The sequence below is a fragment of the Pseudomonas palmensis genome (genome assembly GCF_049942755.1).
GTDB classification, from domain to species: domain Bacteria; phylum Pseudomonadota; class Gammaproteobacteria; order Pseudomonadales; family Pseudomonadaceae; genus Aquipseudomonas; species Aquipseudomonas palmensis.
The window spans coordinates 4,001,348-4,057,768 of record NZ_CP187958.1; the positions used below are offsets into that span (position 1 = coordinate 4,001,348).

48 protein-coding genes, 1 tRNA gene and 1 pseudogene (1 of these 50 running past the window's edge) are annotated in these 56,421 nt (G+C 63.9%); 27 read left to right on the forward strand and 23 right to left on the reverse strand.

What is annotated here, in order from left to right; translation table 11 throughout:
* Positions 1-44: 44 nt before the first annotated feature.
* From ACPRTJ_RS18575 to ACPRTJ_RS18595, 5 genes are all read left to right on the forward strand, one after another.
* The gene (locus tag ACPRTJ_RS18575; protein ID WP_043864610.1) at positions 45-293 is read left to right on the forward strand and encodes a hypothetical protein; all 249 of its coding nucleotides are present in this window, start codon (positions 45-47) and stop codon (positions 291-293) included.
* Positions 294-295: 2 nt separating this feature from the next.
* Entirely contained in the window at positions 296-1,120 is an 825-nt protein-coding gene (locus tag ACPRTJ_RS18580) for a mechanosensitive ion channel family protein (protein WP_043864609.1), read from the forward strand.
* Positions 1,121-1,232: 112 nt separating this feature from the next.
* Complete coding sequence (gene sigX, locus ACPRTJ_RS18585; protein WP_010223317.1) at positions 1,233-1,799, forward strand: RNA polymerase sigma factor SigX; 567 nt, start codon at positions 1,233-1,235, stop codon at positions 1,797-1,799.
* 109 nt (positions 1,800-1,908) lie between these two features.
* Positions 1,909-2,952: an OmpA family protein gene (locus tag ACPRTJ_RS18590; RefSeq protein WP_043864608.1), complete on the forward strand. Its 1,044-nt coding sequence runs from the start codon at positions 1,909-1,911 to the stop codon at positions 2,950-2,952.
* Between the two features lie 154 nt (positions 2,953-3,106).
* Complete coding sequence (locus ACPRTJ_RS18595) at positions 3,107-4,132, forward strand: quinone-dependent dihydroorotate dehydrogenase (RefSeq protein WP_043864607.1); 1,026 nt, start codon at positions 3,107-3,109, stop codon at positions 4,130-4,132.
* 94 nt (positions 4,133-4,226) lie between these two features.
* Here ACPRTJ_RS18595 and rmf read toward each other — a convergent pair whose 3' ends face one another.
* Positions 4,227-4,442 (reverse strand): ribosome modulation factor, encoded by a 216-nt coding sequence (gene rmf / locus ACPRTJ_RS18600; protein WP_078479587.1) that lies wholly within the window; start codon positions 4,440-4,442, stop codon positions 4,227-4,229.
* A gap of 540 nt (positions 4,443-4,982) precedes the next feature.
* On the opposite strand from rmf, the gene rlmKL reads away from it, so the two are divergent.
* Complete coding sequence (rlmKL, locus tag ACPRTJ_RS18605; protein ID WP_078479588.1) at positions 4,983-7,181, forward strand: bifunctional 23S rRNA (guanine(2069)-N(7))-methyltransferase RlmK/23S rRNA (guanine(2445)-N(2))-methyltransferase RlmL; 2,199 nt, start codon at positions 4,983-4,985, stop codon at positions 7,179-7,181.
* A gap of 85 nt (positions 7,182-7,266) precedes the next feature.
* Here rlmKL and dacB read toward each other — a convergent pair whose 3' ends face one another.
* Entirely contained in the window at positions 7,267-8,730 is a 1,464-nt protein-coding gene (dacB, locus tag ACPRTJ_RS18610) for a D-alanyl-D-alanine carboxypeptidase/D-alanyl-D-alanine endopeptidase (protein WP_043864605.1), read from the reverse strand.
* 215 nt (positions 8,731-8,945) lie between these two features.
* Here dacB and ACPRTJ_RS18615 point away from each other — a divergent pair, with 215 nt between their 5' ends.
* Positions 8,946-9,290 carry a YggL family protein gene (locus tag ACPRTJ_RS18615; protein ID WP_043864604.1) on the forward strand — a complete coding sequence of 115 codons (345 nt, stop codon included), beginning with the start codon at positions 8,946-8,948 and terminating at the stop codon, positions 9,288-9,290.
* 42 nt (positions 9,291-9,332) lie between these two features.
* Here the strand turns inward: ACPRTJ_RS18615 and ACPRTJ_RS18620 are convergent, their stop codons facing one another.
* From ACPRTJ_RS18620 to ACPRTJ_RS18655, 8 genes are all read right to left on the reverse strand, one after another.
* The gene (locus ACPRTJ_RS18620) at positions 9,333-12,986 is read right to left on the reverse strand and encodes a transporter substrate-binding domain-containing protein (RefSeq protein WP_278929644.1); all 3,654 of its coding nucleotides are present in this window, start codon (positions 12,984-12,986) and stop codon (positions 9,333-9,335) included.
* A gap of 8 nt (positions 12,987-12,994) precedes the next feature.
* Positions 12,995-13,621 (reverse strand): response regulator transcription factor, encoded by a 627-nt coding sequence (locus ACPRTJ_RS18625; RefSeq protein ID WP_043864602.1) that lies wholly within the window; start codon positions 13,619-13,621, stop codon positions 12,995-12,997.
* 237 nt (positions 13,622-13,858) lie between these two features.
* Positions 13,859-15,190 carry a deoxyguanosinetriphosphate triphosphohydrolase gene (locus ACPRTJ_RS18630; protein ID WP_054916205.1) on the reverse strand — a complete coding sequence of 444 codons (1,332 nt, stop codon included), beginning with the start codon at positions 15,188-15,190 and terminating at the stop codon, positions 13,859-13,861.
* A gap of 62 nt (positions 15,191-15,252) precedes the next feature.
* Entirely contained in the window at positions 15,253-16,416 is a 1,164-nt protein-coding gene (locus tag ACPRTJ_RS18635; RefSeq protein ID WP_254998297.1) for an EAL domain-containing protein, read from the reverse strand.
* Positions 16,417-16,513: 97 nt separating this feature from the next.
* Complete coding sequence (locus tag ACPRTJ_RS18640) at positions 16,514-16,849, reverse strand: hypothetical protein (protein ID WP_043864599.1); 336 nt, start codon at positions 16,847-16,849, stop codon at positions 16,514-16,516.
* Positions 16,846-17,214: a phage holin family protein gene (locus tag ACPRTJ_RS18645; RefSeq protein WP_043864598.1), complete on the reverse strand. Its 369-nt coding sequence runs from the start codon at positions 17,212-17,214 to the stop codon at positions 16,846-16,848. Before ACPRTJ_RS18645 ends, ACPRTJ_RS18640 begins: the two co-directional genes overlap by 4 nt.
* A 10-nt stretch (positions 17,215-17,224) precedes the next feature.
* Positions 17,225-17,530 (reverse strand): DUF883 family protein, encoded by a 306-nt coding sequence (locus ACPRTJ_RS18650; RefSeq protein WP_043864597.1) that lies wholly within the window; start codon positions 17,528-17,530, stop codon positions 17,225-17,227.
* 261 nt (positions 17,531-17,791) lie between these two features.
* Positions 17,792-19,750 carry a monovalent cation:proton antiporter family protein gene (locus ACPRTJ_RS18655; RefSeq protein WP_123752333.1) on the reverse strand — a complete coding sequence of 653 codons (1,959 nt, stop codon included), beginning with the start codon at positions 19,748-19,750 and terminating at the stop codon, positions 17,792-17,794.
* Positions 19,751-19,910: 160 nt separating this feature from the next.
* Between ACPRTJ_RS18655 and ACPRTJ_RS18660 the strand changes: the two genes are divergently transcribed.
* The 4 genes from ACPRTJ_RS18660 to ACPRTJ_RS18675 all read left to right on the forward strand — a co-directional run bounded on the left by ACPRTJ_RS18660 (position 19,911) and on the right by ACPRTJ_RS18675 (position 22,022).
* The gene (locus tag ACPRTJ_RS18660; RefSeq protein WP_043864595.1) at positions 19,911-20,147 is read left to right on the forward strand and encodes a glutaredoxin family protein; all 237 of its coding nucleotides are present in this window, start codon (positions 19,911-19,913) and stop codon (positions 20,145-20,147) included.
* A 126-nt stretch (positions 20,148-20,273) separates the two neighbouring features.
* Positions 20,274-20,705: a D-Ala-D-Ala carboxypeptidase family metallohydrolase gene (locus tag ACPRTJ_RS18665; protein ID WP_123752334.1), complete on the forward strand. Its 432-nt coding sequence runs from the start codon at positions 20,274-20,276 to the stop codon at positions 20,703-20,705.
* Positions 20,706-20,775: 70 nt separating this feature from the next.
* Positions 20,776-21,087 (forward strand): hypothetical protein, encoded by a 312-nt coding sequence (locus ACPRTJ_RS18670; protein WP_043864594.1) that lies wholly within the window; start codon positions 20,776-20,778, stop codon positions 21,085-21,087.
* 50 nt (positions 21,088-21,137) lie between these two features.
* Positions 21,138-22,022 (forward strand): pseudouridine synthase, encoded by an 885-nt coding sequence (locus tag ACPRTJ_RS18675; protein WP_426427169.1) that lies wholly within the window; start codon positions 21,138-21,140, stop codon positions 22,020-22,022.
* 40 nt (positions 22,023-22,062) lie between these two features.
* On the opposite strand, the gene ACPRTJ_RS18680 is transcribed toward ACPRTJ_RS18675, so the two are convergent.
* Positions 22,063-23,628, reverse strand: a complete 1,566-nt coding sequence (locus tag ACPRTJ_RS18680) for a methyl-accepting chemotaxis protein (protein WP_043864593.1) — start codon at positions 23,626-23,628, stop codon at positions 22,063-22,065.
* A gap of 312 nt (positions 23,629-23,940) precedes the next feature.
* Positions 23,941-26,682, reverse strand: a complete 2,742-nt coding sequence (gene acnA / locus ACPRTJ_RS18685) for an aconitate hydratase AcnA (RefSeq protein ID WP_043864592.1) — start codon at positions 26,680-26,682, stop codon at positions 23,941-23,943.
* Positions 26,683-26,933: 251 nt separating this feature from the next.
* On the opposite strand from acnA, the gene rlmM reads away from it, so the two are divergent.
* Together rlmM and tusA are read left to right on the forward strand one after the other, a co-directional pair.
* Entirely contained in the window at positions 26,934-27,998 is a 1,065-nt protein-coding gene (rlmM, locus tag ACPRTJ_RS18690; RefSeq protein ID WP_043864591.1) for a 23S rRNA (cytidine(2498)-2'-O)-methyltransferase RlmM, read from the forward strand.
* Positions 27,999-28,057: 59 nt separating this feature from the next.
* Entirely contained in the window at positions 28,058-28,300 is a 243-nt protein-coding gene (tusA, locus tag ACPRTJ_RS18695) for a sulfurtransferase TusA (protein ID WP_043864590.1), read from the forward strand.
* Here tusA and ACPRTJ_RS18700 read toward each other — a convergent pair.
* Positions 28,297-29,697 (reverse strand): MATE family efflux transporter, encoded by a 1,401-nt coding sequence (locus tag ACPRTJ_RS18700; protein WP_414602818.1) that lies wholly within the window; start codon positions 29,695-29,697, stop codon positions 28,297-28,299. The two genes, tusA and ACPRTJ_RS18700, sit on opposite strands and share 4 nt — an antisense overlap.
* A gap of 145 nt (positions 29,698-29,842) precedes the next feature.
* Here ACPRTJ_RS18700 and pdxB point away from each other — a divergent pair, with 145 nt between their 5' ends.
* Entirely contained in the window at positions 29,843-30,985 is a 1,143-nt protein-coding gene (gene pdxB, locus ACPRTJ_RS18705; protein ID WP_426427170.1) for a 4-phosphoerythronate dehydrogenase PdxB, read from the forward strand.
* Between the two features lie 119 nt (positions 30,986-31,104).
* On the opposite strand, the gene ACPRTJ_RS18710 is transcribed toward pdxB, so the two are convergent.
* Positions 31,105-31,275, reverse strand: a complete 171-nt coding sequence (locus ACPRTJ_RS18710) for a PA1571 family protein (protein ID WP_167400204.1) — start codon at positions 31,273-31,275, stop codon at positions 31,105-31,107.
* 248 nt (positions 31,276-31,523) lie between these two features.
* Here ACPRTJ_RS18710 and ACPRTJ_RS18715 point away from each other — a divergent pair, with 248 nt between their 5' ends.
* From ACPRTJ_RS18715 to mqo, 4 genes and pseudogenes are all read left to right on the forward strand, one after another.
* Positions 31,524-33,287 carry an ABC transporter transmembrane domain-containing protein gene (locus ACPRTJ_RS18715; protein ID WP_426427171.1) on the forward strand — a complete coding sequence of 588 codons (1,764 nt, stop codon included), beginning with the start codon at positions 31,524-31,526 and terminating at the stop codon, positions 33,285-33,287.
* A gap of 792 nt (positions 33,288-34,079) precedes the next feature.
* Positions 34,080-34,193 (forward strand): annotated as a pseudogene (locus ACPRTJ_RS18720) (hypothetical protein); the annotation flags it as partial.
* A gap of 225 nt (positions 34,194-34,418) precedes the next feature.
* Complete coding sequence (locus tag ACPRTJ_RS18725; RefSeq protein ID WP_426429139.1) at positions 34,419-35,123, forward strand: methyl-accepting chemotaxis protein; 705 nt, start codon at positions 34,419-34,421, stop codon at positions 35,121-35,123.
* 363 nt (positions 35,124-35,486) lie between these two features.
* A complete protein-coding gene (gene mqo / locus ACPRTJ_RS18730) occupies positions 35,487-37,073 on the forward strand; it encodes a malate dehydrogenase (quinone) (protein WP_426427172.1) in 1,587 nt (528 codons plus the stop codon).
* 141 nt (positions 37,074-37,214) lie between these two features.
* Here mqo and ACPRTJ_RS18735 read toward each other — a convergent pair.
* Positions 37,215-37,291 (reverse strand) — tRNA-Pro (locus ACPRTJ_RS18735).
* 79 nt (positions 37,292-37,370) lie between these two features.
* Positions 37,371-37,592, reverse strand: coding sequence for a YgdI/YgdR family lipoprotein (locus ACPRTJ_RS18740; protein WP_043864585.1), 222 nt, complete (start codon positions 37,590-37,592; stop codon positions 37,371-37,373).
* Positions 37,593-37,792: 200 nt separating this feature from the next.
* On the opposite strand from ACPRTJ_RS18740, the gene moaB reads away from it, so the two are divergent.
* Both moaB and glp read left to right on the forward strand, forming a co-directional pair.
* The gene (moaB, locus tag ACPRTJ_RS18745) at positions 37,793-38,332 is read left to right on the forward strand and encodes a molybdenum cofactor biosynthesis protein B (protein ID WP_043864584.1); all 540 of its coding nucleotides are present in this window, start codon (positions 37,793-37,795) and stop codon (positions 38,330-38,332) included.
* Positions 38,316-39,542, forward strand: coding sequence for a molybdopterin molybdotransferase MoeA (gene glp / locus ACPRTJ_RS18750; protein ID WP_116055045.1), 1,227 nt, complete (start codon positions 38,316-38,318; stop codon positions 39,540-39,542). Before moaB ends, glp begins: the two co-directional genes overlap by 17 nt.
* On the opposite strand, the gene ACPRTJ_RS18755 is transcribed toward glp, so the two are convergent.
* Positions 39,531-40,775 (reverse strand): glycosyltransferase family 4 protein, encoded by a 1,245-nt coding sequence (locus ACPRTJ_RS18755; protein ID WP_043864582.1) that lies wholly within the window; start codon positions 40,773-40,775, stop codon positions 39,531-39,533. The genes glp and ACPRTJ_RS18755 overlap by 12 nt on opposite strands.
* A 65-nt stretch (positions 40,776-40,840) precedes the next feature.
* A complete protein-coding gene (locus ACPRTJ_RS18760; RefSeq protein WP_043864581.1) occupies positions 40,841-42,295 on the reverse strand; it encodes a mannose-1-phosphate guanylyltransferase/mannose-6-phosphate isomerase in 1,455 nt (484 codons plus the stop codon).
* A 299-nt stretch (positions 42,296-42,594) separates the two neighbouring features.
* Between ACPRTJ_RS18760 and yegS the strand changes: the two genes are divergently transcribed.
* Positions 42,595-43,494 carry a lipid kinase YegS gene (gene yegS / locus ACPRTJ_RS18765; protein WP_043864580.1) on the forward strand — a complete coding sequence of 300 codons (900 nt, stop codon included), beginning with the start codon at positions 42,595-42,597 and terminating at the stop codon, positions 43,492-43,494.
* Here the strand turns inward: yegS and ACPRTJ_RS18770 are convergent.
* The 3 genes from ACPRTJ_RS18770 to ACPRTJ_RS18780 all read right to left on the reverse strand — a co-directional run bounded on the left by ACPRTJ_RS18770 (position 43,478) and on the right by ACPRTJ_RS18780 (position 45,944).
* A complete protein-coding gene (locus tag ACPRTJ_RS18770) occupies positions 43,478-44,137 on the reverse strand; it encodes a response regulator (protein WP_043864579.1) in 660 nt (219 codons plus the stop codon). The genes yegS and ACPRTJ_RS18770 overlap by 17 nt on opposite strands.
* Positions 44,127-45,023, reverse strand: a complete 897-nt coding sequence (locus ACPRTJ_RS18775; RefSeq protein WP_043864578.1) for a sensor histidine kinase — start codon at positions 45,021-45,023, stop codon at positions 44,127-44,129. The genes ACPRTJ_RS18770 and ACPRTJ_RS18775 overlap by 11 nt, the downstream gene beginning before the upstream one ends.
* 459 nt (positions 45,024-45,482) lie before the next feature.
* Entirely contained in the window at positions 45,483-45,944 is a 462-nt protein-coding gene (locus ACPRTJ_RS18780; RefSeq protein ID WP_043864577.1) for a hypothetical protein, read from the reverse strand.
* 395 nt (positions 45,945-46,339) lie between these two features.
* On the opposite strand from ACPRTJ_RS18780, the gene ACPRTJ_RS18785 reads away from it, so the two are divergent.
* Both ACPRTJ_RS18785 and ACPRTJ_RS18790 read left to right on the forward strand, forming a co-directional pair.
* Positions 46,340-47,275 carry a chemotaxis protein CheV gene (locus ACPRTJ_RS18785; RefSeq protein WP_043864576.1) on the forward strand — a complete coding sequence of 312 codons (936 nt, stop codon included), beginning with the start codon at positions 46,340-46,342 and terminating at the stop codon, positions 47,273-47,275.
* A 75-nt stretch (positions 47,276-47,350) separates the two neighbouring features.
* Positions 47,351-48,154, forward strand: coding sequence for an MOSC domain-containing protein (locus ACPRTJ_RS18790; RefSeq protein WP_196932507.1), 804 nt, complete (start codon positions 47,351-47,353; stop codon positions 48,152-48,154).
* A gap of 97 nt (positions 48,155-48,251) precedes the next feature.
* Here ACPRTJ_RS18790 and ACPRTJ_RS18795 read toward each other — a convergent pair whose 3' ends face one another.
* The gene (locus tag ACPRTJ_RS18795; RefSeq protein WP_426427173.1) at positions 48,252-50,180 is read right to left on the reverse strand and encodes a transglycosylase SLT domain-containing protein; all 1,929 of its coding nucleotides are present in this window, start codon (positions 50,178-50,180) and stop codon (positions 48,252-48,254) included.
* A gap of 210 nt (positions 50,181-50,390) precedes the next feature.
* Between ACPRTJ_RS18795 and ACPRTJ_RS18800 the strand changes: the two genes are divergently transcribed.
* On the forward strand, positions 50,391-52,310 hold the full coding sequence (locus ACPRTJ_RS18800) for an ATP-binding cassette domain-containing protein (RefSeq protein WP_043864573.1): 1,920 nt from the start codon (positions 50,391-50,393) through the stop codon (positions 52,308-52,310).
* Between the two features lie 42 nt (positions 52,311-52,352).
* On the opposite strand, the gene ACPRTJ_RS18805 is transcribed toward ACPRTJ_RS18800, so the two are convergent.
* A complete protein-coding gene (locus tag ACPRTJ_RS18805) occupies positions 52,353-52,796 on the reverse strand; it encodes a universal stress protein (RefSeq protein ID WP_043864572.1) in 444 nt (147 codons plus the stop codon).
* A 108-nt stretch (positions 52,797-52,904) separates the two neighbouring features.
* Here ACPRTJ_RS18805 and ACPRTJ_RS18810 point away from each other — a divergent pair, with 108 nt between their 5' ends.
* From ACPRTJ_RS18810 to fadA, 3 genes are all read left to right on the forward strand, one after another.
* On the forward strand, positions 52,905-53,342 hold the full coding sequence (locus ACPRTJ_RS18810; RefSeq protein WP_043864571.1) for a hypothetical protein: 438 nt from the start codon (positions 52,905-52,907) through the stop codon (positions 53,340-53,342).
* Positions 53,343-53,781: 439 nt separating this feature from the next.
* Entirely contained in the window at positions 53,782-55,929 is a 2,148-nt protein-coding gene (gene fadB / locus ACPRTJ_RS18815) for a fatty acid oxidation complex subunit alpha FadB (protein ID WP_043864570.1), read from the forward strand.
* A gap of 29 nt (positions 55,930-55,958) precedes the next feature.
* Positions 55,959-56,421 carry the 5' end (the start) of an acetyl-CoA C-acyltransferase FadA gene (gene fadA / locus ACPRTJ_RS18820; RefSeq protein WP_043864569.1) on the forward strand. 713 nt of this gene lie beyond the right edge of the window, so only the first 463 of its 1,176 coding nucleotides appear in the window; the start codon lies at positions 55,959-55,961; its stop codon lies off the right edge, out of view.

Consider the following 56,421-nt stretch of genomic DNA (forward strand, 5'->3'; position numbering starts at 1 on the left):
CCCTATGAGCGTCTCGTCTTTGACAGACATTGCGCGAGGTGCCCATGCACGATCCGTTTGAAGAATCCCTGCGGGACCTGCTCAAGGCCTCGCCGTCCGGCAAAGATCGCGACGACGACGCCTGCCTGGGCCGGGTCCTCAAGACCGCCAACCGTCAGGTAGGCGCGGGCGATCTGTTCAGCCTGCTCGGCCGTTGGAGCCAGGCGCTGATGATCGCCGTGAACAATGGCTCGGCGCATGTCGCGCCGGTGCGTCGTAACGCTTCTGCCCGTAAAGCTGATAAGGCTGATTGATTATGGAACTTGATCTCTGGACCCAGAGCCTGGTGGCGGCGATGACCGCCTTGTGGACCAAAGTCGCCAACTTCATCCCCAACCTGTTTGGGGCGCTGGTGGTGGTGCTGCTGGGCTTTGTGGTTGCCAAGCTGCTCGATACCCTGTTGTCCAAGCTGCTGGCCAAGCTTGGCCTGGATCGCCTGATGGGCGGCACCGGCCTGACCAAGATGCTCAGCCGGGTGGGCATCCAGGTGCCGATCTCGACGCTGATCGGCAAGATCGTCTACTGGTTCGTGCTGCTGATCTTCCTGGTTTCGGCCGCCGAATCCCTGGGGCTTGAACGTGTTTCGGCGACCCTGGACATGCTGGCGCTGTACCTGCCCAAGGTGTTTGGCGGTGCGCTGGTGCTGCTGGCCGGTGTGCTGCTGGCCCAGATCGTCAACGGCCTGGTGCGCGGTGCCGCCGAGGGTATCGGCCTGGAATACGCCGCAGGGGTCGGGCGTATCGCCCAGGGCCTGGTCATCATCATCAGCATTTCGGTGGCCATCAGCCAGTTGGAGGTCAAGACCGACCTGCTCAACCACGTGATTGTCATCGGGTTGATTACCGTTGGTCTGGCAGTTGCGCTGGCCATGGGCCTGGGCAGCCGTGAAATCGCCGGGCAGATCCTGGCTGGAATTTACGTACGTGAGCTCTATCAGGTCGGCCAGCAGGTCCAGATTGGCGAGGTCGAGGGGCAGATCGAAGAGATCGGCACGGTCAAGACGACCGTGCTCACCGACGAGGGTGAACTGGTATCGCTGTCGAACCGGATCCTCCTGGAGCAGCGGGTCAGTAGCCGCTAACCGGGCAAATCCTGCTAATGTATGCCGCCGCAAAATCGCCCAGGCAGGGCGAGCGGCGACAATGACCTGACTGTCGGCCAGATTTGTTTTGAATAAAGTTCACTCGCTGCCCATGCGTTACGACCCCCGCGAGCTCACTGATGAGGAGTTGGTGGCGCGTTCGCATGAGGAGCTTTTTCATGTTACTCGCGCCTATGAAGAGCTCATGCGGCGCTACCAGCGGACCCTTTTTAACGTGTGTGCACGTTATCTGGGGAACGATCGGGATGCTGACGATGTCTGTCAGGAGGTGATGTTGAAGGTGCTGTACGGCCTGAAGAATTTCGAAGGCAAGTCGAAATTCAAGACCTGGCTCTACAGCATCACCTACAACGAATGCATCACCCAGTACCGCAAGGAGCGGCGCAAACGTCGTTTGATGGATGCGCTAAGTCTCGATCCGCTCGAGGAGGCCTCTGAAGAGAAGGCCCCCAAACCGGAAGAGAAAGGCGGGCTGGATAAATGGCTGGTTCATGTGAACCCGATCGACCGCGAAATCCTGGTGCTACGATTTGTCGCAGAGCTGGAGTTCCAGGAGATCGCCGACATCATGCACATGGGCCTGAGCGCCACGAAAATGCGCTACAAGCGTGCGCTCGACAAGCTACGCGAGAAATTTGCGGGCCTCACCGAAACTTAGTGAGTCGCAAATATCTCTAACGTATCGACAAGGTCTGCTAAACTTGTCGACGAGTTGTCCCCCGGGTTTGGTGGGACTACTTAACAATCACCAGATGGGGATTTAACGGATGAAATTGAAAAACACCTTGGGCTTGGCCATTGGTTCTTTTGTTGCCGCAACTTCCTTCGGCGCTCTGGCACAAGGCCAAGGCGCAGTCGAAATTGAAGGCAACGTCACCAAGCAGTACTACGACAGCGAGCGTAACTTCAAGAACGACGGCACCAATCCTGGTGTTCGCCTCGGTTACTTCCTGACCGACGACGTGTCCTTGGACCTGGGCTACAACGAGACTCACAACGCTCGTGGCGACGTGTTCAACAAGGACATCAAAGGTTCCAAGGCCAAGCTGGACGCCACCTACCACCTGGGTACCGTTGGTGACGCAATCCGTCCTTACGTATCGGCTGGTTTCGCTCACGAGAGCCTGGGCCAAGCTACCCGTAACGGTCGCGATCACTCCACCTTCGCCAACCTGGGCGCTGGCGCCAAGTGGTACATCACCGACAACCTGTTCGCCCGTGCTGGCGTTGAAGCGATGTACAACATCGACAACGGCAACACCGAGTGGGGCCCATCCCTGGGTCTGGGTCTGAACTTCGGTGGTAGCGGTGGCAAGGTTGCACCGACTCCTGCGCCAGCTCCAGTAGCTGAAGTCTGCTCCGACAGCGACAACGATGGCGTGTGCGACAACGTCGACAAGTGCCCTGACACCCCAGCCAACGTCACCGTTGACGCTGATGGCTGCCCGGCTGTTGCTGAAGTCGTTCGTGTAGAGCTGGACGTCAAGTTCGACTTCGACAAGTCGGTCGTCAAGCCAAACAGCTACGGCGACATCAAGAACCTGGCTGACTTCATGAAGCAGTACCCATCCACCACCACCACTGTTGAAGGTCACACTGACTCCGTCGGTCCTGACGCTTACAACCAGAAGCTGTCCGAGCGTCGTGCAAACGCCGTGAAGCAGGTTCTGACCAACCAGTACGGTGTTGAGTCGAACCGCGTTGAATCGGTTGGCTACGGTGAGACCCGTCCGGTAGCTGACAACGCCACCGAAGCTGGTCGCGCTGTCAACCGTCGCGTTGAAGCTCAAGTAGAAGCCCAAGCCAAGTAATTGGTCTGACGCTTGAGAAAAGCCCGGCTCCGGCCGGGCTTTTCTTTGCCTGCGATTTGATCGGGCGGTGGGTACAAGGCGTACGCGGGCCTGTCTTCGTGGCGGCTGCACCGCTATAATCGCTGCCTCCCCACACCTCGAGCTAAGCCTGCCCATGTATACCCTGGCCCGCCAGCTGCTGTTCAAACTGTCCCCGGAAACCTCCCACGACCTGTCGCTGGACCTGATCGGTGCAGGTGGGCGCCTGGGCCTCAACGGGCTGTTGACCAAGGCGCCGGCGCAGTTGCCGGTAACCGTCATGGGCTTGCAGTTCGCCAACCCGGTCGGGCTGGCAGCGGGGCTGGACAAGAACGGTGCCGCCATCGACGGCTTCGCTCAACTGGGCTTCGGTTTCGTCGAGATCGGCACCGTGACCCCGCGCCCGCAGCCAGGCAATCCCAAGCCGCGGCTGTTCCGCCTGCCTGAAGCCGAGGCGATCATCAACCGCATGGGCTTCAACAACCTGGGCGTCGACCATCTGCTCGAGCGTGTGCGTGCGGCCAATTACCATGGCGTGCTGGGCATCAATATCGGCAAGAACTTCGATACCCCGGTGGAGCGGGCAGTGGACGATTACCTGATCTGCCTGGAGAAGGTCTACGGTCACGCCAGCTACGTCACCGTCAACGTCAGTTCGCCCAACACCCCGGGCCTGCGCAGCCTGCAGTTTGGCGATTCGCTCAAGCAACTGCTCCAGGCCCTGGCCGAGCGCCGTGAGGCGTTGGCCCTGACCCATGCCAAGCGCGTACCACTGGCCATCAAGATTGCCCCGGACATGAGCGATGAGGAAACCGCACAGGTGGCGTCGGCTTTGCTGGCCACTGGCATGGACGCAGTGATCGCGACCAACACCACCCTTAGCCGCGAAGGTGTGGAAGGCCTGGCGCATGCTGACGAGGCCGGTGGGCTGTCGGGCGCCCCGGTACGCGACAAGAGTACCCACACGGTGCGCATGCTGGCCGCCGAACTGGGCGGCAAGCTGCCGATCATCGCAGCAGGCGGTATCACCGAAGGCAAGCACGCCGCCGAGAAGATCGCGGCCGGTGCAAGCCTTGTGCAGATCTACTCCGGTTTCATCTACAAGGGGCCTGCGCTGATTCGCGAGTCGGTGGACGCCATCGCCGCCATGGGGCCACGCTGAGCGGGCATAAAAAAGGGCCCCTCAAAAGGGGCCCCTGGGCCGCAGCCCGCCGCTCGGATAGAGCGTGCATGGTGACTAGAATTCAGATCCTCGTTCAGCCAACGGCGTGAAGTTCGTTGAGTCTATGGATACCCGCAGTGCCGGTCATACCGTCCCAGTTGTCGCCACGTCCCTCGCGCCAGCCGTTGACCCAGGCTTGGCGTACTGACGGTAGAGTAAAAGGGCAAAGCTCGCGGGATTTGCCGGTGACCCCATATTGGTAGCCACGTAAAAATGCTCTTTCCAACGGATCACGCTTAAGTCTTCTCATAGGGTGTTGCCCTCACTTGTTGACTGTAATGTCCCGTCGGCCTCGGCTGAGGCCGGGCAGAGTCGTTCTGCCGGTTATGCGCTCGCTGCCGGCGTGGCGAGCTCGAAGTGTTGCCCCGTTGCAGGACAACCTGATACGAGTTCTAACCAATGCAGGTCACAGTGTGAATGATCGTTTTGTCATAAGGACGTAACCTTTCCAAGGGTCAGGGGATAAGTAAAAAATTGCTTCAGCGGCGAAATGAAGGCAAAGCCAGCTATGATCAGGCTTTGCTCATGGCTCAGGTCAGAACGCCATCGTTGAGAATCACTTCCAACGCAGGGGCTCAAAACGACGAAGGGTCATAAAAAGTCGCAGTTTTACTAGAATTTTTCATTCTGCCGGACGATCAAAGCCTTTTTACCCTGGGGTAAATGGCCGTTGTCCGGCGGCCCGGCGCCATGTCAGCGCCATTCGAACGCCTGCTGGAAGGCGTTCGATCAAACAGCGAAGGGGCGATGCGCTTGCCTTTTCACCTATTGCTCAAGGCTTGGATTACTCATGTCGGACCGTTTCGAACTCTATCTCACCTGCCCCAAGGGCCTGGAAGGCCTGCTTGCCGAAGAAGCCCGTGGGCTGGGCCTGGAGGATGTGCGAGAGCACACCTCGGCCATTCGCGGCGAAGCCGACATGGAAACCGCCTATCGCCTGTGCCTCTGGTCGCGTCTGGGCAACCGCGTACTGCTGGTGCTCAAGCGCTTCAACATGAAGAACGCCGATGACCTGTATGACGGGGTCAACGCCGTCGACTGGCAGGATCACCTGGAAGCCACTGGCAGCCTGGCTGTGGAGTTCAGCGGACACGGCTCGGGCATCGACAACACCCACTTCGGCGCGCTCAAGGTCAAGGATGCCATCGTCGACAAGCTGCGCAATGCGGCGGGCGAGCGGCCTTCGGTAGACAAGCTCAACCCCGATCTGCGTGTGCACCTGCGCCTGGAACGCGGCGAGGCGATTCTGTCCCTGGACCTGTCCGGCCACAGCCTGCACCAACGAGGCTACCGTCTGCAGCAGGGGGCTGCGCCACTGAAGGAAAACCTTGCCGCTGCCGTGCTGATCCGTGCCGGCTGGCCGCGTATTGCTGCCCAGGGCGGCGCGCTGGCCGACCCGATGTGCGGTGTGGGTACATTCCTGGTGGAGGCGGCGATGATTGCCGCCGATATCGCGCCGAACCTGCGCCGCGAGCGCTGGGGCTTCAGCGCCTGGCTGGGTCACGTGCCGGCGCTGTGGCGCAAGCTGCACGACGAGGCCAAGGCGCGCGCCGAAGCCGGGCTGGCACGTCCGCCGCTGTGGATCCGCGGCTACGAGGCCGATCCGCGGCTGATCCAGCCAGGGCGCAACAATGTCGAGCGTGCGGGCCTGAGCGACTGGATCAAGATCTACCAGGGCGAAGTGGGCAGCTTCGAGCCGCGTCCCGACCAGAACCAGAAGGGCCTGGTAATCTGCAACCCGCCCTACGGTGAGCGTCTGGGTGATGAAGCCAGCCTGCTGTATCTCTACCAGAACCTGGGTGAACGCCTGCGCCAGGCCTGCCTGAACTGGGAGGCGGCGGTATTCACCGGCGCGCCCGATCTGGGCAAGCGCATGGGTATTCGCAGCCACAAGCAGTACGCCTTCTGGAACGGCGCGCTGCCGTGCAAGCTGCTGCTGATCAGGGTGCAGCCCGATCAGTTCGTCACCGGCGAGCGTCGTCAGCCAGAGCGCGAGCGGGGCAGCGAGCCGAGCGAGCCCGTGGTTTCAGTCGCCAGCGAGCCGGCGCGTCTGAGCGAAGGCGGGCAGATGTTCGCCAACCGCCTGCAGAAGAACCTCAAGCAACTGGGCAAGTGGGCCAAGCGCGAGAACATCACCTGCTACCGCGTCTACGATGCCGACATGCCGGAATACGCGCTGGCCATCGACCTCTACCATGACTGGGTGCATGTTCAGGAGTACGCCGCGCCGCGCTCGATCGACCCGGAAAAAGCCCAGGCGCGTCTGTTCGATGCCCTGGCGGCGATCCCCCAGGCGCTGAACATCGACCAGAGCCGCGTGGTGATCAAGCGGCGCGAGCGGCAATCCGGCACCAAGCAGTACGAGCGCCAGAGCAGCCAGGGTCAGTTCACCGAGGTGAGCGAAGGTGGCGTCAAGCTGCTGGTCAACCTGACCGACTACCTCGATACCGGGCTGTTCCTCGACCATCGCCCGATGCGCATGCGCATCCAGCGCGAGGCGGCCGGCAAACGCTTCCTCAACCTGTTCTGCTATACCGCCACGGCCAGCGTGCATGCGGCCAAGGGTGGCGCACGCAGCACCACCAGTGTCGACCTGTCGAAAACCTACCTGGATTGGGCGCGGCGCAACTTCTCGCTCAACGGCTTCTCGGACAAGAACCGCCTGGAGCAGGGCGACGTGATGGCGTGGCTGCAGGCCTGCCGCGAGGAGTACGAGCTGATCTTCATCGACCCGCCGACCTTCTCCAACTCCAAGCGCATGGAAGGGGTGTTCGACGTGCAGCGTGACCATGTGGAGCTACTTGACCTGGCCGTTGCGCGCCTGGCACCGGGTGGCGTGCTGTATTTCTCCAACAACTTCCGCAAGTTCCAGCTCGACGAACACCTGCAGGAGCGTTACGCGGTCGAGGAGATCACCGCCCAGACCCTGGACCCGGACTTCGCGCGCAACAGCAAGATCCACCGCGCATGGCGCATCCAGGCGCGCTGATGGCGCGCAGGATGTGATCAGGCGTGTGGGGGGTGGCTACCTTGCAGCCACCGCCTACATGCCCGGGTGGAGCCCTGAGCCCGGCTCAGGGTTGCAGCGCTGCGGTACTGCTGTTGAGCTTTGGCTGGCGGTACAGGTCCAACAGCACCTGGTCGAGCACTGCCGAGGCGCCCCAGGGTTTGGGGTCGTTGAGAATTGCCACCACCGCCCAGGTGTTGCCGTTGCTGTCGCGGCTGAAGCCGGCGATGGCACGCACCGTATTCAGGGTGCCGGTCTTGATGTGTGCTTCACCGGTCATGGCGGTGCGCTTGAGGCGCTTGCGCATGGTGCCGTCCATGCCGGTCAGCGGCATCGAACTGATGAATTCGGCAGCGTAGGGGCTCTTCCAGGCTGCCTGCAGCAGGGTGGCCATTTCCCTGGCGCTGACACGCTCGGCACGCGACAGCCCTGAACCGTTCTCCATGACCAGATGCGGCGCGGTGATGCCTTTCTTCGCCAGCCACTGGCGCACCACGCGCTGTGCGGCACGGGCATCGTCGCCGTCGGCATCGGTGCGGTACTGCGCGCCCAGGCTCAGGAACAGTTGCTGGGCCATGGTGTTGTTGCTGTATTTGTTGATGTCGCGGATCACCTCCACCAGGTCCGGGGAGAATGCGCGGGCCAGCAGGCGTGCACTCTTGGGAACTTCGGCAACCCGGTCAGCCCCCATGATGCGCCCGCCCAGTTCGTTCCAGATGGCACGTACCGCGCCGGCGGCGTAGGTCTGGTGGTCGAGCAGTGCCAGGTAGGTCTGGGAGTTGCAGCCGTCAGCCAACTGGCCGCTGACCACCACGCTGACGCCGTCGGCCTGGGTCACCGGGTTGTAGCGCACTTCGCCCTTGCACTGGTTGCCCGGTACCGCCTTGACCTGGTTGTCGATGCGGATGCTGGCGATGGGCGGCTCTACCGATACCAGGACCTTGCCGCCATCGTTGCGTGCCACGAAGCGCAAGGCCTTGAGGTTGACCAGCAGGGAGTCGGGCTTGACCAGGAACGGCTTGTTTTCATCGCCGCCGTCGTCGTTGAACTGGGGAAGCTGGGGCTGCACGAAGTGGCTGCGGTCCAGCACCAGGTCGCCATTGATGGTCTGTACGCCGTTGGCGCGCAGGTCGCGCATCAGCAGCCAGAGTTTTTCCATGTTCAGCTTGGGGTCGCCGCCGCCCTTGAGGTACAGGTTGCCGTTGAGGGTGCCGTTGCTCAGGGTGCCGTCGGTGTAGAACTCGGTTTTCCACTGGTGGGTCGGGCCGAGCATTTCCAGCGCGGCATAAGTGGTGACCAGTTTCATGGTCGAGGCCGGGTTGACCGACACATCGGCGTTGAACACCGTGGGTGTGCCCGGGCCATTGAGCGGCAGCATCACCAGCGACAGCGCGGAGCCGTCGAGCTTGTTGGTCTTGAGGGCCTGTTGCACCTTGGGCGAAAGGGTGGTGTTGACGGGGGCGGCGTGGGCCGGCATGGCCAGTGGCAGCAGCAGGCCGGCGAACAGCAGTGAACGTAGAGATGTGGTCATTTGCACTGAAACCCTGCAGGCGAGGGGTGAAAAAAACCAGAGCGCAATAGGGTGACGGCCCCGGTATGGAAAAATATAGCGCGCATTATGCACCACGCATGCTGCCCATGTGCCTAACAATGCCTGTCAGTGCGGCGATTTTTCGGGTTTTATTCAGGCAGTTTCGCGGTGGAACTGGTAAAGTGCCGCGCGTTATTACTTAAGAGGATTGTTTCATGGCGACCAACCGTTCCCGCCGTCTGCGTAAAAAACTGTGTGTAGACGAGTTCCAGGAGCTGGGTTTCGAACTGAACCTGGAGTTCAAGGAAGACCTGTCCGACGAAGCCATTGACGCTTTCCTCGACGCCTTCCTGGATGAAGCCATGGATGCCAACGGCCTGGACTACGTCGGCGGCGACGACTTCGGTCTGGTCTGCAAGGCAGATCGTGGCTCGGTCACCGAAGAGCAGCGTGCTGCAGTGCAGGCATGGCTCAAAGGCCGCAGCGAGCTGACCAAGATCGAAGTCAGCCCGTTGCTGGATGCCTGGTATCCGGAAAAGCCGGTCAACCCGGCTAGCTGATACCTCGTCAAAGCGGCAGCCCTGGTGGCTGCCGCTTGCGTTCTACCCCTGCATCGGCCCCGTTCCCGTGGGCTGCGACAGCGCCTCCAGCGTATCGCGCAACGCCTGATCCACCTCGTTCATTGCCCTTAGCACCTGCCGTTTGCGTCGCCTGAGCACAGGTTCTGGCGCAGCGTCCTCGCACGCCGCTTCCAGCCGTTCGCAGGCCAGCATCAGCGCTTCGGACTGCACCATGCGCGCCACCCCCAGCACCTTGTGTGCAGCGTCCCTGAGTATTGCCGGCGAGCCGCGAGTATCGGCGTCGAGCAGCTGCTGACGGTCGATCGGGGCGCAGCTGAGCAACTGTTCGAGCAGGCGGCGCAGTTCGCCTGGGTCGTTGCCGATGATCGGCCCCAGCCCCATCAGGTCGATCAGGGGCATGTCACCACGGGCGCGTCCTGCCGACAGGGGAGCGTCGTTCAGGCGCTGGCTGAGTTCATGCAGGGTGATGGGTTTGAGCAGGCAGTCGTTCATGCCCGCGGCGTGGCAGCGATCACGCACTTCAGGTTGGGTGTTGGCGGTGTAGGCCAGGATGGTGCAGGGCGCGCGCCCGAGTATGCGCTCTTCCTCGCGTACGGCCTGGGCCAACTGGTAGCCGTCCATCTGCGGCATGTTGCAGTCCACGATCAACACGTCGAAAGGCTCCAGGCGCCATGCCTGCAGCGCACTCAGGCCGCTGTCGGCATTGGTGTGCTGCACGCCGAGAAAGTCCAGCTGCTGGCCCATCAGCAGCAGGTTGGCCGGGTGGTCGTCGACCACCAGCACCTTCACCGCCGGCGCCGGCAAGGTCGGCTGGGGCACGGGGTCGGCGAGCTTCTCGCAGGCTGCCAACCCCGTCAGTGGCATGCTGATCTTCACCTCGGTCCCGGTGCCCGGTTCGCTGTGCAGCGTCAGCTGGCCGCCCATCATGGCGCACAGGCTGCGGCTGATGACCAGGCCCAGGCCGGTGCCGCTGCGTGCCAGCGGGCTGTCGGGGGCGACCTGGGCGAAGGGCTGGAACAGGTACTGCTGGTCGGTCGCGCTGATGCCGATACCGCTGTCGCTGACCGAGAGCAGCAGTTGCAGGGTATCGGGCCCGGCCCCCGGTTGCAGGGCCAGGTCCACGCGTACCTGGCCCTGGTCGGTGAACTTGATCGCGTTGCTGACCAGGTTCGAGAGGATCTGCTTGAAGCGCAGCGGGTCGAGCAGCACGTCGCGGCAGGCGCTCTCGTCGATGACCAGGCTCAGGCTGAGGTCCTTCTGCCGGGCCAGGGCCTCGAACACCCGACCCACCGACTCCACCAGCTCACCCAGGTTGACGCGCTGGGGGCTCAGGCTCATGTGGCCGGACTCGATACGCGCGATGTCGAGGATATCGCCGATCAGCGACAGCAGGTCCCTGGCCGAACTGTAGGCCACCTCGATGGCGGGACGGTCGAGGTGCCCGGCATCGGCGCGCTTGAGTGCCAGCTCGAGCATGCCGATCACCGCGTTCATGGGGGTACGGATCTCGTGGCTCATGGTGGCCAGGAACTTGCTTTTTGCACGGTTGGCATTGTCGGCCTGCTCCTTGGCCTGGCGCAGTTCCTGGATCAGCTGGCGGCGGTCGCTGATGTCCAGCCAGCCGCCGATGATGCCCTGTACCTCGCCCAGCGAGTCGCGGTACGGCAGTACCCAGTGGTAGATGGTCAGCTCGCGGTTCTTCAGCATCATGGGGCGGTCGACGATCAATGGCAGGCCTTCGTTCATCACCTGCTGGTAGTCCGCCTGAAACTGACTGGCATTGTCGGCATCGGTGAGCGGCGCATCGTGGATGGACTTGCCCAGTACCTCTTCGGCGCGCGCCTCAACGGCCTGCAGGTAGCTGTCGTTGCAGCTCTTGAGCAGGCCTTGGCGGTCACGCACGTAGATCGGGTGCGGCGTGCCGTTGACCAGCGCCCGCATGAACTCGAGCTGGTCGCCCAGGGCGCGCTCGATCTGCTCGCGCTTCTTGATCTGGCGACGCATCCAGCCGTTCCAGGCCAGCGACAGGATCAGCAGCAGGCCAGTGCCCAGCACCAGTTGAATGATGAAGCGCTGGTGGCTTTGCCAGTAGGAGCTGGGTTCGCCGCTGAAATCGCGCCAGCGGCCATTGATTGCGCCCAGCTCCTGGGGCGGGATGCTAAGCAGGGCCTTGTCGAGGATGGAGGTCAGTTCGTCGGCGCCCTGGGCGGTGGCCATGGAGTAGGTCGCCGGCTCGTCGCCGATGTTGGCGCGGATGATCAGCTGCTTTTGGGTGGTGAGCCTGAAATTGGCATTGATCAGCGCGGTGACCATGCCGTCCACCTGGTGACGCGACAGCAGTTCGGCGGAGGCTGCGGGGCTTTCCGTTTCAACCAGCTCGATGCCGCCATGGCGAATGCGCAGCCCGTCGTTGAGGGTGCTGCCGCGGGTCACGGCCAGGCGCTTGCCATACAGCTGGCGCAGCGATGCAGGTTCGTCCTCGCCCTTGCGCGTGACCAGCACGTAGGCGTTCTCCAGGTAGGGCCGGCTGATGTTCAGGGTGGCTTCGCGCTGTGTGCTGGGCGTGATGGTGGCGATGACGTCGGCGCGACCCTGGTGCAACTGGTCGATCATGTCGCTGATGCCGGCGCTGCGATGGATCTCGAAACGCAGGCCGGTGCGCAGACGGATCAGCTCGAGCAGGTCGGCAACGATACCTCGCAGGTTGTTGGCACTGTCGTAGAACGACAGCGGCGCGGCGTTTTCGTCCACCACCACGCGCACCACCGGGTGTGCCGCCAGCCAGCGTTGTTCGCGTGGGGAAAGTTGCAGCTTGCGATCAGTCAGCAGCATGCCGTCGCCGATGCTCCAGCGCTGGAAGATACTGGTGCGCATGGCGCTGGTGACCGCGTCCAGGGTGGTATTGACCAGCTCGAGCAGCAGCGGGTTGTCGGCGCGCAGGGCGAAGCTGAAGCCCACAGGCTCGTGTTTGCCGAAGTTCACCATCTTGAGGTTTTTCAGGTAGCCCTGGTTGATCTGGTAATAGGTCGACAAGGCGTCCCCCAGGAACACGTCGGCCTGTTCGAAGGCCACCGCGTTGAGGGCATTGTGGTAGGAGCTGTAGGTCTGCACCGTGGCGTTGGGGTAGGTGGCGCGAACCTCGCTCAATGGCAGGTAATGGGCAACCACGCTCAGGCGCAGCCCCTTGAGGCCGTTGTCCAGTGCCCGGGTTTCATTTTCGCGGGTGACCAGCACCGGCAGGTCTTCGGCATAGGGGCGCGACAGGGCCACCTCGGGGAGGGCGGCATCGTAGCCATTGGCACTTCCCAGCAGGTCGATGTGCCCGTCTATCAGGGCTTGCAGGGCCTTGTCGCGGTTGGCGAAGCGCTTGACCCGAATGGGCCGGTTCAAGGTATTGCCGATCAGGCCGGCGTAGTCGGCGGTCAGGCCCTCGTAATCGCGGCCACTGGCGGTGATGTCGAACGGCGCGTAGTCCGGTGCCGAAGTGCCCAGTACCAGCACGTCATGCTTGTCGAGCCAGTCGGCCTGGGCCGGTGTGGGGGTTACAGCCATGGCCGCCAGGCCGCTGCGGCTGAGCAGCTCGTAGTTGCGCTCGCCGGGTTCGTTGGCGCAGAGCGAAGGGGCGAGGCAGGCCCCGGCGAACAGCAGGCAGAACAACAGAAGACGTTTGGCCATGCTCGCACTCATACCAGCGCGTTGCGTTTGGCCATCTCGATCAGTTCCACCAGCGAGTTGGCCTTGAGTTTCTGCATCAGGCGTTTTTTATAGGTGCTCACGGTTTTATTGCTGAGAAACATGCCGGACGCAATTTCCTTGTTGCTCTTGCCCTGGGCAAACAGTTGCAGAACCATCAGTTCCCGATCATTGACAGTCTTGAACAGTTCCATCTCGCTGTCGCCGCTGTCCTGATGGCGAAGTGGGTTTATTGCCTGGCTGGGGAAATAGTTGTAACCGGAAAGTACCGCCTTGATGGCACTGAGCAACTCGCTGAGGTCCTCCTGCTTGCATACATAACCGCAGGCCCCCGACAACATGCAGCGTGTTGCAAACAGTACGGGTGATTGCGCAGTCAGCACCAGAACCTTCATCGGTACGGCCATGCTGTTGAAGCGTGACAGCACTTCCAGGCCGTCCAGCTTGGGGATGCCGATGTCGAGGATGATCAGGTCGGGCACGGTTTCGCGGGTCATCTGCATGGCGTCCACGCCATTGTCGGATTCGCCGGTGACCCGATAACCCTCGTTCTCCAGCAACATGCGTACAGCCAGGCGAATGACGGGATGATCGTCGACAATAAATACGGAGTGCATAATCACCTTCCAGGTAGGGGCCATAAAGAAGCCGCACCATAGCCCAGTTGGAAGGCGTGCACGTAAATAGAGTTGCGCTCAAACTTAATATGGGAAAATTCCTACAATAAGTTGGGCGCAAGGCTACAAATAGTTGATTTTCAAGCGCGCCACATCGTTTTGCGCACTAATCAATACGGCTGCAATCGCCTACGTTACATACGTGGAAGTTGCAGCGTATTGATCGGGTCAACTGCATCAGATCGGGCTTGAACGCCCGGTCATTTCGCGGGCCATTTCGCTGGCATAGCTGTCGGTCATGCCGGCAATGAAGTCGATCATGCGCAGGAAGGCGCTGTGCAATGTGCTGTTGGGGTCGGGCGCATTGTTGCCCAGCAGGTCAAGGATGCGCCGGTGCTTGAACGATGGCGTGCGTCCGCCGTGCTGTTCCAGCGCTGCGCCGCAAAATGCATTGAGCAGAATCTCCAGCGTGGTGTAGGCACCGATTTCATGCAGTGTCTTGCGCTTGTCCTGGAAGATCTTCTTGCGCGCCATGTCCTTTGCCTGCAGCACACAGCGCTTGGCCGGGCCGTGCATGTGCTCGACCAGGTCGCCGTGCAGGGTGCCGGCCAGCAAGGCTTGCTGCTGCTCGACGAATGCCCGCGCGGCGGCGTTGGTCAGGTGCTCGATCGCCTTGCCGCGCAGGATCGCCAGCTTGCGCCGGCGCGAATCCCCGGGGCCCAGCTGGCGGTAGGTTTGCGGCAGGTCGTCACCCACCAGCCCCAGCAGCAGCGCTTCTACCTCGGCGTAGTCGAGCAGCTCCATTTCCAGGCCGTCTTCCAGGTCGATCAGCGCATAGCAGATATCGTCGGCGGCCTCCATCAGGTACACCAGCGGGTGCCGGGCCCAGCGTTGCGGCTCGAGTTGCGGCATGCCCAGCTTGCGTGCGATCTGCTCCAGCAACGGCAGCTCGCTCTGGTAGCAGCCGAACTTGTGCTTCTTGTAGCCCAGGGCATCGGCGTGGCGGGCGCTCCAGGGGTACTTGAGGTAGGTGCCCAGGGTGGCGTAGGTGAGGCGCGTGCCGCCATCGAACTGGTGATACTCCAGTTGGGTCAACACGCGAAAGCCCTGGGCATTGCCTTCGAAATTGAGGAAGTCGCCCCGTTCGGCATCGCTCATCGCATCCAGCCAGCCGCGTCCGGCGGCCTGCTGAAACCAGTGCCGGATTGCGTCCTCGCCGGAGTGGCCGAACGGCGGGTTGCCGATATCGTGGGCCAGGCAGGCAGACTGCACCACCATGCCCAGGTCGCTGGGCGCGCACCAGTCCGGCAGGCTGTCGCGCAGTGTCTCGCCCACCCGCATGCCCAGCGAGCGGCCCACGCAACTGACCTCCAGCGAGTGGGTCAGGCGCGTGTGGATGTGATCGTTGCTGGTGACCGGGTGTACCTGGGTTTTGCGCCCCAGGCGGCGAAAGGCACCCGAGAAGATGATCCGGTCGTGGTCCTTGTGGAAGGGGCTGCGCCCGAGTTCTTCGGGGCTGTGCAGGGTTTTGCCGAGGCGTTCGCGGGTAAGCAGTGTGTGCCAGTCCAAGGCCGGTTCTCCAGTGCGGGGCAGGCCCCTAGCTTCCCGTGTCCCGGACGTGGCCGCAACCCTCAGAGGCCATCGGCATCCAGGTCGATCAGCAGCAGGCGGCGCCCGTCGTCGAAGAACTGGCCGGCGGTCATGCAGTACTGGTTGGTGGTGGCGTCGCGGTAGGTGCTGGACAGAATCAACCGGCGCTCATCCCAGCCCTCGGCCAGCAGGTGATAAAAGTAGGGCCGCCATGACCAGTTGTGGCCCTGGTAGCCGTTGTTCACGTGCCAGTGCTGGCCGTGCCATTCCAGATTGGGGGTGAGCTGGGTGCCGTGCCGGTCACACAGAAAAAACCGCAGCACCCAAGGGTAGGCGTGCAGGTTCGGCAACTGTTCGACCGAGGCCTGGGCCTGCGCCCAGGCCTGCAGCCGGGGCATCAGTTCGGCCAGTTGCTGGCGGCGCTGCATCAGCCGTGCGCGCTCGTCCAGCTTGGCCTGCACGTAGCGCTCGCGCAGGTGGCCGAAGCGGGTGACGAATGCATCGCTGGCGAAAAAACCGGCCTGGGCCTGGGCGAACAGGTGGCCCTGCAGGTAACGCGCGCCACATTCCAGGGCGAAGTCAAGCTCGGCCTCGTTCTCGACGCCTTCGGCAATGATCCAGCACCCGGTCTTCTCGGCCATCTGGGCCAGGGCCTTGACCACTTCGCTGCTGGGCCCGCCGCGGGCGGCGGCCTGGAACAGGCGCATGTCGAGCTTGAGAATGTCTGGCTGCAGCGCCAGCACCCGGTCCAGCTGCGAGTAGCCGGCGCCGAAATCATCGATGGCGATGCGTGCGCCGGCCTGGCGATAGCGCGTGACCACATCGGCCAGGCGCTGCAGGTCGCCGCCCTGTTCGGTGATCTCGAAGACCACCCGGCGTGGATCGATGCCGTGCTGTCGTACCTGCATCAGGCTGGGCAAGGGCTCGTCGGCAGCCAGCTCGCTGATCCAGCGGGGCGAGATGTTCAGGCTCAGAAACCAGTCGCCCGGTGCCTGGCTGAAGGTTGCCAGGGCCTGGCCACGCAGCGTGCGATCGAGGGTGCGCAGGGCTGCGGTGGGCATTTGCGGGTCAATGAACAGCGGGCCGACCGAGCGCAGCTGGCCGTCGGCCTGAACCAGTCGGCCAAGGGCTTCGATACCGGCGATGCGGCCAGTGGCCGTATCGATGAAGGGTTGATAGCAGGCGAGCGGGTGCCCGTCGTACACGGCGGCTCCTTGTTTTTACGAGACGGCTGGCCGGATGCTCAGCACGGCAAGCCTGCGGCCCGCCGCCTCGTATTGCAAGAATGCAGCCAGTTTGCGTTCAGCGCCTTGACTGCATGAACAGGCGTATCAGCGGGGTCAGGCTGCTGCCCACACCGGCCAGCCGTGTCAGGCTGCCGTTGCGTGCGCCCTTGCCGGTCAGAAAGCCCAGCAGCACCACGGCGCCGATACCCCAGAGGGGCGCGTGCTTGATGCCCAGGCCGCCCTGCAGCCCGCCTTGCAGGGAGTCGCCCACCCCGCGCAGGCGTGTCAGCGGCTTGAGCAGTTGCCCGGATTCGTGGCGGATTTCCTGGCGACGCATTTCCAGGCGCAGGCGTACCAGGGCCTTGCGCAGTTCGCGGCGGTCGGTGGTTTGCGGCAATTCAGGCAGGCTCATGGCAACAGGCGCTCCCGGTCCTTGGCAAGTTCTTCGAGGGTGGCATGGAACGGCGAGGACTCGTCGAACACCGCTGCCTTGAGGCGCAGCCCGCAGAACACCGCCGCCAGGCTGTAGAACACGCACAGGCCGATGATGCCGGCCAGGCGATAACTGTCCCACAGCAGAATCAGCAGCAGCGCCGACAAGGCCGTCAGCAACAGCAGGGCGAACACCAGGGCCAGCCCGGCGAACAGCAGCAGGCTCAGGGTGCGCGCCTTCTGTTCCTGCAGTTCGATGCCGAACAGTTCGACGTGGCCGTGCAGCAGACCAAGGATGGCGGCGCCAAGGCGCCGTGAAGACGAGCCGGTGGTTTCGGTTTCCATACCCCGTACCTCAGCGACGACTGGCCAGCAGGCCGATCAGAAAGCCCACGCCAGCGGCAATGCCGACGGATTGCCAGGGGTTGGACTGCACGTAGTCCTCGGTGGCGCTGAGTGCAGCCTGGCTGCGTTCACGTACCGAGTCCTGGGTCTGCTTGAGGGTCTCGCGGGCACGCGACACGCTTTCCTCGATCTGCCTGCGCAACTCGTCGGCCTGATCGCCGGCCAGGGTCGCGGAGTGCTCCAGCAGTTTTTCGGCATCCTGTACCAGGATTTCGAAGTCTGCCTGAAGGATGTCTTTTGCAGTTTTGCGGGCCATGGGTCTCTCCGTGTCAAGTGGGCGTCTGGCATTTCGAGTGCCGAGCGCTGCGTAAGGTTCAGTGCAATCGGCAGTGGTACAGCATTTGCCTTGCCTTGGTGCAGCAGGCCGGGCGGCCGCGCCAGATCAGGGCGCGAAACGACGGCCGGTCGATAAACCATAACCCAATCCACGACAAACCCCGGAAAAAACTCCACGTCAGCGCTGCATTCGCGCCCCCGGCCCCCACATGGCGGGCCAGGGTAGTGCGCACGGCAGCCGCTAGCGCCCGGTCAGCAGGCGGGCCTGGCAGGCATCGATGGCGTTGGAGGGGCCGCTCAGCAGCACCGCGTCACCGGCATGCAGGCAGGTATCGGTGGCCAGGGCCACTTCCTCGCCATCGCGCTGCACGGCCTGTATTTCCACCCCGAGCAGGTCCAGGCCCAGCTCGGTCAGCGGGCGACCGCAGGCATAGGCATCGGCGCCCAGGTTGACCGCATGCAGCATGACCTTGGGCAGGCCTTCGCTGTCGACCGGGCTGGTCTGCGCCCCCTGGTAGAACCCGTGCAGCAGGCGATAGCGGCTCTGGCGCACCTCGTCGATACGCTGCTGTACACGCTCCTGGGGTACGCCGAGCATCACCAGGGCATGGGAGGCGAGCATCAGGCTGGACTCCAGCAACTCCGGCACCACCGCCGTGGCACCTGCGGCGCGCAGTTCGTCGCGCAGGCTGTCGTCGCGGGTGCGCACCAGGATCGGCACCTGGGTGTTGAAGTGACGGGCGGCCTTGAGCACGCTCATGGCGACATCGGTCTTGTCCACCGCGATCACCAGCAGCCGGGCACGCTCCAGGCCGATGGCCGCCAGCAGTTCGCCGCGCCGCGAGTCGCCGTAGTGCACGCGCTGCTCGCCGGCGGCGGCCTCCTGCACCCTGACCGGGTCGTCGTCCAGGGCAATGAAGGCCAGCTGTTCGCGCCGCAGGAAGCGCCCGATGGACTGGCCTACCCGGCCATAACCACAGATCAGCACGTGCCCGCTGAGCGAGGCGCTTTGTGCCTGGATCTCTTCGAGTTGCACCTCCTGGTTGGGTTTGCGATGCAGGCGGGCGGCCAGCGCCGGAGCGCCGCGCAGCATCAGCGGGGTGACCAGCATCGAACAGAAGGTGGCGGCCAGCAGCAGGTGCCCGAGGTCTTCGGGCAGCAGGCGGGTCTGTTGCATCTGCGCCATCAGTGCGAAGCAGAACTCGCCGCCCTGGGCCAGGGCCACGCCACTGCGCCAGGCGGTTTCGCTGTCGCTGCCGCGCAGCTTGACCAGCACCGCCACCACCACCCCCTTGATGGCCAGCAGGGCCAGGGTCAGGCCGAGGATTTCCAGGCCGTGGCTGGCAAACAGTTGCAGGTCGATGAGCATGCCGATACTGACAAAGAACAGCCCCAGCAGGATGTCGCGGAAGGGGCGGATATCGGCTTCGATCTGGTGGCGATAGTTGCTTTCGCCCAGCAGCATCCCGGCGAGGAACGCCCCCAGTGCAGGAGACAGGCCCAGCAGGTGGGTAAGCCAGGCGGTCAGCAGCACGATCACCAGCGCCAGCAGCACGAACAGCTCGGCCGAGTGCGAGCGGGCCACCTCGTGGAACAGGCGCGGCAGCAGCCAGCGATTGGCCAGCAGCAGGCCGATGAACAGGATCACGGTCTTGCCCAGGGTCAGCGGCAGCGCCCAGTACCAGGCCTGGCCGCCCTGGCCGGCGAACACCGGCACCAGGGTCAGCAGCAGTACCGCAATCACGTCCTGGAACAGCAGCACGCCAATGGCGTTCTGGCCGTGGCTGCTGAAGATTTCGCCGAGGCTGGTGAGCTCCTTGCTGACGATGGCGGTGGACGACAGCGCCAGGCCGCCGCCCAGCAGCAGGGCAGCCCCGGCCGGCATGCCAAGCAGCCCCAGCAGGCCGGCCAGCAGCAGCGCCGAGCAGATCACCTGCAGGCTGCCCAGGCCGAAGACCACGCGGCGCAGGGCGAGCATCTTGCTTAGAGAGAATTCAAGGCCCAGGGAAAACAGCAGGAACACCACGCCCATTTCGGCGAGGTCGGGTAGTTCTTCGCTTTCATTGACCCAGTCCAGGGCGGTGGGGCCGACGAACAGGCCGACGCACAGGTAGCCCAGCACGGGGGGCAGCTGCAGGCGCCGGAAAATGGCGATGACCACCAGTGACGAGGCCAGGATGATCAGCAGGTTGGCAAACACTCAATACACTCCATTGCAATGCCGACGGGCGCGAAAAAATTTGTCAGTTTACAGCGCTCGAGGCCACGCAGGCTGACCCAGGTCAGTCGTTGGTGTCTCGACCCGCCAGGTGTACGGGCCTAGAATACGGGTCCGCTTTTCACGTTTCACGGTACTTCCCATGCTTCCTGAAACTCAACTGCTCGGCACCCTGGGCTGTCACCTGTGCGAGGTGGCCGAGGCCATTCTGATGCCGCTTGTCGAACACGGGCTGCTGGTCGAGCTGGTCGATATTGCCGATGATCCGGCCGATGTCGAGCGCTACGGCCTGCTGATTCCGGTGCTGCGTCGCTGTGACTCCGGTGCCGAGCTGCTCTGGCCGTTCGATACCGAGCAGGTGGTCGCGTTTCTGAGCTGAGCGTCGCCAGCGGGGTGTTCACATGCCGATGCACAATCTGTGATGCAACGGCGCAGGTGCTGTTGGAGAATCCCCAGCGCAGCATACACCCGTGACGAAGTCTCATCCGCCAAGGAGTGGCGAACCATGCACCTGAGTCCGCATTTCACACTGGAAGAACTGACTGCTTCCGAAACTGCCCGGCGTGAAGGCCTGACCAACCAGCCCGACCCCGATGCGCTGGCCAACCTGCGCCGTCTGAGCCAGACCCTGGAGCAGGTACGCAGCCTGCTCGGGCATCCCATCCGCGTCAACAGTGCCTACCGCAGCAACGAGCTCAACCGTCGTGTCGGCGGGGTGAGCGGCAGTGCGCATACCCTCGGGCTGGCAGCCGATATCAGCGTGGCGGCGCTTTCACCCCTGGTGGTGGCGCAACGTATCCTGGACAGCGGTCTGGCGTTCGACCAGCTCATTCTGGAGTTCGACCGCTGGGTTCACCTGGCCATCGCCGAAGGGGCAGGGCGCAAGCAGGTGCTGACGGTGCGCGAGGGTACCGGCTACCTGCCGGGGTTGCAGTGAGTACTGTTCATTCATACACTGTATGCAAATACAGTAATCGGGTGAGCGCTTGCGCCAGAGGGGCCGGACGATGGTCAACGTCGAACAATTGAAATACAGCGTCAACCGCATGGCTGTCGAACAGGTGCGCGAGGCCGTGCTCGAATTGCGCCTCGATGGCCTGGTCACCGAGGGCAAGACCCCTTTCAGCAAGATCCACTTCAATACCTGCTTTGCCGAGATCGAGGCATTGTTCCAGCGCGCCGGTTACCACCGGGCGCTGGATGTGGTCGGTTATCAGGGCCTGATGTATGCGTTGTACGATCCGGGCCGCTGGGAGGCGGTGGATGTGCTGCGCTGGCTCAAGGAGTTTACCGAGGCTGCGGCAACCCGGGCTGGCTGAGCCGGCAGGCATGCCGGATAATGGACGGCCCCCAACTGGCGAGCATGTCCATGAGTGTCCCTTTCGATCCGGCCCAGCACCAGGCCAGCACTGTCTGCCTGCCACCGGGCAGTTGGGCCACCGTGCTCGACTGCCTGTGCGACCACTTCAAGGCGATCAGCCGTGAACAATGGCTCGATCGCATCGCCCGTGGGCGGGTGCTGGATGCCCAGGGCGCGCCGATTGACGTGGGCCTTGCCTACAAGCCAGGCCTGCGTATCCACTATTTTCGCGAAGTACCCAACGAAAAGCCGATCCCGGTGCAGGAGCATATCCTGCACGTCGACGAGCACCTGGTGGTGGCCGACAAACCGCACTTTCTGCCGGTGACGCCCACTGGCGAATATGTCGAGCACACGTTGCTGCGCCGTTTGATTCGCCGGCTCGACAACCCGCACCTGGTGCCATTGCACCGCATCGACCGGCACACGGCAGGCCTGGTGCTGTTCTCGGCCAACCCGCAAAGCCGTTCGGCCTATCAGCAGCTGTTTCCCACCCGACAGATCGACAAGCACTACCAGGCCATTGCCCGCGCCTTGCCGCAGCTGGAGTTCCCGCGGGTGCACAAGAGCCGGCTGGTCAATGGCGAGCCGTTCTTTCGCATGCAGGAGGTGCCCGGCATCAGCAACAGCGAAACCATTGCCCGGGTTCTGGAAAAAAACGGCGAGTGGTGGCGCTACGGCCTGTCACCGGTCACCGGCAAGACCCACCAGTTGCGGGTGCACATGACGGCGCTGGGGGCGAGTATCTGCAATGATCCGTTCTACCCGCAGATCGTGCAGGGGCCCGATGACTACGCAAGGCCACTCAAGCTGCTGGCCCACAACCTGCGCTTCAACGACCCGCTCGATGGGCAGGAGCGCTATTTCGAAAGCCGGCTGACACTGGACTGGTAGACCGCTGTGGGCGCACAACCAGAGGTTGTGCGCCACCGGGTCAACGGTTGAAGCGCTCCACCAGGGAATACTGGGTGGTGGCGGTGAGGGTCAGTTCCTCGCTGAGCAGCGCCGAATGCTGGGCCTGCTCGGAGGTCTGGTCGGCAAGCTGGGCGATGGTGCTGATGTTGCGGCTGATTTCATCGGCCACTGCGGTCTGCTCTTCGGTAGCGGCGGCAATCTGCGTGGTCATGTCGGTGATGTTGGCCACCGCCTCGCTGATGCCCACCAGCGCCTGGTCGGCTTCCATCACCCGTGCCACACCTTCCTCGGCCTGGCGATGGCCGGTTTCCATGGTCTGTACGGCATTGCTGGCGGTTTGCTGAAGCTTGGCGATCAGGCCGTGAATCTGCCCGGTCGATTCACTGGTGCGCTGCGCCAGCTGACGCACTTCGTCGGCCACCACCGCGAAGCCGCGGCCCATTTCACCGGCGCGTGCCGCTTCGATGGCGGCGTTGAGCGCCAGCAGGTTGGTCTGGTCGGCAATGCCCTTGATCACATCGACCACGCCACCAATCTCGTCGCTGTCGCGGGCCAGCTGGGTCACGGTCAGGCCGGTTTCGCCCACGGCAGCCGACAGACGCTGGATCGCATCGCGGGTTTCGCCGGCGATGTCGCGGCCGCGCCCGGTCAGGCGGTTGGCTTCCTGGGTGGCATCGGCGGTGCGCTGCACGTGGTTGGCCACTTCCTGGGTGGTGGCGGCCATCTGGTTGACGGCAGCGGCCACCTGCTCGGTCTCCACGCGCTGGCGCTCCAGGCCCGAGGAGCTGTTGTGGGCCAGGGTGTCGGACTGGCGCGCCTGCTCGTTGAGGTGCTCGGCGGTGTCCTGCAGGCGGGTCAGGCAGGTCTTGAGGCGCGCGTCCTGGCTGAGCATGGCCATTTCCAGGCGAGCCTGCACGCCGCGGCTGTCGGTGTACATCTGCGCGATCAGCGGGTCGGAGGTGGTCTGTTCGGCCAGGCGCAGCAGGCGCTTGAGGCCACGCTGCTGCCAGCTCAGGCCCAGCAGCCCCAGCGGTACCGACAGGGCGGCCGCCACGGCGAAGCCCCAGGAGTGGCCCAGCCAGCTGCCGATCAGGAAGCCGACCTGGCTGACCAGGATGAACGGCAGCCAGTCCTGCAGTACCGGCAGCCAGCGGTCGCGGCGCGGAATGGGTGGCTTGCCCTGATTGATGCGGTGATACAGCGCCTCGGCGCGACGGATCTGTTCGGCGCTGGGCTTGACCCGCACCGACTCGTAGCCGACTACCTGGTTGTTCTCGAAGATGGGGGTGACGTAGGCGTTGACCCAGTAATGATCACCCGACTTGCAGCGGTTCTTGACGATGCCCATCCACGGCAGGCCCTGCTTGAGCGTACTCCACATATGCGCAAACACAGCCGGCGGCACATCCGGGTGCCGGACCAGGTTGTGTGGCGCACGAATGAGCTCCTCCCGCGAAAAGCCGCTGATCTCGACGAAGGCATCGTTGCAGTAGGTGATCACACCCTTGGCATCGGTGGTCGATATCAGACGTTGTTGGGCAGGGAAAGTCCGTTCGCGCTGGGTAATCGGCTGATTGTTACGCATAAGCTGTTCTATCCGGAAGGCTTTCGTGGTGTATCGGCAGACAGGCGTTTTTATTGAATGGATATTTAAAGAATATTGATCCGGCTCAAGGTGCCTTAGCTGTTCGTGTTGTAGTTGAAAGGCTGCAAAGTCAAGCAACTTGTTTGCATTCTTTCATATATTTGTCATGTTAGTCAGCTAGTGACCTGGTGTTCACGCGGGGGCAGGTAGCGGGCGGGCAACGCCGCACAGTGCCTCTGGTTCAGGTCGAACTCAGTGGCCACACGGCGGGCCAGTGCAGGCCCGGCGCAACGGCGCCGGGCCTGCTTCAGGCTAGCTCGCGATCAACTGGCGCAGCACGTAGTGCAGAATGCCGCCAGCCTTGAAGTACTCCACTTCGTTGAGCGTATCGATGCGGCACAGTACCTGGATCTGCTGCGTCGATGCGTCTTCGCGGGTGATGTGCAGGGTCAGCGTCATGCGTGGCTGCACCTGGGTCTGGCTGAGGCCGAGAATGTCGATGCGCTCATGGCCGGTCAGCCCCAGGGTCTTGCGCGTCTGGCCCTCGGCGAACTGCAGGGGCAGCACGCCCATGCCCACCAGGTTGGAGCGGTGGATACGCTCGAAGCTTTCGGCCAGTACCGCCTTGACCCCCAGCAGGTTGGTGCCCTTGGCGGCCCAGTCGCGGCTGGAACCGGTGCCGTATTCCTGCCCGGCGATCACCACCAGTGGTGTACCTTCGGCCTTGTAGCGCATGGCCGCGTCATAGATCGCCAGCTTCTCGGCGCTGGGCACATGCACCGTGTTGCCGCCTTCCTCGCCACCGAGCATCTCGTTGCGGATGCGGATGTTGGCGAAGGTGCCGCGCATCATGACCTCATGGTTGCCGCGACGCGAGCCGTAGGAGTTGAAGTCCCGCGGCTCCACGCCCTTGTCGCGCAGGTAGCGTCCGGCCGGGCTGTCGGCCTTGATGTTGCCGGCGGGCGAGATGTGGTCGGTGGTCACCGAATCGCCTAGCAGCGCGAGTATCCGGGCGCCGTGGATGTCTTCGATGACCGGCAGCGGGCCGGTGATGTCGTCGAAGAAGGGCGGATGCTGGATATAGGTGGAGTCCTCCTGCCACACATAGGTCGCTGCCTGCGGCACCTCGATGGCCTGCCACTGTGCGTCGCCGGCAAATACCTCGGCATACTCCTTGTGGAACATCGCGGTATCGACCTTGGCCACGGCTTCGGCGATTTCCTGCTGGCTGGGCCAGATGTCGCGCAGGTACACCGGCTTGCCGTCCTTGCCCAGGCCCAGGGCCTCGCTGGACAGGTCGACGCGCACGCTGCCGGCCAGGGCGTAGGCCACTACCAGCGGCGGCGACGCCAACCAGTTGGTCTTGACCAGCGGGTGTACCCGGCCTTCAAAGTTGCGGTTGCCCGACAGTACCGAGGCGACGGTAAGGTCGGCCTGGGTGATGGCCTTTTCGATCGGCTCGGCCAGCGGGCCGGAGTTGCCGATGCAGGTGGTGCAGCCGTAGCCGACCAGGTCGAAGCCCAGGGCATCCAGATAAGGGGTCAGCCCGGCCGCCTTGTAGTAGTCGGTCACCACCTTGGAGCCGGGGGCCAGTGAGGTCTTGACCCAGGGCTTGCGCTGCAGGCCTTTTTCCACGGCCTTCTTGGCCACCAGCCCGGCAGCCATCATCACGCTGGGGTTGGAGGTGTTGGTGCAGGAGGTGATCGCGGCGATCACCACGGCACCGTCCTTGAGCAGGTGATTGGCGCCCTCGTGCTCGTATTCGATTTCGCCGGCCTGGTCGGCATTGCCCACCGCGACGCCGCCGCCCCCTTCACTTTCCAGGCGCCCAACCTCCTTGGTCGACACCTTCAGTTGCAAGCCGATGAAGTTGTTGAATGCCTGGGCCACTTGGGACAGCGCCACACGGTCCTGCGGGCGCTTGGGCCCGGCCAGGCTGGCTTCGACTTCGTCCATGTCCAGTGCCAGGGTGTCGGTGAACACCGGCTCCTGGCCCGCCTCGCGCCACAGACCCTGGGCCTTGCAGTAGGCCTCCACCAGTTGCACGGTGGCGGCGGGGCGACCGGACAGGCGCAGGTAGTCCAGGGTCACGTCGTCCACCGGGAAGAAACCGCACGTGGCGCCGTACTCCGGCGCCATGTTGGCAATGGTCGCGCGGTCGGCCAGGGGCAACTGGGCCAGGCCGTCGCCGTAGAACTCGACGAACTTGCCCACCACGCCCTTCTTGCGCAGCATCTGCGTCACCGTCAGCACCAGGTCGGTGGCGGTGATGCCTTCGCGCAGCTTGCCGGTCAGCTTGAACCCGATCACCTCGGGGATCAGCATCGACACCGGCTGGCCGAGCATGGCCGCCTCTGCCTCGATGCCGCCCACGCCCCAGCCCAGCACGCCCAGGCCGTTGATCATGGTGGTGTGCGAGTCGGTGCCGACCAGGGTGTCGGGGAAGGCATAGGTGCGTCCGTCTTCCTCGCGGGTCCACACGGTGCGGCCCAGGTACTCCAGGTTGACCTGGTGACAGATGCCAGTGCCCGGCGGCACTACGCTGAAGTTGTCGAAGGCGTTCTGGCCCCAGCGCAGGAACGCATAGCGTTCGCCGTTGCGCTGCATCTCAATGTCGACGTTCTCGCCGAAGGCCTGTGCGGTGGCGTAGCGATCGACCATCACCGAGTGGTCGATCACCAGGTCGACCGGGGAAAGCGGGTTGATGCGCTGCGGATCGCCGCCGGCCTTGGCCATGGCGGCGCGCATGGCGGCAAGGTCGACCACGGCGGGCACGCCGGTGAAGTCTTGCATCAGCACCCGTGCCGGGCGGTACTGGATCTCGCGGTCCGAGCGGCGCTGCTGCAGCCATTCGGCCAGTGCGTGCAGGTCCTGGCCGGTGACGGTCTTGCCGTCTTCCCAGCGCAGCAGGTTTTCCAGCAGCACCTTGAGCGACATCGGCAGGCGCTGCAGGTCGCCGAGGCTGCGAGCGGCCTCGGTCAGGCTGTAGTAATGGTATTCACGGTTCTCCACCGTCAGGGTCTTGAGGGTTTTCAGGCTGTCGAGCGAGGGCATCTGCCAACTCCTTCTGCGTCGGTGCCTGGCAATCATCCTTGCAGTCGCCAGTTCACCGCCTCTGTGACGGTCCGCACGGCACGGACCTGGCTAAGCGGTCAGGTTAGCCCTGTTTGGCGGACCTGACCATGTACTGGACCGGCGGGGCGTGTCGCCAGTTCCTAAACTGCTTTATCATTCGCCGATTTGCCGTGTGCAGGTGTTGCGCCCGGTCAGGGTTGGCGTGCAGGCCAGCCGTTCTGGAGTAGTTGATGAATACCCTGTTTATGCATTGCCGGCCCGGTTTCGAGGGTGAAGTGTGCGCCGAGATCGCCGAGCATGCCGCACGCCTGGGGGTTGCCGGTTATGCCAAGGGCAAGCCGCAGAGCGCCTGTGCCGAGTTCGTGTGCAACGACGCCGAGGGCGCCGAGCGCCTGATGCGCGAGCTGCGTTTCAAGCAGCTGATCTTTCCGCGCCAGTGGGCCCGCGGCAGCTTCGTCGAGTTGCCCGAAACCGACCGTATCAGCGTGCTGCTCGAGCACCTGGCCGCCTACCCGGTGTGTGGCAGCGTGTGGCTGGAGGTGATGGACACCAATGACGGCAAAGAGCTGTCGACCTTCTGCCGCAAGTTCGAGGCGCCGTTGTGCAAGGCCTTGAGCAAGGCTGGCCGGCTGGTTGACGACCCGGCCAGGCCGCGTCTGCTGCTGACCTTCGTCAGTGGCCGGCGCGTGTTCGTGGGGCTGGCCGCAGCGGACAACTCGGCGATGTGGCCGATGGGCATCCCGCGCCTGAAGTTTCCGCGCGAGGCGCCGAGCCGTTCGACCCTCAAGCTCGAGGAGGCCTGGCACCACTTCATCCCGCGTGAGCAGTGGGAGCAGCGCCTGTCGGGCGACATGACCGGGGTCGACCTGGGCGCCGCACCGGGTGGCTGGACCTACCAGCTGGTCAAGCGCGGCATGCTGGTGACCGCGATCGACAACGGGCCGATGGCCGAGAGCCTGATGGATACCGGGCTGGTGCAGCACCTGATGGCCGACGGGTTTACCTACAAGCCCAGGCAGACCGTGGACTGGATGGTGTGCGACATTGTCGAGAAGCCGGCGCGCAGCGCAGCGCTGCTGGAAACCTGGCTGGGGGAAGGGCTGTGCCGCGAGGCGGTGGTCAACCTCAAGCTGCCGATGAAGCAGCGCTATGCCGAGGTGCGGCGGCTGCTCGAGCGTATCGAGGACGGATTCAAGGCGCGCAAGGTCAAGGTGTCGATCGGCTGCAAGCAGCTGTATCACGACCGTGAAGAGGTGACGTGTCACCTGCGTCGTCTGGATCTGAAACCGCGTTGAGGCCTTCGCCGGCAAGGCCTTCAATCAACACCGAACAACCGCTGACCCCGGAGTACCTGATGACCGACCTCACCCCCGACGCCACCCTGGATGCCACCGGCCTCAACTGCCCCGAGCCGGTCATGATGCTGCACCAGCACATCCGCGACCTGGCGCCCGGCGGCCTGCTCAAGGTGATTGCCACCGACCCCTCGACCCGCCGCGACATCCCCAAGTTCTGTGTGTTTCTGGACCATGAACTGGTGCAGCAGCAGGAAGATGCCGGCACCTACCTGTACTGGATCCGCAAGAAACTCGCCTAACCCCGGCGCTGCTGGCGGATGCGCTTGCGTGCGCTGCGCGCCAGGCGCACCGACAGCATCAGCGCCGCACAGGTCAGCCCCACGATAAGGCCTTCCCATAGCCCGCTGGGGCCGCTGGCCGGCCCGAAGTGGTCGGTAAGCCCCAGCAGGTAGCCCACCGGCAGGCCGATGCCCCAATAGGCGAACAGGGTCAGGATCATGGTCACGCGGGTGTCCTGATAGCCGCGCAAGGCGCCGGCCGCAGTCACCTGGATCGCGTCCGAGAACTGGAACAGCGCCGAATACACGATCAGCATCGAGGCGATCTGGATCACCGCCAGGTCCGTGGTGTAGATGCTGGCGATAGGCTCGCGCAGCAACAGCATCAGGCTGGCCGAAAAGCAGGCGTAGGCCAGCGCCGTACCCATGCCCACCCCGGCGGCAAAGCGCGCCTGGCGCGGGTCGCCGGCACCGATGGCCTGGCCGACCCGCACGGTTACCGCCATGCCCAGCGAATACGGGATCATGAACACCAGCGAACTCACGTTCAGGGCGATCTGGTGCCCGGCCACCACGGTGGAGCCCAGGCTGCCGATCAACAGGGCAATCACGCCGAAGATGCTCGATTCGGCGAATACCGCGATACCGATCGGCAGGCCGACCGTGAGCAGGCGCTTGATCACCGACCATTGCGGCCAGTCGAAACGGGCGAACACCTGGGCCGGGCGATAGGCCGCTGCACGGCCGACCCACAGCGCCATGGCCAGGGCCATGAACCACATCACGATGCCGCTGGCCCAGCCGCAGCCCACGCCGCCCATGGCTGGCACGCCCAGGTGGCCGTAGATGAACACGTAGTTCAGCGGGATGTTCAGCATCAGCCCGCTCAGCCCGATCACCATGCTCGGCCGGGTACGGCCCAGGCCGTCGCTGCTGCAGCGCAGCACGTAGTACAGCGCCACCGCCGGCAGGCCGAAGGCGATGCCTTGCAGGTAGCCCATGCACGGTGCGATCAGTTCCGGGTCGACCTTCATCAGGTGCAGTACCGGCTCGGCGCTGAGCAGCAGGCCGCAACCGCCCAGGCCGACCACGCCGGCCAGCCACAGGGCCTGGCGCACCAGCGGGCCGATCTCGGCATGCTGGCCGGCACCGAAGCGCTGCGCCACCTTGGGCGTGGTGGCCAGCAGGATGCCGGTCATCAGCAAAAACACCGGCACCCAGATCGAGTTGCCCAGGGCAACCGCTGCCAGGTCGCGCGGGCCGACCCGGCCAGCCATCACGGCATCCACGAAGCCCATGGCGGTGGTGGCCAGCTGGGCGATGATGATCGGCGTGGCCAACTGCAGCAGGCTGCGCACTTCAGTGCCGACCCTGGCTGGGCGGGAGAGGCGGGTGGTAGCGGTGTTCGACTGTGTCACGGGGCGGATGTCCACAATAAAGGCGCGGAAAACCGCCTAGTCTACGCCTTGACGCATGGGTCAGGAAATACACCGGCGGGCTTTATCTCGGCTGGATCGAGCCGGGTGTATGGGCCTACACTGCGCTCCCTTACAGGAGAGCGCCATGCTGATTGTTGCCGACGAGAATATACCGCTGCTCGATGCCTTCTTCGCAGGCTTCGGCGAGATCCGCCGTTACCCGGGCCGCAGCATCGACCGCGCCTGCGTGCAGGACGCCGATGTATTGCTGGTGCGCTCGGTGACAAACGTCGACCAGGCCCTGCTCGAAGGCAGCAAGGTGCGCTTCGTCGGCACCTGCACCATCGGCACCGATCACCTGGCCCTGGACTACTTTGCCCAGGCCGGTATCCAGTGGTCCAGCGCGCCGGGCTGCAATGCGCGGGGCGTGGTGGATTATGTGCTGGGCAGCCTGCTGACCCTGGCCGAGCTGGATGGCGCAGACCTGGCGCGGCGCACCTACGGGGTGGTTGGCGCCGGTGAAGTCGGCGGGCGTCTGGTGGAGGTGCTGCGCGGGCTGGGCTGGGCGGTACGGGTATGCGATCCGTTGCGCCAGGCGCAGGAGGGGGGTGACTACGTGAGCCTGGAGCAGGTGCTGGCCGAGTGCGATGTGATCAGCCTGCACACGCCCTTGACCAAGGGCGGCGAGCATTCGACCTGGCACCTGCTGGACGTCGAGCGCTTGGCGCAACTGCGCCCCGGCGCCTGGCTGATTAACGCCAGCCGCGGCCCGGTGGTCGACAATGCGGCATTGCGCAGCCTGCTGCAGGCGCGTGACGATGTGCAGGCGGTGCTGGATGTGTGGGAGGGCGAGCCGCAGGTCGATCAGGCGCTGGCCGACCTGTGCGTGATTGCCACCCCGCATATCGCCGGCTACAGCCTGGATGGCAAGCAGCGCGGCACGGCGCAGATCTACCAGGCGTTCTGCGCCTGGCGGGGCGAGGCCGAAACGGTGCGCCTGGCCGACCTGCTGCCGCGCCCATGGCTGGCGCAGCTCAGCCTGCAGGCCGAAACCGATCCGGCCTGGGCTCTGGCCACACTGTGCCGTGCGGTGTACGACCCGCGCCGCGACGATGCGGATTTTCGTCGCAGCCTTGACCGTGACCCGCAGGCCCAGCGCGCGGCCTTCGATGTGTTGCGCAAACAGTACCCGCCGCGGCGCGAGATCGAGGGGCTGATGGTGCGCATCGAGGGTGATGCGCCGCAGTTGCAGCAGATGGTCAAGGCGTTGGGTGGCCTGTTGGTGTGAGGTACTGCTTTCGCCGGCCGGCAACGGGTCTCCCTGCAGGCGCCGGCCTTGCCGGCGAAGCGGGCTTTACACCAGGCATAAAAAACCCGGCACCAGGGCCGGGTTGATTTGAATAGGGGTCAGGCTTTCTTGGCGAGCTCTACCCGGCTTTTCTCCAGGTCCTCGCAGGCTTTTCTGATCATGTCTTCGGTGATCTCGATTTCCCGACCCTGGGCATCGATGATCGACCCGCACGCCGGGTTCGGATGGCTTGGGCGTTGCGCTTGGGTATTGCTGTTTTGCAAGCTCATTTCCTGTCTCCTCATCAGGTTGCAAGCTCAGACTAGATCCGCGACATGACCGCACCATGACAGCCCTGTCACACCTCCAGTCCAACAGAAAGTCAGACAAATCTCCAGCGGCACTTTAGAACGAAACGCTCTAGTGAACTTGTTGCCTGGTCTTGTCAGTGATGCCCCACGCGCTGCAGAGTTCCTTGGCGCCTGACCGGTGGTCGGGTGTAGGCTGACCTGCACACTCCGGATAAACGAAGACCTTCATGCCCAGCCTTCTTTCTGCTCGCCAGCGCCAGGCCCTGCGCCTGGCCTGGCGTTTCATTCGCCCTTACCGCAAACAGGCCATGGCCGCACTGCTGGCGCTGGTGGTCACTGCAGGCATCACGCTGTCCATGGGTCAGGGCATTCGCCTGCTGGTGGACCAGGGTTTCATGACCCAGTCGCCACACCTGCTCAACCAGTCCATCGGCCTGTTCATGTTGCTGGTGCTGGCACTGGCGGTGGGTACCTTCAGTCGTTTCTACCTGGTGTCGTGGATCGGCGAGCGGTGCGTGGCGGATATACGCCAGCAGGTGTTCGACCACCTGGTTTACCTGCACCCGGGCTTTTTCGAAAGCAACCGCAGTTCGGAGATCCAGTCGCGCCTGACCACCGACACCACGCTGCTGCAATCGGTGATCGGCTCGTCGCTCTCGCTGTTCCTGCGCAATGCCCTGATGGTGCTGGGCGGCATCGTGCTGCTGTTTGTCACCAACCCCAAGCTCACCAGTATCGTGGTGCTGGCCTTGCCGCTGGTGCTGGCGCCGATCCTGATCTTCGGCCGGCGGGTGCGCGGCCTGTCGCGCCAGAGTCAGGATCGCATCGCCGACGTGGGCAGCTACGTGGCCGAAACCCTCGGCCAGATCAAGACCGTGCAGGCCTACAACCACCAGGCCCGTGACCAGCAGCGTTTCGGCCTGACCGTGGAGGCTGCCTTTACCACCGCTCGCCAGCGAATCGTGCAGCGCGCCTGGCTGATCACCCTGGTGATCGTGCTGGTGCTCGGGGCGGTCGGTGTGATGCTGTGGGTCGGTGGCATGGACGTGATCGCCGGGCGTATTTCCGGCGGCGAGCTGGCGGCGTTCGTGTTCTACAGCCTGATCGTCGGCAGCGCCTTCGGCACCCTCAGCGAAGTGATCGGCGAGCTGCAACGGGCCGCGGGCGCAGCCGAGCGGATCGCCGAGCTGCTGGCGGCACGCAGCGAGATCCACGCCCCCGACGAAGGGCTGGAGCGCCTGCCTCCCAGGGTCAGTGGCCGCCTCGAACTGCAGGAGGTGCATTTTGCCTACCCCTCGCGGCCCACCCCGGCGGCTATCGACGGCCTGAGCCTGACGGTGGTGCCTGGCGAGACCCTGGCCCTGGTCGGGCCCTCGGGGGCGGGCAAGTCGACGCTGTTCGACCTGCTGCTGCGCTTCTACGACCCGCAGCAGGGGCAGATACTGCTCGACGGCCAGCCACTGACCCGGCTCGACCCGCAGGACCTGCGTCGGCATTTCGCACTGGTTGCGCAGAACCCGGCGCTGTTCTTCGGCACGGTCGAAGACAACATCCGCTACGGGCGTGCCGAGGCTACCAGTGCCGAGGTCGAGGCAGCGGCGCGCAGCGCGCATGCCCATGAATTCATCCTGCAGTTGCCGCAGGGCTACCAGACGCACCTGGGCGATGCCGGGCTTGGGCTTTCCGGTGGTCAGCGCCAGCGCCTGGCCATTGCCCGGGCGCTGCTGGTGGACGCGCCGATCCTGCTGCTGGACGAGGCCACCAGTGCCCTCGACGCACAAAGCGAGTACCTGATCCAGCAGGCCTTGCCAGCCCTCATGGCCGGGCGCACCACGCTGGTCATCGCCCATCGCCTGGCCACGGTGCAGCACGCCGACCGTATCGCCGTGATCGACCAGGGCCGGCTGGTCGCGGTGGGCACCCATCGCCAGCTGATTGCCGAGAACCCGCTGTATGCGCGGCTTGCCGCCTTGCAGTTCAACAGCGCATGAAGGAAATGTTACAGATTTTGTACGTCTGTAACATTTCTGTAGCAATCCCCTGAGAGTATCGGATCAGCTGTTGCGTAATGCTCAATGCAGTTTGCTGCCATCGCTCGATGGCAGCTTTTTTTTGCCCGGTGAACGAGGACAAGGACGTCTTTGACTGGTGCGGCAGGTGGCGCGCCAGCTTTCCTATCCTCTTGTTCCGAGACCCTTGCGATGTTCGTGCGTAAATCCCTGCGGCTGCAAATTCTCGCCCTGCTGGCTGGCAGCCTGCTGGCGATGTTGCTGATCGCCCTGGTGTGCTTTCAGTTCCTGTCGGCCAGCGTGCGTGGCTACGGCCAGCTGGTGGAGGGGCCGATACTGGCTTCGCAACTGATCGACGAAGCCAACCTGCAGTTCAAGGTGCAGGTGCAGGAATGGAAGAACGTATTGCTGCGCGGCAAGCAGCCGGTCGAGCGGGACAAGTACTGGCAGCAGTTTTCGGCGCGTGAACAGCAGGTGCAGGCGCTGCTGGCCCAGCTGGTGCGGGCCAACGCCGACGATGCGGGGCTCAGAACGCGTCTGCAGGCGCTCAAGGACAGCCACGCGCAACTGGGTGCTGCCTATTCCCGCGGTCGCGATGCGTTCATCGCGGCAGGGGCCGACCCCGCTGTCGGGGACCAGGCAGTGAAGGGCGTGGACCGCGCGGCCAGCGAACAGATGAGCGAATTGGTCAGCCAGTTGCGTGCCGATGCCCAGGTGCAGGCGGCGGCCATCGATGCCCGCGCGCAGCGTACGGTGTGGCTGGGGCTGCTGGTGATGCTCGGCTCGGCGCTGCTGATTGCGCTGCTGAGCCTGTGGCTGGTTGATCGCAGCCTGATCGAGCCGATTCGACGCCTGATCGAATACGTGGCACACCTGAGCCAGGGCCGCTTCGATGCCCGCGTGGCCTGCGGGCGCCATGACGAGCTGGGGCGCCTGGCGGTGGCTGCCAATACCTTGCGCGATTTTCTGGCCGACACGGTAGGGCGCCTGCAGGACAACGCCCGGGAGCTGGAGTCCGCCAGCGGCGAGCTGCGCAGCCTGGCCGGCGGCATGGCGCGGGGCACCGAAGACCAGTTCCAGCGGACCGACCAGGTGGCCACGGCCATGCAGGAAATGTCCGCCACTGCCCAGGAGGTGGCCCGCCATGCAGCGGACGCGGCCCGCGCCGCGGATGATGCCGACCACAGTGCCCAGGCCGGCGAGCAGGTGATGCAGTCGACCATTGCCACCATCGACGCGGCCAACCGGGACATCGCCGGCACGGCGGCGGTGATTCGCCATCTGGAACAGGACAGCGCCCGTATCGGCAAGGTGCTGGAGGTGATCCGCGCTATCGCCGAGCAGACCAACCTGCTGGCGCTCAATGCTGCCATCGAGGCGGCCCGTGCCGGCCAGGCCGGGCGCGGGTTCGCGGTGGTGGCCGACGAGGTGCGCAACCTGGCCCAGCGCACGGCGGCGTCCACCGCCGAGATCAACCAGATCATCAGCGCCGTGCAGTCGGGCGCGCTGGAGGCGGTCAAGGCCATCGAGAACGGCCAGGCCCGCAGCGAGGAGGGGGCCGAACAGGTACAGCGTGCCGGTGCCATGTTGCAGCGCATCACCCAGGCGGTGGAGGCCATCCGCGACATGAACCGCCAGATCGCCACCGCCGCCGAGGAACAGACCAGCGTGGCCGAAGACATGTCCTGCAACCTGGTGGAGATCACCCGCATCGCCACCGCCAATCAGGGCGCCGTGCAGCGGACCGAGCAGGCCGGGCAGCACTTGCACGACCTGTCGGGTCGGTTGGGCGAGGTGACGGCGCGCCTGCGGGCCTGACCGGGGGAAATCCGCCACCTGCCGGCCTTTATGTCGGGCAATGTGGCGGATTGTCGCCAGCAAAACCATCAACGATGGGGTGCGACCACAGGTCCTAGCTATTAGCCGTTGGTCTTGTGCAAGTTGGCCCGCTTTCTGCTTAAGGCGACCCAGGCTTAAGCCTTGCGAAACATTCAGGGCTGCTACGGCAGCCATGGCGTCAGACCGTTCCCCGCACCCTCGATACCCCAGCCGCCAGCCAGCCTCGAAGGCCTGGACGCCATGCCTTGAGCCATGGCCTGCGCGCGCAGAACCACAAGAGACGGGCGTGCACTGCGGGCGTGATGGTCATTGCCAATCACTTCACTTCAATTGGATTGAACTATGAAAAAAATCCTGCTGACGCTCCTGTGCCTGAGCGTCATGGGTTGCTCCAAGCCCAGTGAACCGGAAAAGACCGTCGACGTGCTGCTGATCGGCGGCGGCATCATGAGTGCAAGCCTGGGGACCTACCTCAACGAGTTGGAGCCGGATTGGTCCATCGACGTGTACGAGCGCATGGACAAGGTGGCCGAGGAAAGCTCCAACGCCTGGAACAACGCCGGTACCGGCCACTCTGCGTTCTGCGAGCTGAACTACACCAGCGAAGCGGCTGACGGTTCGATGGACATCAGCAAGGCGGTGGGCGTCAACGAGCAGTTCGAGATCTCCAAGCAGTTCTGGGCCTACCAGGTCGAGCAGAAGGTGCTGAACAACCCGACCTCGTTCATCAACAACGTGCCGCACATGAGCTTTGTGTGGGGCGACAAGAACGTCGAGTTCCTCAAGAAACGTCATGCGGCCCTGCAGCACAGTTCGCTGTTCCGTGGCATGGAGTACTCCGAAGACCACGCGCAGATCCAGAAGTGGGTGCCGATCGTGATGGAAGGCCGTGCCGCCGACCAGAAAATTGCCGCAACGCGCATGCCGATCGGTACCGACGTGAACTTCGGCGAGATTACCCGCCAGCTGTTCGCTTCGCTGACCCAGCATGACAACGTCAAGCTGCACACCTCGCACGAAGTGCGCGACATCGTGCGCAACGCCGACAACACCTGGACCGTGGTGGTCGCCGACCTCGCCAACAAGGGCGTCGAAACCAGCGTCAAGGCCAAGTTCGTGTTCATCGGTGCCGGTGGTGGCGCGCTCAATCTGCTGCAGAAGTCCGGCATCCCGGAAGCTGACGGCTATGCCGGCTTCCCGGTGGGCGGCCAGTTCCTGATGACCGACAACCAGGACATCGTCAAACGCCACAAGGCCAAGCTGTACGGCAAGGCCTCGGTCGGTGCGCCGCCGATGTCTGTACCGCACCTGGACACCCGTGTCATCGATGGCAAGGAAGTGCTGCTGTTCGGCCCGTTCGCGACCTTCTCCACCAAGTTCCTGAAAAACGGTTCGCTGCTGGACATGTTCTCGGCACTGACCACCCACAACATCATGCCGATGACCCATGCTGGTATCGACAACATCGACCTGAGCACCTACCTGATGGGCCAGTTGATGCTGAGCTTCGAAGACCGCATGCATGCCCTGCGCGAGTACTTCCCCAACGCCAGGAACGAAGACTGGAAACTGCTGCAGGCCGGCCAGCGCGTCCAGGTGATCAAGAAGGATCCCGAGCACGGTGGCATCCTGCAGTTCGGTACCGAGGTGGTGGCTTCGCAGGACGGCACCATCGCCGCGCTGCTGGGCGCCTCGCCAGGTGCCTCCACCGCCGCACCGATCATGCTGACCGTGCTGGAAAAGACCTTCAAGGACCGTATCAAGACCCCTGAATGGCAGGCCAAGCTGAAGCAGATCGTGCCGACCTATGGTCAGAAGCTCAACAACAACCTCGAGCTGACCAACAAGACCCGTGAGTGGAGCAGCTCGCGCCTGAACCTGCTGTTCGTGCCGGTGCTGCCGGACGAGACGGCGGTGGCCGCGCAGTAACGTCGGGTGACGCTTCGCGGATCGAGCCCGCCCCCGCCGGATGCTTGACATCCTTGTGGGGGCGGGTTTGAGCCACAGCGGATGCAGTACAGCCAGAAACCACAAAGCCCGCAAAAGCGGGCTTTGTGGTTTTTGCCGATCTGGTCGGAGAGACAGGATTCGAACCTGCGGCCTTCTCGTCCCGAACGAGACGCGCTACCTGGCTGCGCTACACTCCGATGACAAAATTCTACTCAAAAAAAAACGCGACCGGCAAGCCCCGGCGAGGGGCCTGAAGCTTGCCGTCTGTACTGCCTTTTACAGCTCTTTCACGGTGCGGACCTGGTCCTTGTTGATCCGGGTGCTCTTGCCGTCGAGCTGTTCGATTTCATAGAAGCCCGAATCTTCATCGTACTTGGGGGTGTCGACCGCCTGGATCTCACGTCCGTCATTCAGCGTGATCACGGTAGGCGAAGCACACCCGGCGAGGGTGCCCAGGCCCAGGGCGAGCAGGAAAGCGGGGAGGGTCCGTTGAATCATATTCTTTCTCCATTGAGGGGGAAGTTGCGGGTCATGTCATTGAGACGCATCGCGTCCCAGCAAGTTCCTCGCAACTTGAGCATAGCGGCTGAACCGCGTCATTGATCGGGAACAATGCAATCGGCCGCTGGCGGGCGGGCGCGGGGAGGGCTGTGATATAACTGGCGGCATTCTTTCCCTGTCATGGATTCACCCTCCTCATGAAAGCCAAGGCTGATGTACCGTTCGTGCCGCTGAACATTGCCGTGCTGACCGTCAGCGATACCCGCACCCTGGAAACCGATACCTCCGGCCAGGTGTTCGTCGACCGCCTGACTGCTGCCGGCCACGCGCTGGCCGCCCGTGTACTGCTCAAGGACGACCTCTACAAGATTCGCGCGCAGGTCGCTACCTGGATCGCCGACGAGCAGGTGCAGGTGGTACTGATCACGGGCGGCACCGGCTTCACCGGCCGCGACAGCACCCCCGAGGCGGTCGGTTGCCTGCTCGACAAGCAGGTCGACGGCTTCGGTGAACTGTTCCGGCATATCTCCCTGGCCGATATCGGCACCTCCACCGTGCAGTCCCGCGCCCTGGCCGGGCTGGCCAATGGTACGCTGGTGTGCTGCCTGCCCGGCTCGACCAACGCGGTACGCACCGGCTGGGACGGGATTCTTGCCGAGCAACTGGATGTACGCCATCGCCCGTGCAATTTCGTCGCGCACCTCAAGCAGGCGGCGCCGTGTGAAAGCCGTGGCTGAGCCTGTTGCGGCAAAGCCGCTGCTGCCCGTGGAGCAGGCACTGGAGCGCTTGCTGGCGCTGGCCGAAGCGGCGCGCATCGAAGACTGCGAAGCGGTGCCACTGGCTGCTGCCGAGGGCCGTGTGCTGGCCACGGCGCTGGTCGCCGGCCTTGATCTGCCGCCCTGGCCCAACAGCGCCATGGACGGCTACGCACTGCACCACGCCGACTGGCAGGGCACGCCGCTGGTGGTGAGCCAGCGCATTCAGGCCGGGCAGGCGCCTGCGCCTCTGGAGCCGGGTACCTGTGCGCGCATCTTTACCGGTGCGCCGCTGCCGGCAGGGGCCGACTGCGTCGAGATGCAGGAGAACGCCGACGTTCAGCCCGATCAACGCGTGTGTTTCACCGAGCCGCTCAGTGCCGGGCTCAACGTGCGCCCGCAGGGCCAGGAAACCCGGGCAGGTGAAACCGTGCTGGACGCCGGGACCCGCCTCGGGCCGGTCGAGCTGGGCCTGGCTGCCTCGCTCGGCTGCGCGGTGCTGTCGGTAGTGCGCAAGGTGCGGGTGGCGGTGCTTTCCACCGGCGACGAACTGGTCGAGCCGGGGCTGCCCCTGGGCCCCGGGCAGATCTACAACAGCAACCGGCGCCTGCTGGTCAGCTGGCTGCAGCGCCTGGGCTGCGAGGTGAAGGACGCCGGCATCCTGCCCGATGATCTGGCGTTGACCCGTGAGCGCCTGGGCCAGCTCAAGGACGTCGACCTGATTCTGTCCACCGGTGGTGTATCGGTGGGCGAGGCCGATTACCTGGGTATCGCCCTGCGCGAAGAAGGTGAGCTGTCGCTGTGGAAGCTTGCGATCAAGCCCGGCAAGCCGCTGACCTTCGGGCATTTTCGCGGGGTGCCGGTGATCGGCCTGCCAGGCAACCCGGCGTCGACCCTGGTCACCTTCGGCCTGCTCACCCGGCCGTACCTGTTGCGCCGCCAGGGTGTGCAGGACGTGACACCGCTGCAGTTCAGCGTGCCTGCCGGTTTCGACTGGCCCAAGCCAGGCAATCGCCGCGAATACCTGCGCGCGCGCATGGAGCAGGGCCAGGCGCTGATCTACAAGAACCAGAGCTCGGGTGTGCTGCGCAGCGCCGCGTGGGCCGAGGGCCTGGTGGAGGTGCGCGAGGGCACTGCGCCCGGCAAGGGCGACAGCGTGCAGTTCATCCCCCTCAGCGAGCTACTCGGCTGACGGCAGCAGGCCCCGGGCAACCCGGTCGTTGCCCAGTGGGGCCTGCGCGGCGAGGCGCGCATACACGCTCTCCAGCTGCGCGGCGGCCCTGCTCCAGTCATGCTGCTCGCGCACGAACTGGCGCGCGGCATCGGACAACTGCTGCATGCGCGTCGGGTGGCTCAGCAGGCGGGTGATGATCAGTGCCAGCGTGTCGGTGTCGTCCCCACCCAGGTAATGCTCGCCGTTGCGCACTGCCAACCCCGCTGCGCCCTGGGTGGTGGTGACCACCGGCAGGCCTGCGGCCATGGCCTCGAGCAACTTGATCTTGCACCCGCCGGCATGGCGCAGCGGGGCAAAGAACAGCGCCGAGTGGCGTTGCAGCTCACGCAGGTCGGGCAGGTAGCCGATCCATTCGATGCGCGGGTCGTTCCAGCGCAGCTTCCACTGGGTGGGCAGGGCATGTCCGACCACCGCCAGGCGCACGGCCGGGTTGCTCAGCCATACCTGCGGCAGGATCTCCTCCAGCGCCCACTCCAGCGCCTCCAGGTTGGCGCCGTATTCGAAGTTGCCCACCAGCAGCAGGCGCTGGCTGTGCGGGCAGGCGCTGATGTGCTGGTAGTACTCGTAGTCCACGCCGTTGATCACCACCTCGGCAGGGCGGCCGGTGAACTGGCGGATCTGTTCGGCATCGCGCGGGTTGACGGCCACCACTTCGCTGGCCTGGCGCAGCACCCGCGACTCCCAGCGCCGGTAGCGCCAGCGGTCGAAGCTGTTGAACGGTCGCAGCCACAGGGGCAGGCGGTCCTGGCACACCGCGCCGGTGTCCGACTCCACATGATGCTCGCTGACCATGAAAGGCAGGCCGCTGGCTTGCAGGGCCTTTTCGAAGGGTTGGAAACTGTAGCTGTGCTCGATCTGGATCACATCCCACTGCTCGCGCAGCAACGTTTCGAAGCAGTGGCGCAGGTGGGGCGCCAGGCCGTTGGTGCTGGCCCGCATCGGGTAGCCGACGTATAGCGCCGCCAGCAGGTTGAGCGGGCTGCGCAAAGGCCTTCGCGGCAACACGATCAGGCGCTCGAGCAGTGGCTCCAGTGCCTGTCGGGCTGCCTCGCCAAGCGGAACTTTCGAGTGCACCAGCAGCGTGATCCTGTGCCCGCGTTCAGCCAGGCCACGCAACAGGTGGTATTGCCGGGCCTTGCTGCCGCTGGTGGTGGGCCAGGGCAGGTAAGGCAGTGTCCAGAGTACGCGCATGACCCACTTCCTCTCTTGCCGCAGGGGCGTCGACAGGCTGAATGCGAAAACGCGCCTGGCGGGCCTCAGCCGATCGCTGCTGCCGGGGCGCGTCCATAGATATCAGTAAAGCGCACGATGTCGTCCTCGCCCAGGTATTCGCCGCTTTGCACCTCGATCATTACCAGATCGATCACCCCGGGGTTGCTCAGGCGATGCTCGCGCCCCGGCTTGATGAAGGTCGACTCGTTGGTGTCGAGCAGAAATTCCTCTTCGCCGTTGGTCACGCAGGCCATGCCGCTGACCACGATCCAGTGTTCGCTGCGGTGATGGTGCATCTGCAGGGACAGGCAGGCCTGCGGGCGTACCATGATGCGCTTGATCTTGAAGCGCGGGCCTTCCTCGAGCACGGTGTAGGTGCCCCAGGGGCGCGTCACGGTGCGGTGCAGGCGATAGGCGTCGTGGTCCTGGCGCTTGAGCTGCTGGGCAATCAGCTTGACCTCCTGGCTGCGGCTCGCGTCGGCGATCAGCAGGGCGTCGGGGGTGTCGATGATGATCAGGTTGTCCAGGCCGATGGCGCCCACCAGGCGGCGAGGCGAATCGATGTAGCAGTTGCTCACGTCGTGCAGCACGGTCTCGCCGTTGCACTGGTTGCCCTGGGCATCGCCCTGGGCCAGGCTGCGCACCGCCCGCCAGCAGCCGATGTCACTCCAGCCCAACTGGCTGGGCAGCACTGCCACCTGGGTGGAACGCTCCATCACGGCGTAGTCGATGGAGATGTCGGCAACCTGCGCGAAGCTGGTGGCATCCAGTTCCAGTTGCAGGCTGTTGCTGCCCTGTTTGCTCTGGCTCAGCCCCAGGCATTCGCCGACCGCATCCAGAACCTGCGGTGCGTGCTGCTGCAGTTCGCGCAGGATGGCATCTGCACGCATGCAGAACATGCCGGCGTTCCACAGGTGCTGGCCGCCCTCGACATAGCGCTGGGCGGTCTCTGCGTTCGGCTTTTCGACGAAGCGCTCCACGCGATAGCCATGGGCATCCAGGGCCTGGCCCTTCTCGATGTAGCCGAAGCCGGTTTCCGGTTGAGTGGGCACCAGGCCGAAGGTGGTCAGCCAGCCTTGCTCGGCCAGGGCGCGGGCGCGCTCCACGGCCTCTTCGAAGGCTGCCTGGTCGGTGATCAGGTGGTCGGCGGGCAGCACCAGCAGGTGGGCGTCTTCGCCGTATTCACGGGCGCAGTGCAGGGCGGCGGCGGCAATCGCCGGGGCCGTGTTGCGCCCGCAGGGCTCGAGAATGAAGTCCAGCGCGATGCCGGGCTGTTTGAGCTGGCGGTATTCATCCTGGGTGCGGAAGAACACTTCGCGATTGGTGACGGTGAGTACGCGGGCCACATCCTTGAGTGCGCAGGCACGCAGGAAGGTTTTCTGCAGCAGGCTCTGGCCATCGGGCATGCGCATGAAGGGCTTGGGCATGGCCTCGCGTGAAACCGGCCACAATCGGGTGCCGGCTCCACCGGCAATGATGCAAGGGATCAGTGTGCTCATTTCACTCAGCCTCGTGTTCTGGGCACCGCTAGGCGGTGTGATAACAGGGAAAAGGTGAACCTGGCAGGCGCTTTGCTCAATGAGTCAAAAAAGTGACTTTTATCACTGGCATCGTCCGTGAAGGCCAAATATTTGTCGAATGATGCACATCGATTGAGAATCTTTCAATGGCAATTGTGTGAAAGCGCTGTTTTTGACGTGGTCCGCATGCAACGGAACCGTGTTGTAATCGGTCGATATACACGGGCGTCATCTGACGCGGCACCGCCGTCGGCGGTGATCAATGCGGGGGAGCAGTTATGGGTGAGCGCAGGGCATTGTTGATTCTGCATGGCAAGCAGGCCATGAACGACGAGGTGCGCGCGGCGGTAATGGGCTTGCGCGAGCGCGGCTGGCAGCTCGATGTTCGACTCACCTGGGAGGGGGGCGATGCCCAGCGCCTGGTGCACGAGGCGCTGGCGGCGGGGTACCCGCATCTGGTGGCCGGTGGTGGCGACGGTACCCTGCGCGATGTGGCAGAGGCGCTGGCCCAGGCCCGGGGTGATGCCAGCCTGGCGCTATTGCCGCTGGGTACCGCCAACGATTTCGCACGGGCTGCCGGTGTGCCGCTGGAGCCGGACCAGGCTCTGAACCTGCTGGAGTTGCCGGCGCGTGCGATCGACCTGGGCGAGGTGGGCGGGCAGGTGTTCCTCAACATGGCCACCGGCGGTTTCGGCAGCCAGGTCACGGCCAGCACTTCCGAGGACCTGAAGAAGGTGATCGGTGCCGCGGCCTATCTGTTCACCGGGCTGTCGCGTTTCAGCGAGCTGCGTGCGGCCTCGGTGGAGCTGCAAGGTCCGGATTTTCACTGGCAAGGTCAGTTGCTGGCCCTGGGAATCGGCAACGGCCGCCAGGCCGGCGGCGGGCATGTGCTGTGCCCGCAGGCGCAGGTGGACGACGGGCTGCTCGATATCAGCATCCTGCCGGCGCCGCAGGAGGTGGTCGGCACTTTGCGTGACCTGCTGAGCGAGGGCCTGGGGCTGGACAATCTGTTCGTTCGCGCGCGCCTGCCGTGGGTCGAGATCAAGAGCGCCGAAGGCCTGGACATCAACCTCGATGGCGAGCCGCTGCAAGGCGACAGCTGGCGCTTCAGTGCGCTGCCGGGGGCGCTGCGCGTGCACCTGCCCGCCGAGTCGCCGCTGCTCAGTCGTCCAGGCTGATGATCTGTTCGCGCACGGCGAACAGCACCAGGCCCGCCACGTCGTAGATCTGCAGGCGTTTCATGATCTGCGAGCGGTGGGTCTCGACGGTCTTGATGCTCAGGCCCAGGCCGTTGGCGATTTCACGGGTGGATTTGCCGCGCACGATCAGGCGCAGGATTTCCAGCTGGCGCGCCGTGAGGTTGTGGTTCTCGACGGCCTCGGGCTTGCTGCTCTGGGCGCGCAGTAACGCCTGGTTGATCACGGTATGCGCGATGGCCGGGCTCAGGTAGCGCTCGTCGCTGCGCAGCGCGGCCAGTGCCTGCTCCAGTTCGGTGGCGGTGGTGTCCTTGAGCAGGTAGCCATGGGCGCCGATTTCCAGTGCGCGCATGATCAGCTCGGGGTCGGTGTGCATCGACAGGATCAGCACCTTGCTCCGACAGCCAGCAGCCTTCAGGCGGCCCAGGGCCTCCAGGCCCCCGGTCGAGCGCATCGAGATGTCCAGCAGCACGATATCCGGGTCCAGGCGCTGCACCAGTTCGAGCAGCTGGCTACCGTCGTTGGCCTCGCCGACCACGGCGTAGCCGGGTATGTCGGCGACCAGGGCGCGTACGCCGGCGCGAATCAGGGAGTGGTCATCCACCAGCAACAGATTACAGATCATGGGGTTTACTTGTATTGGCGCGTTCACGGGCACGCGGTGGCCAGGGGAACAGTACGTCGATGTGGGTGCCCTGGCCGGGTTGGCTGTTCACGCTCAGCCGGCCATTGAGCAGGTTGACCCGTTCGCTCATGCCGGCCATGCCGCGCTGGCCCTCCTCGCCGGGGGCGGCAGCAGGCGTGAAGCCCTGGCCGTCGTCGCTGATCGATAGTGCCAGGCCTTCGGGGGTGCGCTCGATGCGCACGCTCAGGTTGCGTGCCCGGGCGTGTCGCAGAATGTTGGTGACGGCTTCCTGGGTAATGCGAAAGGCAGCGATGGCCATGTCTTCCGGAATGCCACCCAGGCGCTGCCTGCACTCCAGGCTCCAGTGCACGTCGGTGTTTTCCAGGGTGCGCAGCAGGTGCGCGCGCAGGCTCGCTTCAAGCCCCAGGCTGGCCAGTTGGCGTGGGTTGAGGATCGCCGACACATCACGCACGTTGGCCAGGGTGTCGTCCAGGGTGCTGCGCAATGTGGCGCAGTGTTCCTGCAGGTCGGCCGGCATGCGCCGTTGCAGCCAGTCTGCCTGCAGCTTGGCGGCTGTCAGCAGTTGGCCGATATCGTCATGCAGTTCGCGGCTCAGACGCTGGCGTTCGCTCTCCTGTACCTCGAGCAGGCGGTGGGCCAGCTCCTGGGGGCGCATGGCGATCGAGCGCGCGGCCTGGCGCAATTGCCAGCCAATTCCGAGCAGGGCGGCCAGCTGCAGTGCCAGCAGGCTGCCGGGCATCGGTGCCGCACGCAGGTACAGGTACAGGTTGGCCGCCGCCGACACCAGGCATAGCAGGGCGCTCAGCCAATGCAGCAGAGAAGCGCCCGGAGGGCCGCGCTTGAGTGTCTTGAGGCTTGAGAGCATAGGGAATGAAGCCACTGAAGTATCGCTGTTGAAAGCCGGTCGAATATCGCCCAACAGGCGTTTGGGGCAACGCCTGGATTTAACTTTGTGCAGTTTTGCCAACACTGGAATCAGACGATTTCAAGTGTGCTGAAAACGCCAAACTTCAGCACCGTGCATTGTCGGTGTGCAATTTGCGTCGGGCATAGTATCACTTCGCTTGGAAATGGTCGCGGGGCGTGAAAGATGTCCGAACTGTCAGTTTTACGGGCTGGTACGGTCGTTCCGGATGGCGCAAAGTCTAGCACTTTGCTATCACTGGTGGCGATACACAACTTGTCCTATATGCGCTGATATTGTTTTTGTATACAGCTGACAGAAACTCGCCGCCCACGCGTAAGTTAATGCTTAGTGTTGTGGGAAAGTGCTTTGAAATGATGTGCGGCGGGAAAATTTCCCACGCCGGTTAGTTGTGCAACTTCATGCGCCCAGGGCGGGTGCAGGGGCGGCGGGTGTGGCGGTCGCCTTGGCCGGTTCTGCGTGCAACTGCCGGAAGGTCTGTTCCAGTTCCTCCAGCAAGGCCAGTTGCTCCTGGGGGTCCAGGTTCAATTGGCCGGTGTGCGGGTCGATCAGTTCAAGCTGCCAGGCCAGCAGGCTCAGGCAGGCTTTCAGCTTGGGCAGTGCAGCGTGAAGGCGCGCGCGGCATTGCTGCGGTTCGAGCACATGACAGAGTTGGCGACAGAAGTCGGCGATCTGCGTCTGGGCCTGCAGGTGGGCACGCTCGGCCAGTGTGCCGAGGGTGTTCAGCAGGCAGTCGCACGCGTCGGTATCGTGGCCGATCAGGTCAAGGTGCGACAGGCACTCCTGAGCGCGGGTCAGCAGTACGTGGGCATCGACCTGAAAGTCGTGTAGGGCGCTGATGTCCGCAGTGGTGTCGGACATCAGTCGTTTCCTGCCAGGCGCAGACTGCGGATGGGGGCTGAAACGCCCTGGAGCCGGTGTTTTGGCAAGACGCTAGCATTGGTTGTGGACAACAAGGCAGTAGCGAGCAAAAGCCTGACTCCATTCATGCAATGAGAATGGCGTCACATTAATGGCTAAAGGATATTGCGAATATCAGGTCTCGCCCGATTGTGGCTAGGGGTTTCCCTGATGGCATTGGCTTGGTGTGATCGCTGATGACCTGCCGCGACTGCAAAACTGTCAGCGCAGTAAACCATGATGCTAAAGTGACATCAATGCCCCCCGCAGCATTTTATTTTGGGGGTCAAGCCAAGACGAACGCGGCCGATACACGGTTGATAATTCAATTTTTGCGACACGCCTGGGGGTTGTTTATGGCTGGCATTCTCGACACGGTAGACCAAAGGACGCAGCTGGTAGGCGAGAACCGTCTGGAAATCCTCATGTTTCGCCTGGCCGGGCGCCAACTGTTCGCGATCAACGTGTTCAAGGTGCAGGAAGTGCTGCAGATGCCCAAGTTGACCCTGATGCCGCAACGCCATGCGTATGTGTGCGGCGTGGTCAACCTGCGTGGGCAGACCCTGCCGGTGATCGACCTGTCCCAGGCCATCGGCATGCGCCCACTGGAGCCGGGGCCCAACAGCACCATCATCGTCACCGAGTACAACCGTTCGGTGCAGGCGTTCCTGGTGGGAGGCGTGGACCGTATCGTCAACATGAACTGGGAGGCGATCATGCCGCCGCCCACCAGTGCCGGGCGTCAGCATTACCTGACGGCCATCAGCAAGGTCGACGAGCAACTGGTAGAAATCATCGACGTGGAGAAAGTACTGGCCGAAATCGTGCCGTACAACGCCAAGGTGTCCCGCGACAAGCTGGAAGACCCGGTACTGGCGCAGGCGCGAGGGCGGGAGGTGCTGCTGGTGGACGACTCCACCGTGGCCCTGGCGCAGTTGCGCGAAACCCTGAGCCAGCTGGGGGTGAAGATGCATGTGGCCAGCGATGGCCTCAAGGCACTCAACCTGCTCAAAGGCTGGGCGGATGCCGGTGAGGACGTGTGCTCGAAGTTGCTGATGGTCTTCACCGATGCCGAAATGCCGGAAATGGACGGCTACCGCCTGACCACCGAGATCCGCAACGACCCGCGCCTGCGCAGCCTGTACGTGGTACTGCACACGTCCTTGTCGGGCAGCTTCAACGAGTCGATGGTGAAGAAGGTCGGTTGTGACAACTTTTTGTCCAAGTTCCAGCCCGACAAGCTGGTGGATGTGGTGCGCCAGCGCCTGATGCTGGACGAAGCGACCGTCTGAGCCGGCACCAAGGGCCGGGCAGCGGTTGCCCGGCCTTCGGTGTAAGCTTGCGCCTTTATCATCCGGAGCCGGCCCATGCGTCTGAGCGCGTTGTATCGTTACCCACTCAAGTCGGCCCAGGCGCAAGCCCTGGGCCAGTCGCCGTGCGGCCTGCTGGGCTTGCTGGGTGACCGGCGCTGGATGCTGGTGGAGCAGGACAACGGACGTTTCCTGACCCAGCGCGCCTACCCGCAGATGAGCCAGTTATCGGCGCTGTACGACGCCGATGGCGGTCTGGTGCTCAGTGCCCCGGGTTTTGACCCCTTGCAGGTGGCGGTGCCGCAAGCGGACGCCAATCTGCGTGGGGCGACCATCTGGCGCGACACCCTGCGCGTACCGGATGCAGGCGATGCGGCGGCCGACTGGTTGAGTCGCTTCATCGGCAAGCCGGTGCGCCTGGTGCATGTGCCCGAGCCGCGTACCCGCTATCTGCCGGCCGGCTACGGTGAGAACAGCGACCGTGTGGCCTTCGCCGATGGTTTCCCCTTGCTGCTGATCGGCCAGGCGTCGCTCGACGACCTGGTACAGCGGGTTGGGCGCCCCTTGGAGATGCTGCGCTTTCGGCCCAATCTGGTGGTCGAGGGCAGTGCGGCATATGCCGAGGATGGCTGGAAGCGCATTCGCATTGGCCAGCAGACCTTTCGGGTGCTTTCCCCGTGCACGCGCTGCATCCTCACCACCCTCGACCCGCAGACCGGCGAGCGCAGCCCCGATCGCGAACCCTTGACCACGCTCAAGACCTATCGGCAGAAGGAGGGGGATGTGCTGTTCGGCCAGAACCTGGTTGCCGACGGCGAGGGCGTGCTGGAGGTGGGGATGGCGGTCGAGGTGCTGGAATAGCGACGGGGCGCTTTGCCAGCAAGGCTGGCCCCTGCACACGCACCGTCGCCTCCACAAGGTTGCGCTTCGACGTTGCCGGCGAAGCGCTGATCACCGCTTACTGATCGTCGAAAAACCGCTCGTGCCAATCCACCAGTGGCTGCGGTGAATTGAGTTTCTGCCCGTAGATCACCGAATACGACAGCACGTTCTGCACGTACTGGCGGGTCTCGTCGAACGGAATCGACTCCACCCATACGTCGAAGCTCAGGTGATCGGCGCCGCGCAGCCACTGGCGCACGCGTCCGGGGCCGGCGTTGTAGGCGGCCGAGGCCAGCACCCGGTTGCCGTTGAACTGGCCGTGCACCTGGCTCAGGTAGGCGGCGCCCAGCTGGATGTTCTTGTCCGGGTTCAGTACCTGCGCCGGCGAAGCCAGCGGGATGTTGAACTTGCGCGCCGTCTCCTTGGCGGTGGCCGGCATCAGCTGCATCAGGCCGCTGGCACCCACGTGGGAGCGGGCATCGTCCATGAAGGCGCTTTCCTGGCGGGTGATCGCGAATACCCAGCTCGAGTGCAGGCCGCGTACCTTGGCTTCGCGTACCAGGGTGTCGCGGTGGGCCATCGGGAAGCGGATATCCAGGTCGTCCCAGTACTGGGCCTGGCTGATGGTGCGGATGGCCGGGAAGTACCAGCGCATTTCATAGGCCAGGCGCGCCTGGGCGACCATCTCGTCGCGGCTGAAATGACGGCTGACGTGGTACCACTCGCGGCGCCCGTCAACGATCTGGCCGCGGGCATGGAATTCCAGCGCGCGCCGCACGCCGGGCGTGTTGCGTACCTTGTTGATCAGTTGCTGGCTGAGCACCAGCGGCTTGTTGTTGAGCTGGTAGGGGGTCTGTGCACGATCGGCGGCCAGGAACCCGTAGAAGTCGCGCTCTCGCGCTACCGTCTTGTACAGCAGTGGAATCTGCGGGTTCTTCGGCTGCGCCAGCTCCAGGCTGCGCGCCTGCCAGTAGCGCCAGCGGTTGGTGGTGGCCAGGTCCTGGGGCAGGCGTTTGGTCAGCTCGTAGGCATCTTCCCAGCGGCCCAGGCGCAGCAGCAGGCGCAGGCGCCATTCGGTCACGGTGTTGTCGCGAAGCTCGGGGTCGTACTGGGTCATCAGGCCCAGGGCGCGGGGGTCGTAGCGCCGTGCCAGGGTAAGGCCGATTTCGCGGGCGATCGCCACCTTCTCGTCGCGGGAGAAATGCATGCGATTGGCGTAGTCGTCGAGCAGCGCCATGGCCCGCTCCGGGTCCTGGCGCGCCAGGCGGCGCAGGCCCAGGCTGACCACGTCGGACATCGCTTCGTTGACCGGGGTGAAGCGCCCGGGGTTGTTGAGCAGTTCGGGCTTCTGCGCCACATCCACCAGCAGGCGGCCTTGCGGGCCCAGGGTGTTCAGGCCTTTGATCAGGGTGTTGGCCAGGGCGTAGTTGCGCGCCTGGGCCGCGAGTTTGATGCGCTCCCAGCGCTTCTGTTCGGTCAGCTGGCCCTCGGCGTCCCAGCGGTCGAACAGCACGTCACAGGCCGCCGGCTGCGACTTGCCCACCAGCCACAGCTTGTCGGCGGTGGCATAGCCCTCGGCGCGCAGGTTGTGGCTGAGCTGATACTGGCCGTTGAGGCAGTCGAGCTCGGTGAAGTTCAGCTTGGGGTCGTAGTACTTGACGAAGGGTTGCCAGTCGCCGCGCTCTGCCAGCCAGCGCAACCAGCGCAGTTTCATCCAGTTGGCCTGGGGCAGGTCGCCATGCTCGGCAAGAAACTTCTCGATCTCGGCGTTGCTGGCGCTCTTGAGGCGCGCCGTCAGTTCGTCGTAGGCCAGGTAGGGCTCCAGCGGATAATCACGCAGGGCCTGTTCGTAACGGCGGTAAGGGCCGCTGTCGCCCTTGGCCAGGGCACGCTTGGCTTCATCGTAGTACTGGCGTTGCTGGGTGAGATCGGCGGCCTGGACGGTGCTGGCCGCGGTGGCGGAAAAAAGCAGACAGGATACGAGGCTGAGCAGGCTGCGGCGCATGATACTTCCGGACAGTTTGACCAAAACGAGTGTCGGCGGCGCCAGCACTGGTGGGATTACGTGCTTAAGCTTAGCCGTTTGCCGGGGGCGGAAGAAAGCATTGTGCTTGTATCGGCATGTAATGCAGGACTGCGGTCGGCACGCCGGTCGCGCTTAATGTGAAGCAGGCGCAACTCAGGTAGAATGCGCCCCCGGTTTTTGGAGAAGATCATGACCCTGCTCAAATTAAGCGATGTGTCCCTTGCGTTCGGCGCCATGCCGTTGCTGGACAAGGTGTCCTGGCAGATCGCCCGTGGTGAGCGGGTCTGCATCATCGGCCGCAACGGCACGGGCAAGTCGAGCATGCTGCGCCTGGTCAAGGGCGACCAGAAGCCCGACGAAGGCGATGTGTGGCGTGCCCCGGGCCTGAAGATCGGCGAGCTGCCGCAGGAACTGCCGGTGGCCGACGGGCGCACCGTGTTCGATGTGGTTGCCGAAGGCCTGGACGGTGTCGGTGCATTGCTCGCCGAGTATCACCACCTGAGCCAGAACATTCACACCGACGCCGACCTGGAAAAGCTCATGCACGTGCAGAGCGACCTTGAGGCGCGCGATGGCTGGCGCTTGCAGCAACTGGTCGACAGCACCCTGAGCCGCCTGCAGCTGCCGGCCGACAAGACCCTGGCCGAGCTGTCCGGTGGTTGGCGTCGGCGTGTGCTGCTGGCCCAGGCGCTGGTGTCCGAGCCCGACCTGCTGCTGCTCGACGAACCGACCAACCACCTGGACATCGGTGCCATCGCCTGGCTTGAAGATGCCCTGAGCGGTTTTGGCGGCGCCGTGCTGTTCATTACCCACGACCGTTCCTTCCTGCAGAACCTGGCCACGCGCATCCTCGAACTGGACCGAGGCGGGTTGATCGACTGGAACGGCGACTACGCCAGCTTCCTGGTGCACAAGGAAGCTGCGCTGGCTGCCGAAGAGACTGCCAACGCGCTGTTCGACAAGAAACTGGCCCAGGAAGAGGTGTGGATCCGCCAGGGCATCAAGGCCCGGCGTACCCGCAACGAAGGCCGCGTGCGCGCCCTGAAGGCACTGCGTGTGGAACGCAGCGAGCGTCGCGAGCGCCAGGGCAAGGCCAACATCCTGCTCGACGTGGCGGAAAAGTCCGGCAAGCAGGTGATGGTGCTGGAAAACGTCAGCTTCGCCCACCCCGATGGCCCTTACCTGGTCAAGGATTTCTCGATGGTCCTGCAGCGCGAGGACCGTATCGGCCTGCTGGGTGCCAACGGTACCGGCAAGACCACGCTGCTCAAGCTGATGCTGGGCGACCTGGAGCCAAGCTCGGGCAAGGTGGAGTCGGGCACGCGTCTCGAAGTGGCCTACTTCGACCAGTTGCGCCATCAGCTTGACCTGGAAAAGACCGTGATCGAGAACATGGCCGAAGGCCGTGACTTCATCGAGATCGATGGGCAGAACCGTCACGTACTGAGCTACCTGGGCGACTTCCTGTTCAGCCCCCAGCGTGCACGCACGCCGGTCAAGGCGTTGTCCGGTGGCGAGCGTGCGCGCCTGCTGCTGGCCAAGCTGTTCAGCAAGCCGGCCAACCTGCTGGTGCTCGACGAGCCGACCAACGACCTGGACGTGGAAACCCTGGAGCTGCTCGAAGAGGTGCTGGCGGGTTTCAAGGGCACCGTGCTGATGGTCAGTCACGACCGGGCGTTCCTCGACAACGTGGTCACCAGCACCCTGGTGTTCGAAGGCGAGGGCAAGGTGCGTGAGTACGTGGGCGGCTATCAGGATTGGATTCGCCAGGGCGGTTCGCCCAAGCTGCTCGGCGTGACCGAAAGCAAGTCGGGCAAGTCCGAGCTCAACAGTGCGGTGGTCGAGGCCGTTGCACCCGAGCCTGCGGCAGCGCCGGTGGTCAATGAAGGCAAGAAGAAGCTCAGCTACAAGCTGCAGCGCGAGCTGGAGGCGCTGCCGGGGCAGATCGATGCCCTGGAGCAGAAGATGGCTGCGGTGCAGGCGGAGATTTCCGATGCAGGCTTCTATCAGCGGCCAATCGACCAGACCACCGCCGTGCTGGCCAGCCTCGAGAAGCTGCAGGGCGAGCTGGACACACTGGTGGAGCGTTGGGCCGAGCTCGACAGCTGATATGAAGAAGGCCCGCTGTGTCCAACAGCGGGCCTTCTGGTATCAGTCGGCCTTCTTCTGCAGGCGTACCGCCAGCACATCGCACGGTGCGCCGTGCAGCACATCATTGGCGGTGGAGCCCAGCAGCAGCGCCAGGCCGTGGCGGCCATGGCTGCCGACCACGATCAGGTCGCATTTCTGGTCCTTGGCCAACTGGTGGATCTCCTGGCGAGGCTGGCCGTAGGTCAGGTGGGAATCGCCGCGGTTGATCTCCGGATACTTGTTGAACAGGCGGTCCATGCGCTCCTTGGCCTGGTCGAACTGTTGCTGCTGCAGTTGCGACAGGTCCATCGGCACGTCGCCGCCGAAGGCCATGGCCATGGGCTCGACGATATGTACCAGGGAAACCTTGGTGCCGTTGGGCGTGGCCAGCTCGCGAGCGCGCTTGATCACCGGGTCGCATTCTTCGGTCAGGTCGACGGCGACCAGAATGTGTTCGTAGGGCATGAGGGCTCTCCTGACAATCGCGATAGTTAAAGTATGGTCGGTTTCAGGCTGATCGCATCGATGTCGGCTAACCAGCTCATTTGCAAAGTCTTTATAGGAATAACAGATATGACGTTCTGGGTAGTAGTGTCAATCCTTGCGCTGATGCTCAGCCCCATGGTCTGGCTGTTGCCCTCGCGTCGCACCAGCGGGCGCATGGCCCTGCGCCTGGAGGCGCGGCGCATGGGGCTGGCCATGCAGCTCACCCCGCAGACCTGGCCGCACTGGCTGCCCGAAGAGCCGCCGCACACCTGCGCGCAGTATCATTGTGCGCGCCGTCGCGGGCATGCCGACAGCTGGAGCTACTGGCAGGTGACACCAGGGGTGTGGCTCAACCAGTGGCGCGAGCCCTGCGAGGATGCGCGCGTGCTCGAGCACCTGTCGCGCCTGCCGGCGAGTGTCTACAAGGTCGAGGCCAACCCGCAGATGATCGCGTTGTGCTGGGGAGAGAAGGGGGATGCCGCAGCGTTGCAGGACATTGCCCGGTTGCTCAAGGCGCTGGCGTGACCCGTGAGTCGTGTGATTGACCGCCAGGGCCTGCCCCATGGCGGGGCCGGCAACTGAATAAAAAAAGGCCAGGCAGGCCGGAAACTTCTTCTATGCCCTCAGTGTAGCTGCGCTTTATCACTTCGCCGCCTCTCTCGTGTGTATCCATGGCCGATCACCTGCATGAATGATGGCCAATCACCTACAGGCTGAACCCGCACCCCTTCGCTCAGAATGACCGTAAAGTCGCGTTTTGCTCGTGCTTTTGGGTATTTGACAACGGCAGGCTTTTCGGTGAATGTGTCCGTACCCAAATCAAACGGGCGTATGAATTGAGCGTTTGTATGTCACATGACGCTCGCAGAATCCCGACTATCGCGCTGACGGGTGTGCCTGGTGCCGAATTTCGTGCCAGCGTTCGGCGTGTACAGTTCAGCTTCCATATCGTGGAGATCAGTTGATGATTTACGAAGGTAAAGCCATCACGGTTAAGGCTCTTGAAAGCGGCATCGTCGAACTGAAGTTCGACCTCAAGGGTGAGTCCGTCAACAAGTTCAACCGTCTTACCCTGAATGAATTGCGTCAGGCCGTAGACACCATCAAGGCAGATGCGTCGATCAAAGGTGTGATCGTCAGCAGCGGCAAGGACGTGTTCATTGTCGGCGCCGACATCACCGAATTCGTCGACAACTTCAAGCTGCCGGATGCGGAGCTGGTTGCAGGCAACCTCGAAGCCAACAGAATCTTCAGCGATTTCGAAGATCTCGATGTACCGACCGTTGCCGCGATCAACGGCATCGCGCTGGGCGGCGGCCTGGAAATGTGCCTGGCGGCCGACTTCCGCGTCATGTCGACCAAGGCCAAGATCGGCCTGCCTGAAGTCAAGCTGGGCATCTACCCGGGCTTCGGCGGTACCGTACGCCTGCCGCGCCTGATCGGCGCCGACAATGCCATCGAATGGATTGCCGCCGGCAAGGAGAACCGCCCTGAAGACGCACTGAAAGTCGGTGCCGTCGATGCAGTGGTGGTCCCGGAGAAACTTCAGGAAGCTGCCCTGGAACTGATCAAGCGCGCCATCAGCGGCGAGCTCGACCACAAGGCCAAGCGCCAGCCGAAGCTGGAAAAGCTCAAGCTCAACGCCATCGAGCAGATGATGGCCTTCGAGACCGCCAAGGGTTTCGTGGCAGGTCAGGCAGGCCCGAACTATCCGGCGCCGGTCGAAGCCATCAAGACCATTCAGAAAGCCGCCAACTTCGGGCGTGACAAGGCACTGGAAGTCGAAGCCGCCGGCTTCGTCAAGCTGGCCAAGACCTCGGCAGCCCAGAGCCTGATCGGCCTGTTCCTGAACGATCAGGAACTGAAGAAAAAGGCCAAGGCCTACGACGAGATCGCCCAGGACGTGAAGCAGGCCGCCGTACTCGGTGCCGGCATCATGGGTGGCGGCATCGCCTATCAGTCGGCCTCCAAAGGCACGCCGATCCTGATGAAGGACATCAACGAGCACGGTATCGAGCAGGGCCTGGCCGAAGCCGCCAAGCTGCTGGTCAGCCGCGTCGACAAGGGCCGCATGACCGCCGCGAAAATGGCTGAAGTGCTCAACGGCATCCGTCCGACCCTGTCCTACGGCGACTTCGGTCATGTGGACCTGGTGGTGGAAGCCGTGGTCGAAAACCCCAAGGTCAAGCAGGCCGTGCTGGCCGAGGTCGAAGACCAGGTCAAGGCGGACACCATCCTGGCTTCCAACACCTCGACCATTTCCATCAGCCTGCTGGCCAAGGCCCTCAAGCGTCCGGAAAACTTCGTCGGCATGCACTTCTTCAACCCGGTGCACATGATGCCGCTGGTGGAAGTGATCCGTGGCGAGAAGTCCAGCGAACTGGCGGTGGCCACTACCGTTGCCTACGCCAAGAAGATGGGCAAGAACCCGATCGTGGTCAACGACTGCCCGGGCTTTCTGGTCAACCGCGTGCTGTTCCCGTACTTCGGCGGTTTCGCCAAGCTGGTGAGCGCCGGTGTGGACTTCGTGCGCATCGACAAGATCATGGAAAAATTCGGCTGGCCGATGGGCCCGGCGTACCTGATGGACGTGGTCGGCATCGACACCGGCCACCACGGCCGCGACGTGATGGCCGAGGGCTTCCCGGACCGCATGAAGGATGACCGTCGTTCGGCCATCGACGTGCTCTACGAAGCCAAGCGCCTGGGCCAGAAGAACGGCAAGGGTTTCTATGCCTACGAGGCCGACAAGCGCGGCAAGCAGAAGAAGGTTGCCGACCCGTCGGTGCTCGAAGTGCTCAAGCCGATCGTCTACGAGCAGCGTGAAGTCAGCGACGAGGACATCATCAACTGGATGATGATCCCGCTGTGCCTGGAGACCGTGCGCTGCCTGGAAGACGGCATCGTCGAGACGGCGGCCGAGGCCGACATGGGCCTGGTCTACGGCATCGGTTTCCCTCCGTTCCGTGGCGGTGCACTGCGCTACATCGATTCGATCGGTGTGGCCGCGTTCGTTGCCCTGGCTGACCAGTACGCCGACCTGGGCGCGCTGTACCACCCCACCGAGAAGCTGCGCGAGATGGCCAAGAACGGCCAGAGCTTCTTCGGTTAAGCGCCCAACGACTAGAGCGAGAATATTGTATGAGCTTGAATCCAAGAGACGTCGTGATCGTCGACTTCGGTCGTACGCCGATGGGCCGCTCCAAGGGCGGCATGCACCGCAACACCCGCGCCGAAGACATGTCGGCGCACCTGATCAGCAAGCTACTGGAGCGCAACGTCAAGGTCGACCCGAGTGAAGTCGAGGACGTGATCTGGGGCTGCGTGAACCAGACCCTGGAGCAGGGCTGGAACATCGCGCGCATGGCTTCGCTGATGACCCAGATCCCGCACACTGCGGCCGGCCAGACTGTCAGCCGCCTGTGCGGTTCGTCGATGAGCGCGCTGCACACGGCTGCCCAGGCGATCATGACCGGCAACGGCGATGTGTTCGTGGTCGGCGGTGTCGAGCACATGGGCCACGTGAGCATGATGCACGGCGTGGACCCCAACCCGCACATGTCGCTGTATGCGGCCAAGGCCTCGGGCATGATGGGCCTGACCG

Bases quoted from the DNA above. Each gene is read 5' to 3' on its own strand.
- ACPRTJ_RS18620 (WP_278929644.1), bottom strand. From the start codon at position 12,986: ATGGCCAAACGTCTTCTGTTGTTCTGCCTGCTGTTCGCCGGGGCCTGC.
- ACPRTJ_RS18580 (WP_043864609.1), top strand. From the start codon at position 296: ATGGAACTTGATCTCTGGACCCAGAGCCTGGTGGCGGCGATGACCGCC.
- ACPRTJ_RS18725 (WP_426429139.1), top strand. From the start codon at position 34,419: ATGTCCGCCACTGCCCAGGAGGTGGCCCGCCATGCAGCGGACGCGGCC.
- rlmKL (WP_078479588.1), top strand. From the start codon at position 4,983: ATGTCGGACCGTTTCGAACTCTATCTCACCTGCCCCAAGGGCCTGGAA.
- ACPRTJ_RS18790 (WP_196932507.1), top strand. From the start codon at position 47,351: ATGCGTCTGAGCGCGTTGTATCGTTACCCACTCAAGTCGGCCCAGGCG.
- fadB (WP_043864570.1), top strand. From the start codon at position 53,782: ATGATTTACGAAGGTAAAGCCATCACGGTTAAGGCTCTTGAAAGCGGC.
- ACPRTJ_RS18640 (WP_043864599.1), bottom strand. From the start codon at position 16,849: ATGAGCCTGCCTGAATTGCCGCAAACCACCGACCGCCGCGAACTGCGC.
- acnA (WP_043864592.1), bottom strand. From the start codon at position 26,682: ATGCCCTCGCTCGACAGCCTGAAAACCCTCAAGACCCTGACGGTGGAG.
- dacB (WP_043864605.1), bottom strand. From the start codon at position 8,730: ATGACCACATCTCTACGTTCACTGCTGTTCGCCGGCCTGCTGCTGCCA.
- ACPRTJ_RS18795 (WP_426427173.1), bottom strand. From the start codon at position 50,180: ATGCGCCGCAGCCTGCTCAGCCTCGTATCCTGTCTGCTTTTTTCCGCC.
- tusA (WP_043864590.1), top strand. From the start codon at position 28,058: ATGACCGACCTCACCCCCGACGCCACCCTGGATGCCACCGGCCTCAAC.
- ACPRTJ_RS18770 (WP_043864579.1), bottom strand. From the start codon at position 44,137: ATGATCTGTAATCTGTTGCTGGTGGATGACCACTCCCTGATTCGCGCC.
- ACPRTJ_RS18710 (WP_167400204.1), bottom strand. From the start codon at position 31,275: ATGAGCTTGCAAAACAGCAATACCCAAGCGCAACGCCCAAGCCATCCG.
- ACPRTJ_RS18740 (WP_043864585.1), bottom strand. From the start codon at position 37,592: ATGATTCAACGGACCCTCCCCGCTTTCCTGCTCGCCCTGGGCCTGGGC.
- ACPRTJ_RS18715 (WP_426427171.1), top strand. From the start codon at position 31,524: ATGCCCAGCCTTCTTTCTGCTCGCCAGCGCCAGGCCCTGCGCCTGGCC.
- ACPRTJ_RS18595 (WP_043864607.1), top strand. From the start codon at position 3,107: ATGTATACCCTGGCCCGCCAGCTGCTGTTCAAACTGTCCCCGGAAACC.
- ACPRTJ_RS18805 (WP_043864572.1), bottom strand. From the start codon at position 52,796: ATGCCCTACGAACACATTCTGGTCGCCGTCGACCTGACCGAAGAATGC.
- ACPRTJ_RS18800 (WP_043864573.1), top strand. From the start codon at position 50,391: ATGACCCTGCTCAAATTAAGCGATGTGTCCCTTGCGTTCGGCGCCATG.
- ACPRTJ_RS18625 (WP_043864602.1), bottom strand. From the start codon at position 13,621: ATGCACTCCGTATTTATTGTCGACGATCATCCCGTCATTCGCCTGGCT.
- ACPRTJ_RS18645 (WP_043864598.1), bottom strand. From the start codon at position 17,214: ATGGAAACCGAAACCACCGGCTCGTCTTCACGGCGCCTTGGCGCCGCC.
- ACPRTJ_RS18670 (WP_043864594.1), top strand. From the start codon at position 20,776: ATGGTCAACGTCGAACAATTGAAATACAGCGTCAACCGCATGGCTGTC.
- ACPRTJ_RS18785 (WP_043864576.1), top strand. From the start codon at position 46,340: ATGGCTGGCATTCTCGACACGGTAGACCAAAGGACGCAGCTGGTAGGC.
- ACPRTJ_RS18675 (WP_426427169.1), top strand. From the start codon at position 21,138: ATGAGTGTCCCTTTCGATCCGGCCCAGCACCAGGCCAGCACTGTCTGC.
- ACPRTJ_RS18780 (WP_043864577.1), bottom strand. From the start codon at position 45,944: ATGTCCGACACCACTGCGGACATCAGCGCCCTACACGACTTTCAGGTC.
- pdxB (WP_426427170.1), top strand. From the start codon at position 29,843: ATGCTGATTGTTGCCGACGAGAATATACCGCTGCTCGATGCCTTCTTC.
- ACPRTJ_RS18590 (WP_043864608.1), top strand. From the start codon at position 1,909: ATGAAATTGAAAAACACCTTGGGCTTGGCCATTGGTTCTTTTGTTGCC.
- sigX (WP_010223317.1), top strand. From the start codon at position 1,233: ATGCGTTACGACCCCCGCGAGCTCACTGATGAGGAGTTGGTGGCGCGT.
- yegS (WP_043864580.1), top strand. From the start codon at position 42,595: ATGGGTGAGCGCAGGGCATTGTTGATTCTGCATGGCAAGCAGGCCATG.
- ACPRTJ_RS18810 (WP_043864571.1), top strand. From the start codon at position 52,905: ATGACGTTCTGGGTAGTAGTGTCAATCCTTGCGCTGATGCTCAGCCCC.
- ACPRTJ_RS18760 (WP_043864581.1), bottom strand. From the start codon at position 42,295: ATGAGCACACTGATCCCTTGCATCATTGCCGGTGGAGCCGGCACCCGA.
- mqo (WP_426427172.1), top strand. From the start codon at position 35,487: ATGAAAAAAATCCTGCTGACGCTCCTGTGCCTGAGCGTCATGGGTTGC.
- rlmM (WP_043864591.1), top strand. From the start codon at position 26,934: ATGAATACCCTGTTTATGCATTGCCGGCCCGGTTTCGAGGGTGAAGTG.
- ACPRTJ_RS18575 (WP_043864610.1), top strand. From the start codon at position 45: ATGCACGATCCGTTTGAAGAATCCCTGCGGGACCTGCTCAAGGCCTCG.
- ACPRTJ_RS18775 (WP_043864578.1), bottom strand. From the start codon at position 45,023: ATGCTCTCAAGCCTCAAGACACTCAAGCGCGGCCCTCCGGGCGCTTCT.
- ACPRTJ_RS18755 (WP_043864582.1), bottom strand. From the start codon at position 40,775: ATGCGCGTACTCTGGACACTGCCTTACCTGCCCTGGCCCACCACCAGC.
- ACPRTJ_RS18665 (WP_123752334.1), top strand. From the start codon at position 20,274: ATGCACCTGAGTCCGCATTTCACACTGGAAGAACTGACTGCTTCCGAA.
- ACPRTJ_RS18650 (WP_043864597.1), bottom strand. From the start codon at position 17,530: ATGGCCCGCAAAACTGCAAAAGACATCCTTCAGGCAGACTTCGAAATC.
- moaB (WP_043864584.1), top strand. From the start codon at position 37,793: ATGAAAGCCAAGGCTGATGTACCGTTCGTGCCGCTGAACATTGCCGTG.
- ACPRTJ_RS18680 (WP_043864593.1), bottom strand. From the start codon at position 23,628: ATGCGTAACAATCAGCCGATTACCCAGCGCGAACGGACTTTCCCTGCC.
- ACPRTJ_RS18615 (WP_043864604.1), top strand. From the start codon at position 8,946: ATGGCGACCAACCGTTCCCGCCGTCTGCGTAAAAAACTGTGTGTAGAC.
- rmf (WP_078479587.1), bottom strand. From the start codon at position 4,442: ATGAGAAGACTTAAGCGTGATCCGTTGGAAAGAGCATTTTTACGTGGC.
- ACPRTJ_RS18660 (WP_043864595.1), top strand. From the start codon at position 19,911: ATGCTTCCTGAAACTCAACTGCTCGGCACCCTGGGCTGTCACCTGTGC.